We start from the raw sequence: 57,671 nt of genomic DNA on the forward strand, positions 1-57,671 counted from the left end.
GCGTGCGGGCGGGCCGCCGCGACGCCGGCGATCAGGTCGGGCACCAGCCGGTCGGCGGGGGCGGCGCCGGAGAGGCGGTCGTTCTGGGCGAGGAGCAGCCGCCGCTCGTCCTCGGCGACCGGGGCGAGGCGGGAGAGGGGGGCGTGCGGGTCGGTGAGGAGGCCGTCGAGGAGGACCGTGAAGTTGTGGGTCCAGCGGCGCACGGTCGCCGCCTCGAACAGGTCGTCACGGTGGATGAACTGGGCGGCCAGGTCCTCCCCCCAGCGCTCCACGTGCAGGTGGAAGTCGAACTTCGCCGTGTCCAGGTCGACTTCGAGCCGCCGTGTGCCGGCTCCGGCGAGGTCCAGGGTGAGGGCGGTGTCGTCGTCGTAGGAGAAGACGACCTGGACCACCGGGTCGTGACCGGGCTCGCGGACCGGGGCGAGGGCGTCCACCACCGCCTCGAACGGGGCGTCCTGGTGCGGGGCGGCGGCCCGCAGGGCGGTGCGGACCCGGGCGGTCAGCTCGTGGAAGGAGGGGTCGCCGCTCACGTCGACGCGCAGGGCGAGGGTGCCGGCGAGCATACCGACGGTGTCCTGCAGGTCGGGATGCTCGCGGCCGGACACCGGGTAGCCGATGACGAGGTCGTCGCGGCCGGAGAGCCGGGCGAGGAAGGCGGCGTAGGCGGCGAACAGCGCCATGAAGGGCGTCGCCCCGCAGGCGCCGGCCGCTTCGGCGAGGCGGGCCCGCGTGGCGGCCGGAATCAGGAAGCGGGCGGTGCCGCCGCCGGCGGAGCGCACGGCGGGCCGGGGCCGGTCCGTGGGCAGCTCCAGGGTGGCGGGCGCGCCGCGCAACGCCTCCACCCAGTGCCGTACGGCCGTGTCGTACTCCCCCGCCGCCTGGCGTTCGCGCTGCCAGACGGCGTAGTCCGGGAACTGGAGCGGCTGCCCCGGTGGGCTGTGTGGCCGTCCGGCCGCTTCGTCCCGGTAGGCGGCGCCCAGCGCGTCCAGCATGACGCCCAGCGACCAGCCGTCGCAGACCAGGTGGTGGGCGACGAGCAGCACGCGGTGGGTGCCGTCGTCGACGGCGTACACCGTGCAGCGCAGCAGCGGTCCGGCAGCCGGGTCGAAGGGGCGGGCGGCCTCCTGTCGCAGCAGCGTGTCCACCTGGCCGGCGGGAACGTGGTCCCGGTAGGTGAGCGCGGCATCGCCGGCGGCCCGCACGCGCTGGGTCTGCGTGCCGTCCGGGGAGGTGCGGAAGACGGTGCGCAGCGACTCGTGCCGGGCGACCAGCGTGTCCAGGGCACGGCCGAACGCGGCGACGTCGAAGGGGCCGGTCACGGCGAAGGCCGCCGGCACGTTGTACTGAGCGGTGCCCGGGTTCAGCTGGTCGAGGACGAGCAGCCGGCTCTGCGCGTCGGAGACGGGGAACTCGTACTCCTCGTGGACGGCCGGCTGGACCAGGGCAACGGTGTCGGTGGTCATGGGTCACTCCCCCCGGAGGGCGGTTTCGAGGACCGCGGCGACGCGTGCGGCCGGGTCCGGCTGAAGTACTCCGCTGTGGGTGCAGGCGAGTTCGTGCACCGTGAGGGCGGCGGTCGAGGGCCGCCAGGCCGCCGTTTTCTCGGCGGTGGTGGCGTGCGCCTGGTGGGTCGCGGAGAAGAGGGTGACGGGGCCGTCGTAGCGGGACGGGCGCCAGGCGCGGGAGAGGTGGATGTGGTGGGCGCCCACGTCGGTCATCGCGTGCAGGACGCCGTCGTCCAGGGCGGCGAGCGGGCTGTCGGCGGTGCGGACCACCGCGAACGCCTCGGCGCGGCCGAACCGGCCGGGTGGTACGGGCCGGCCCGGGGCGTGGCTGTTGAGCAGGATCCGCAACGCCTCCCGCTCGACCACGTCCGCCGGCAGCCGGGGGGTGCCGGGCGGCTGGGGCATCGCGTCCAGCACGGCCAGCAGCCGTACCTCCTGCCCGGCCGCGCGCAGGCGTACGGCGATCTCGTGGGCGACGGAGCCGCCGAAGGAGCGGCCCAGCAGGGCGTACGGGCCGGTCGGCGCGAGGGCGCGGATGCGCTCGGTGTACGCCTCGGCCAGCGCGGCGACGCTCGCCGGGAGCCCGCCCGCCCCTTCGGTGAGCGCCGGGCTCTGCAGGGCGTGCACCGGGCGGTCCGGGTGGAGGTGCGGGAGGAGGGCGGCGAAGGACCAGCCCAGGCCGAGGGCGGGGTGGACACAGAAGAGGGGGGTGCGGTCGCCCTGGCGGAGGGTGAGGAGGGGGGCCAGGTCGGTGTCGGGGGCGGGGGCGGTACGGGCGGCCAGCAGGGCCGGGGTCGGAGCCGCGAACAGGGTGGCCAGCGGCACCTGGGCCTTGGAGGCCAGGCGCAGTGCGGTCAGCGAGTGGCCGCCGGCCGCGAAGAAGTCGGTGTCCGGGTGGGCGTCGGGCAGGCCGAGCACCTCGGCGAACAGCGCGCACAGCCACCGTTCACGGTCGTCGCGCGGAGCGCGGGTGCCGTGACCGCCGTGGCCGCCGTGGCCGCCGGTCGCGTCGCCCGTCGGCTCGGGCAGTGCGGCCCGGTCCGTCTTGCCGTGGCGGGTGAGCGGTATGCGGTCGATGCGGGCCCATACGGAGGGGACGAGGTGAGCGGGGAGGTGCCGGACGGCGAACTCCTTCGCCCTGTCCAAGATTTCGGGCCACGTAGCGTCCGTGGCCGGGTCCGGCAGGAGCCACGCCGCCAGCCGCTTGCCGCCGGTGGCGTCGGGGCGCGCGGCGACGACGGCCCGTCGTACGCCGGGGCAGGCCGCGAGCGCGGTCTCCACCTCGGCCGGTTCGATACGGACCCCGCGCACCTTGATCTGGTCGTCGACGCGGCCGTGGAAGTCCAGGACGCGGTCGCCTCTCCAGCGAGCCAGGTCGCCGGTGCGGTACATGCGGCTGCCCGGCGGCCCGTACGGGTCGGCGACGAACCGCTCCGCCGTCTGTCCGGGCCGTGCGAGGTAGCCGTTGGCCAGGCCGGTCCCGGCGAGGTACAGCTCGCCGGTGCCTCCCTCGGGCACCGGGCGCAGGAGGCCGTCCAGGACGTAGGCGCGGGTGTTGTCCAGCGGACGGCCGATGGGGATCGCACCGGGACCGCCGTCGGCGGTGTGGGCGGTGGCGAAGACGGTCGCCTCGGTGGGGCCGTACCCGTTGACGACGGTGGTGCCCGGGCAGTGCGCCCGCAGGCGGGTCACGGTCGCCGGGTCGAGCACATCGCCGCCCGCCCAGACCTCCGTCAGCCCGGCCGCCGACTCCGGCGCGATCTCCGTCACCGTGCGCAGGAGTTCGGGGGTGAGGAACAGCGCCGTGATCCCGCGCTCGGGAATCACGCGGCGCAGCAGCTCGGGGGTGACGGGGCCGGGCGGGGCGAGGACGACCGTCCCGCCGTTCAGGAGCGGGATCCACACCTCGTACGTCGCCGAGTCGAAGGTGTAGGGGGCGTGCGCGAGCACACGGCGGTGACCGCCGCCCTGGAAGCGGGCGTCGGCGGCGAGTTCCACGATGCCGCGGTGCGGTACGACGACGCCCTTGGGTTCGCCGGTGGAGCCGGAGGTGTGGAGGACGCAGGCGGGTGAGCCGGGGTGGGCTTCCGGGAGGGGCGAGGTGACGGCCGGGCCCGGCTCCTCGATGTTCAAGCACGCTACCGCTTCGGGCAGTCGGGCTGCGGCTGGGGCTTTGGCTGCGGCTGCGGCTGCGGCTGGGGTTGCGGCTGGGGCTTTGGCTGCGGCTGCGGCTGCGGCTGGGGCTTTGGCTGGGGCTTTGGCTGCGGCTGCGGCTGCGGCTGGGGTTGCGGCTGGGGCTTTGGCTGCGGCTGCGGCTACGGCTACGGCTACGGCTGGGGCTTTAGCTGCGGCTGCGGCTACGGCTGGGGCTTTGGCTGCGGCTGCGGCTGCGGCCTTGGCTGTGGCTGTGGCTGTGGCTGTGGTCAACGCCAGCCGGACCCCGGCCGCTTCGGTCAGCCGGGCCAGGCGTTCGGGCGGCTGGGCGGGGTCCAGCGGCAGCCAGCAGGCTCCCGCCTTGAGGACGGCCAGCTGGGCGACGACGACGGCCGGGGAGCGGGTCGCCAGCAGGGCGACCGCGTCGCCGGGGGCCGTGCCCGCCCGGACCAGGCGGGCGGCCAGGGCATCGGAGGCCGTGTCGAGATCGGCGTAGGTGAGGATCCCGTCGTCCGACTCGACGGCCGGGGCATCGGGGGTCCGGGCGGCCTGCGCGGCGAACCGGGCGGTGACGGTGGCCGGTCGGGCCACGGGGCGGACCGGGCCGGTGGCGAGGTCGATCAGCCGTCGGTGTTCCGCGGGCGGAAGTACGTCGATGTCGTCCACCGGCCGGCCGAGGTCGTCCGCCAGCCGGCCCAGGGCATGAGCCATCCGGCCGGCCACCGCGGACGCCGACAGGCCGCGGCGGCAGCCCACCGACAGCCCCAGCCGCTCGCCGGCGGTGACGGCCAGCGTCACCGGGTAGTGGGTGGCGTCCGTGACCGTCCGGAGGGTCAGCTCCTCCGGGCCGGCGTCGTCCTCATCACGCTGCGGGAAGTTCTCGAAGGCGAGGACGGAGTCGAACAGCTCCCCCACGCCCGCGGCACGCTGTACGTCGGCGAGCCGCGCGTGCTGGTGGGCGACGAGCCGGGACTGTTCGTCCTGGAGGCGGCCCAGCAGCTCGGCCGCGGTCTCGCCGGTACGCAGCCGCACCCGTACCGGGAGCGTGTTGACGAACAGGCCCACCATGCTCTCGACGCCGGGCAGGTCGTGCGGACGGCCGGAGACGACCGCGCCGAAGACCAGGTCCCGGGCGCCGGTGGTCCGGGCCAGGACGAGTGCCCAGGCCGCCTGGACGAGGGTGTTGAGGGTGACACCGGCCTCCGCGGCGCGGCGGGCGAGCGTGGCGGTCAGGCCGGCGGGCAGGTGGACCTGGGCGCGGTCGCAGGAGGTGTCGTCGGTCGCGGCCGGGGGTGCGAGCGGCGCCGGCGGTTCGAGGCCCGCCAGCGCCTCGGCCCAGGCCGTCTCCGCCTTGTCCCGGTCCTGCCGCGCCAGCCATGCCAGGTAGTCGCGGTAGGAAGCGGCGGGCGGCAGCGGGCGGCCCCCGACCAGTGCGGCCAGGTCCGCCTCCACGACCGGCAGGGACCAGCCGTCGAGCAGGATGTGGTGGAAGGACACGAGCAGCTCGGCGCCGCTGTCGTGGCGGGCGAGGGTGACCCGCAGCAGGGGCGGCCGTGCGGGGTCGAAGCGCCGGGCCGCGTCCGTCTCCAGCAGCCGTCGCATCCCCGCGGCCGTCTCGTCGGGGTCGAGGCCGGTGAGGTCGGCCTCCCGCCACGGCACCTTCACGGCGCGCGGAATGATCTGCACGGGCCGGTCGAGGCGTTCGTGGCGGAAGCAGGCGCGCAGGTTGGGGTGGCGCCGCAGCAGTTCCGTCACCGCGGCCCGGACCCGCCCCGGGGCGATGCCGGGGCCGATCCGGAAACGGGCCTGGACCAGATAGGGGTCGGGTCCCGTCGCGTCCCGCAGGGTGTGGAAGAGGAGTCCTTCCTGGGCCGGGGACAGCGGCAGGACGTCCTGGACGTTCCCGCTCACCGTTCGCTCACCTCACCCTCGAGGCCGTCGAGGGCACCGAAGCCACCAAGGCCGCCCAGGTCGTCCAGCCCGTCCAGGTCGTCCAGCCCGTCGGCGTCCTCCTCGAACGACAGGTCGTCCTCGTACTGCAGGAGCTGGTCGACGGTCAGATCGACCAGCGGGAAGTCGGACGGGGTGTGGCCGGCGGCCGAGCCGTCCGCCGCGTCCGCCACGAGAGCGGTGAGCTCCCGCGTCCACAGCCGGGCCAGCTCGCGCACGTCGTCCTCGCTGAGCACGCCCTGCGCGTACGAGAAGGTCGCCTCCAGCCGCGGTTCGCCCTCCGCACCTCGGGCCAGGACGTCGATCTCCAGGGCGTGGGCGACCGGCACCGCGTCCGGTCCGGAGTCGAGGAACCGGCCGCCGGCCGCGTCGTCCCCGGCGAAGCGGCCCAGGTAGGCGAAGCGGACGTCGGGAGCGGGCAGCGCGGCCAGGGTGGGGCCGGCCTCGGGGTGGAGGTAGCGCAGCAGGCCCCAGCCGAGTCCGGCGGACGGCACCGCCCGCAGTTGCTCCTTGACCAGCTTGAGCGCCGCGGGACCGGTGTCCGTGCCGGGGTCGAGGACGACCGGGTACTGGGTGACGAACCAGCCGACGGTGCGGGAGATGTCGACGGGCGCCGACAGCGCCTCGCGCCCGTGTCCCTCCAGGTGCAGGAGGAGGGCCGTGCCGGTGCCGCGTCGGCGGACCGCGGCGCGGACCAGGGCGGTGAGCAGCACGGCGTCGGTGCCGCAGTGGAAGGCGCCGGGGAGGGTGACCAGGGCGGACCGGGTCAGTTCGGCGTCCAGCTCGATGGTGACGACGGCGCGGCGGTAGGCGGTGGCGGGAGCGGCCGGCCGGCTCGTCCAGCCGTCCGGTCCGTCCGTCAGCCGGGCCTTCCCGGCGGCGCTCATCCGGCCGGTCCACCAGTCCAGTTCGCCCAGTGCCCGGTCCGCCTCGGCGGGCAGCAGCCGCGCCCACCGTGCGAACGAGGCGCCCGGATCCCTCGGGGGCTCGCCGCCGTCCCTCAGCATGTGCGCCAGCTCCTGTCCCAGCACCCGCCAGGACACCCCGTCGACGGCGAGGTGGTGCACGAGGAGCAGCAGGAGACCGGGCCGGTCGGGTCCGGCGTCGAACCAGACCGCCCGCAGCATCTCCCCCTGCTCCGGGTCCAGTACGGCGCAGCGCGCCGAGTCCTGTGCGAGCTCTGCCGGGTCGGTGTCGGCGGCGACGGCGACCCGCTCCGTGCGTACGGTGGCGGAGCCTGCCTCCAGTTCCCAGTCGGTGGAGTCGTCGTGCCGTATCAGCCGCATGCGGAGGGCGGCGTGCCGTTCGGCGAGGGCCGAGACGGCCGCCCGGATGCGGTCCTGGTCGACGCCGTGCGGGACGGGGAACACCATGGACTGGATGAACGTGCCCAGGGGGGCGCCCTGTTCGCGCCACCAGTGCATGATCGGGGTGAGGGGGAAGCGGCCTTCGGCCAGGTCGGGGCCGGCAGGCTGCTCGGGGGCTGCCGGGCGGGCCGACAGGGCCAGCCGGGCCGGTGTGCGGGCGGTGAAGACGTCCCGCGGGGCGAGGAGCAGGCCGGCCGCCGCTGCCCGGGCGGCGAGTTGGATGGCCATGATGCTGTCGCCGCCGAGCCGGAAGAAGTCCGCGTCCACGTCCACGTCCGCGGGATCGGTGCCGAGGACCTCGCAGTACAGGGCGCACAGGGTCCGTTCGGCGGGGGACGCGGTGCGCCGGACGGCGGGGGACGCGGCCGGGTCGCGGGGGGCGGGGGCGGGCAGGGCGGTCTTGTCGATCTTTCCGTTGTCGGTCAGCGGGAACGTGCCGAGGACGACCACGTCGGCCGGGACCAGCCCGGCGGGCAGTCGTTCGGCCGCGTGGGTGAGCAGGGCGTCCGGGTCCGGGGTGTGACCGGGGGCCGGGACGACGTATCCGACCAGCTGCGGGCGGCCGGTCCTGCCCTCCCGGACGAGGGCCACCGCTGCGCCGACGCAGGGGTGTTCGGCGAGGACGGCCGCGATCTCGGCGGGTTCTGTGCGCAGGCCCCGGAGTTTCACCTGGTCGTCGCCGCGGCCCAGGTAGTGGATGGTGCCGTCGTCGCCCTGCCAGGCGAGGTCGCCGGTGCGGTACATGCGGGTGCCCGGGGGGCCGTAGGGGTCGGCCGTGAAGCGGTCGGCCGTCTGCGCGGGGCGGTGCAGGTAGCCGTGGGCCAGGGGGCCCGAGAGGTAGAGCTCGCCCTGGGTGCCCGGGGCCACCGGGCGGAGCCGGTCGTCGAGCAGGCGGACGTGCGTGCCGGCGAGGGGGCGGCCCAGGGGCGGTCGCGTCTGCCCGCGCCCGGGGGCGAGGGGCTCGGAGAGCGTGACCGCCACCGTCGCCTCGGTGGGGCCGTACACGTTGTGGAAGCGGCGGCCGTCCGCCGCCCAGCGTTCCACCAGCTCCGGCGGGCAGACCTCCGCGCCGACCGCCAGCGCCCGCAGGTCCGGGTAGGTGCCGGCCGGGACCGTCGCCAGCACGGACGGTGTCGTCATGACCGCGGACACCCGTCGCTGTGTCAGCACCCGCCCCAGGTCGTCCCCCACCAGCATCCCGGCCGGCGGCAGGACCAGGGTCGCGCCGGAGCCGAAGGCCATGCACAGGTCGGCGACCGATATGTCGAAGGTCGGGGGGCCCAGCTGGAGCACCCGGTCCCCGGGACCCAGGTCCAGCCGGCCCGCCAGGGATTCCGCGAGCGCGGCGAGACCCGCGTGCGGGACGACGACCCCCTTGGGGGTGCCGGTGGAGCCCGAGGTGTGGATGACGTAGGCGGGGGTGGAGGGGTCCGGGTAGGGGGCCGTCAACGGCTCGCCCTGGTACGACTGCGGGCTCAGGACCAGCACCGGTACGTCCCCCGCGGCCGGCACGGCGTCGTCCGCGACGACCAGCACCGGCCCCGCGTCGGCCAGCGTGCGCCGCAGGCGTTCCGTGGGGTGCTCGGGGTCGAGGGGCAGATACGCGGCACCCGTCCGCTGGACGGCCAGCGCGGTCACCGGCCAGTCGGTGCCACGGCCGCGGACGAGCGCCACGAGGTCCCCGGGGCCGGCCCCGTGCCGGGCCAGGGTGCCGGCCAACCGGTCGACCCGGTCGACGAGTCGGCCGTACGACAGGAGCTGAGCGCCCGTGTCGAGCGCGGGCGCGTCCGGTGTGCGGGCGGCCTGGCGGGCCACCAGCTCGGGCAGCGACACCGGCGCCACCGCACCGGAGCCGGACGCCAGGCCGAGCAGGCGCTCGGACAGGCCCGAAGGCACGATGTCGATGTCGCCGACGCGCAGCGCAGGGTCCGCGGTGACCTGTTTCAGCAGCTCGACATAGCACTCGGCCCACCGCGCCACCGCTTGTGGCGAGAACGTGTCCGTACGGATCTCGAAGCTGCCGATCATCGCGTCGCCGCTGTCCTTCACCACGCCGACGAGGTCGTGCTCGCCGCCGGTGTGGATGCGTTCCGGTTCGGCGAACTCGCGTACGGCGGAGACGCTCGGCTGCTGGGTGAGGTGCATGAAGACCCACTGGAACAGCGGGGACCGGCCGATGCTGCGTTCGGGTGCGGCTGCCGCGACGATCCGGCCGACCGGCAGGTCGGCGTTGGCCACGAGGTCGGGGAAGTCGGCCGCGAACACGGCGAGGAGGTCGGCGAAGGAACTGTCGGGGCGGACCCGCCAGCGGGTGGGGACGGCGTTCATGACGTAGCCGATGACCCGTTCCAGGCCCTTGGCGGACCGGTTGGCGACGGGGGTGCCCAGGACCATGTCCTCGGCACCGGTGACCCGGTGGGCGAGGACCGCGAACGCGGCCATCAGAACGCCGTAGACGGTGGTGCCGGAGCGGCGGGCCAGGGCGCGGACCGAGGCGGCGGCGGGCGGGTCGAGGTCGAAGCCGATGTGGACGATGCCGTCGGGGTCGCGGTCGGGGTCGTCGGCGGTGGATCCGTGGCCGGGGGCGGTGAGCGGGCCGGGCGGGTCGGCCAGGTAGCGGCGCCAGAAGGCGAGGCGCTCGCCGAAGACGCCGGCCTCCTCCAGCTCTCCCTGCCAGGCGGAGAAGTCGGCGTACTGGATGCCGGGGCGGGTGAGCCGGGGCTCGGTGCCCTCGCGGACGGCCAGGTACGCCTCGGCGAACTCGTTCTGGAGGACGTCGAAGGACCACCAGTCCGCGATGGCGTGGTGCACGCTCAGCATCAGGGTCGTACGGCGGTCGTCGACGCGTACGAAACGGCCGCGCATCAGCCTGCCGCCGTCCAGGTCGAAGGGGCGCCGGCGGAAGGCGTCGAATGCCTGGTGGACGGTGGTTCCGGTGCCGCGCAGGTCCTCGCGCTCCAGGACGAAGGGACCGAGGTCGGGGAAGTCGACGTGGAGTTCGCCGCCCCCGGTCCCGGTGACCCTGGTGCGCAGGATGTCGTGGTGCTCCTGGACGAGGGTGAGCGCGGCCTCCAGGTGGGCGGCGTCCACGGGGTCCTCGAAGTGGTAGGCGCAGCACAGGTTGAGGGCGGGGGTGCCGGGATACAGCGACTCGTACGCCCACAGGTCCTGCTGCGCGGGGCTGAGCCGGACCGGCCGGGCGGGATCCCTGGGCGGGACGACGGCGGGCACGTCCCGCACGCGTCCGCTCTCCACCAGCTTGCGCAGCAGCTTGACGCGCTGCTCGCCGCCGAGCGCGCTGAAGCGGTCGGCGAGGGAGGCGGCGGGCCGCGGTCCCTGACGGACGGGGGCGGTCATCACAGGCTCTCTTTCAGTTCGGCCAGCCGGTTCAGGCTCGTGAGCACGTCGTCGAGTCCGAGGCCGAAGTCGACGAAGCAGGCGACCTCGTCCACGCCCAGCTCCGCCAGATCGGCGAGCATCTTGGCGCAGTGGCCGGGCGAGCCCAGCAGGCTGCCCCAGCTCAGGTAGCGCTCGAACGCGAACTCCGCGAGCATCGCGGTCTTCTCCTCGGTGAGCGCGGCGGTGCCGGCGTCGGCGGTGCGGTTGGCGGCGGTCTGGCGGAGGTAGGAGGCGAGGTACGCCTTCAGCGGGGTGGCGGCGAGGCGCCGTACCTCCGCGTCGTCGGCGCCGACATAGGTGTGCGCCATGAGCGTCACGCGGCCGTGCGCGTCGGTGCCCCGCTGCTCGGGGGCGGTCGCGCAGGCGGTGCGGTAGCGGGCGATGCGGTCGGCGAGGTCGTCGCGGCTCTGTCCGACGGTCGCGCCGAGCACTCCGCAGCGCAGCCGGCCGGCCGCCTCCCACGTCTCCGGGTTGCCGGACGTGGTGATCCACAGCGGCAACGACTCCTGCACCGGCCGCGGCTGGGGCAGCACGTCCACCGGCTTGCCCGTGCCGTCCGGGAAGGGAGCGCTCTGCCCCGCCCACAGCGAGCGCAGGACGGGGACGGTGTCCAGGGTGCGGGTGCGGCGGTCGGCGTAGTTGCCGGGCGCGAGCGCGAAGTCGGCGGAGTGCCAGCCGGTGGCGACCGACAGACCCACCCGGCCGTGCGAGAGGTTGTCCACGACCGCCCAGTCCTCGGCGACCTTCAGCGGGTGGTGCAGCGGCAGGACGACGCTGCCGGCCCGGATCCCGATCCGCTCGGTGGCCACGGCGAGCGCCGCGCTGAGCACCGGTGGGCTGGAGAAGACCTGCCCGACCTGCTGGAAGTGGCGTTCGGGCGTCCACACGGCGTGGAAGCCGAGACGGTCCGCGGTCCGGGCGACGGTGAGGATGTCCTCGTACGTGCGCTCGTGCCGCACCTGCCCGGTGGCGGTGCTGTCCGCACCGAAGAACATCACGCTGAGGTCCACTGCCTGTCCTCCTGCTTCCTGCCGCCGCGGTGAGGTGCGGTCGTCTGGGGGGTCTGGGGTGTCTGGGGTGTCTGGGGCCGGTGCGGGACCCGCGGCCTGCGCGGGATGGGTGCCATGGCGGACTGCGCGCGGCCCGGGGTCCCGTCCAGCTCGGCGGCGAGGGCGGCGACGGTGGGGGTGGTGAAGAGCTGCGCGGCCGTCACCGGCCGGTCCGGGGTGCTGAGGCGGGCGGCGACCCGCACGGCGCGCAGCGAGTTGCCGCCGATCGCGAAGAAGTCGTCGTGACGGCCGACCCGGGGCAGGCCGAGGACGTCGCGCCAGACCGCGGCGACGCGCTCCTCGGACGGCGTCCCGGCGGCGGGCGCGATGGTGCGGGCCGGTGCCACGAGGCGGTCGGTGACGTCCGCCAGGCGGGGCGGTTCGGGCAGGGCGAGCGCGGAGAGGCGGGCCTCGGGGGTGGCCACGGCGGCCGCCAGGGCCTGGGGGAGCGCCTCGGCCAGCCAGGCGACGAAGGACTCCTCCAGTGCCTCGGCCCGGTACTCGAAGGTGAGGGTGAGGCCGCCGGGCGTGCCGTCCGGGGCGGTCGTCTCGGACACGTCGACGAGCAGCTCGAACCGGGCGGACCCGGTGCGCACCAGCTCCACGCCGCTGTCCGCGCCGGGCAGCGCGACCTCGGCGCGCGCGTTGTTCTGCAGCGCCAGGACCACCTCGGTGAACGGTTGCCGGCTGGGCCTGCGGGCCGGGTTGAGCGCGCCGACGACCTGCTCGAACGGCACGTCCTGGTGGGCGAAGGCCCCGAGGTCGGCGTCCCGGACGCGGGCCAGCAGTTCGGCCGCGGTGGGATCGCCGGACGCGTCGGCGCGCAGCACGAGCAGGTTCACGAAGAACCCGACGACGTCCTCGACGTCACTGTCCGACGCCCGCGCCGCCACGGGCGCGCCGATCGCCGTGTCGGGGCCGGCGCCGGCCCGCAGCAGCACGGTCACCAGGGCGGCGTGCAGGGCCATGAAGAGCGTGGCGCCCCGGGCGTGCGCGGAGTCGACGAGCCGGGCGTGGGCCGCCGGATCCAGTCGCCGTACGACGACCCCGGCGGCCGGGCCGGGCACGGCCGGCGCCTTCGGGCGGCGCGGCAGCAACGGGCCGTCGGCGTCCAGCCCCGCCAGACGCCGCGTCCAGTAGGCGAGCTGCGTGGCCGCCAGGGACTCGGGATCGGCCGGGGAGCCCAGCCGGTCGAGGCGGCGGCGGGCGTGCTCGGCGTACGGGACGGCGAGCGGGCCGGAGCCGGCCGGACGGCCCTGGACCCGGGCGGCGTAGCACCGCGACAGATCGCTGAACAGTGGCCGCAGCGACCAGCCGTCACCGGCGATGTGGTGCACGAGCACGAGCAGCGCATGCTCCTCGGGCCGCTCGCGGAGGGTGAACAGGACCGCCCGGACGGGCAGCTCGGTGCTCAGATCGAAGCGGTGCCGCGCCGCCTCCTCGATGGCGGACTCAAGCTCCCCCGCGCCGACGCGCTCATGAGCGAAGGGTGGCCTCGCCCGTGTCCCGCGCACCACACGCCGTACCGGCACGCCGTCGGTCTCGCCGAAGAGTGTCCGCAGTACCTCGTGCCGGTCGGCCACGTCGGCCAGGGCGTCGCCGAGCGCGTCCCGATCGACCGTTCCGCGCAGCCGGACCAGCATGGGCAGGTTGTAGGCGGCGCCCGCGCCGGCCCGGTCCAGGAACCACAGGCGTTGCTGGGCGTCGGACACGGGCAGCGGGCCGGCCGCGGTGGCGGGCTCGGGCGGCACCACGGCGGCGGGAGCGCTCTCGACGAGCGGGGCGAGCCGGGCCGGGGTCGGCGCCTCGAAGAGCGCCCGGATGTCCAGTTCGACGCCGAGCGCGGAGCGGACACGGCCGGCCAGCCGGGCGGCGAGGAGGGAGTTGCCGCCGAGGAGGAAGAAGTCGTCGTCGGGGCTGAGCGGGGTCGAGAGGACCTGGGAGAACAGGGCGCACAGGGTGCGCACCGTCGGGTCGGCCGTACCGCCGGTGCGCGCGGCCGTACCGCCGGTGCGCGCGGAAGCGGGGCCCGGTTCCGGCAGCGCCGCCCGGTCCAGCTTGCCGCTCGGTGTGAGGGGCAGGGCGTCCAGGGTCACGAAGGCGGCCGGTACCAGGTGGTCGGGCAGGGTGGTGCGGGCGTGGTCGCGCAGTTCCTGTACCGAGGGCGCCGGCGCGCCGTGGGGCACGACGTACGCGGTCAGCTGCCGGTCCCCCGCCGGGTGGGCGTGGGCGACCACGGCGGCCCGGTCGACGCCCGGGTGTCCGGCCAGGACCGTCTCGATCTCGCCGGGCTCCACCCGGAAGCCCCGGATCTTGATCTGGCTGTCGGCGCGGCCCAGGTGTTCGAGGACGCCGTCGGGACGGCGGCGGACCAGATCGCCGGTGCGGTAGAGGCGCTCGCCCGAGGGAGCGGCGACGAACCGTTCGGCGGTGAGGGCGGGTTGGCCGGTGTACTCCCGGGCCAGGCCCGCACCGGCCGCGTACAGCTCCCCCCTGTCGCCGTCGGGCACCGGTCGCAGCCGCTCGTCGAGGACGTACAGGCGTTTCCCGGCGAGCGGACGGCCGATCGGGAGGGGGCCGCCGGTGCGCAGGTCCTCGGGGGTGACCGGGTGGGTGGTGAGGAAGACCATGCACTCGACGGGGCCGTAGCCGTTGCTCAGCCGCAGGCCGGGCCGGCGTTCGAGGGCGCGGGCGACGTGCGGGGGCGACAAGGCTTCGCCGCCGACGAGGAGTTCACGCAGGCCGTCGAGGGCGTCCGGGTACTCGTCCACGACGACGTTGAACAGGGATGCCGACAGGTACATGGACGTGACGCCGTGCTCGGCGATCAGACGCGCCATCACGAGAGGTTCGGGGCGGCCCGGGGGGTGCAGCACACAGGTGCCGCCGTTCGCGAGCGGACCCCACAGTTCCAGGGCGAACGCGTCCCAGGACAGCGGCGCGCACTGGAGCCAGACCGCGCCCTGGCCGAAGGAGGCGAAGTCCTGGCCGGTGAGGGTGGCCGTGACCGCCTCGTGCGGGGCGGCGACACCCTTGGGGCGGCCGGTGGAGCCGGAGGTGAACATCACGCAGGCGCGGTCGGCGGGGCGTACGGGAACCGTGCCGGGCGGCAACGGCGTCGCCGTCCCGGCGTCCTCGGGGTGGACCACGGCGGCCTCGACGCCGGTGAGGCGCCGGCCGCGGGATGTGACCACCGCGGTGACGGCCGCGTCCGTCGCCATCGCGCCGAGGCGGGCCGCCGGGAAGCCGGGGTCGAGGATCAGATAGGCGGCGCCGGCCTTGAGGACGCCGAGGACGGTCACGACCAGCTCGGCCGACCGCTCCAGGTGCACGCCGACGGTGTCGCCGTGCCGTACGCCGTGCCGGGCGAGCAGTCCGGCCGACCGGGCGGCCCGTGCGTCGAGTTCGGCGTACGTCAGGCGGTCCTGGCCGTCGATCAGCGCGAGGGCGCCGGGTGCCGTCCGTGCCTGTCGCTCGATGAGTTCATGCACGCACTTCATCCCGGACCCCTTCGTGTTCCCGGACGTCGCGCGGGTCGTCCGCGTCCGGCATGACCACGTCGATCTCCCGGATGTTGTGGCTGGCCAGCCCCCACAGGGAGACCCCGATGCCCGCAAGGCCGGCGAGGAAGAACATCCCCGCCATGCCGCTGCCGGGCCGGTCGCCGAAGAGCGGGCCGAGGACGGTGAACAGGCCCGTGCCGTGGGCGGCCTGCGGTTCGAAGACGTGGTCCGCGAGCGGGCCGGACAGGGCGGTGGCCAGCGGGACGGAGATGTAGCCGAGGAACATCACCGCGCCGAAGACGCGGCCCTGCCATTCCTGGGGGACCTTGGTCTGCACGATGGCGTTCATCTGGGAGTTGACGACCGTCATCAGCAGGGCGCCGATCAGCACGGCCACGGACCAGCCGACGACCCCGTCGGCGAACGCCATGCCCACCAGCGCGGACAGGCACATCCCGATGACGCCGAGCATCATGCCCCGGCCCCGGTCGCGCGGCCCGCCCCACGCGGCCATCAGCAGGCCGCCGGTGACCCCGCCGACGCCGATCGCGGTGTTGACCGCGGCCAGCGCGGTGCTGTCGGCCCGCAGCAGCACCATGGGCTGGATGAGGGCGAAGCCGAAGACCATCACCAGGTTGACGACACAGAAGTTGATGATCAGATCCCGCAGTCCCGGTGTGCGGAGCAGGTAGCGCAGCCCCTCGCCGGACTCCTCGGTGATCCTGCGGCGCGGCCCGGACGGCGGGGGCGCGGGCCGGTCTCCGGCCAGCCGCACCAGTCGTACGCCGACCAGGGCGAAGGCATAGCTCGCCAGGTCCGCCAGCAGAGTCGGGCCTATCCCGAAGACGGTGAGCAGGATCCCGCCCAGGGCCGGCCCGCCGATGCTCGCCGCGCTCTTGGCGCCGCCCAGCAGGCCGTTGGCGCGGCCGAGCTGGTCCTTGCGGACGAGCAGCGGCACGGCCGAGGACAGGGCCGGGAACTGGAAGGCGGCACAGGCGCCGAGCAGCGCGGTGGCCACGTAGATCTGCCAGGAGTGCAGCAGGCCGAGGTAGTGCAGCAGCGCCAGGCAGCCCACGACGAGCAGGCCGCCGGCGTCGGCCAGCTGGAGCGCGGACCGCTTTCGCATACGGTCGACGATTGCTCCCGCAAGGGGACTGAGGAGTGCTTGTGGGAGCAGTGCGCACAGGGAGAGCGCGGTGACGGCGCTCGCTCGCTCCCCGCTGGACCAGACGTCGACGACGAAGGCGAACCGGACGGCCGCGCTGCCGACGAGCGAGACGGCCTGGCCCGACCAGACCAGCATGAGCGGCCCTAGGCCGGTGAATCGGCCCGGACTCGAATCGGTTGGAGTTGCTGTCACTGCACTGCCCCCAGGACGGTCGCGTGCGGTCAGGGCACCGGCCTCGTGGATCCGGCTCCGCTGTCGAATGGCCGTCATGATGCGGGGGCGGGTTACCGCCGCGTTCCCCTCGCGAACGTCAGAACGGGACCGGGACGGGAGCGGAACGGGACGGAATCGGGAGCCGTCCGGGCGAGGGTCCCCAGGTCGTTGTCTGCAGACCCGCAGAAGGAGTAGAGCCGTGAAGGATCCGCGGGACCGATCGCCGGACGGTACGGCACTGGCCCACGCGCTCCAGGACCTGTCCTCCGTGGAGCGCTGGGCGAAGCGTGCGGCCGCCGACGCCCAGGCGCCGCCGTATGTCGCCCGAAGCCGCGCCGAAGGACCCACGTTCAGCGTCGAGACGGAGACCGTGGACGGGATGCACAGCGTGGCCCGGATCGCCCCGTCCCCCTCGGACGAGGCCGAGCGCGCCGCCATGCGTTCGCTGGTGCGGTCGCTGCTCGACCTGGCCGGCCATGAGTCGGGACCGGCGCGTACCCAGGTGGTGCTGACCCCCGCCGGACCTCGGGTGGTGACGTGCAGTCTGAGTGACTGACCGCAGGTCAAAGGCGTACCCCGGGGGTTCCCGGGGCCGTTCCCCATGCGTTCCCGCAGGGCGGTAACGCACGAGGAACCCACTGGGAACGGCCCCCAGGAAAGTCAGTGGCGTCAGGAAGCGGAAATCACCGCGAAACGCACAGACGCCACAAAGGGGCAGACCATGGGACGCAAGGTTGCCGGGTTCATCACTCTGATCGCCGCCACGCTGGTCATCGGCTTCGGCGGACACGCGATCGAGTCCGGTGCGGCCCAGGCGGACAACCAGAAGCCCACCAGCGTCCCCACCGTCCTGGCCGACAACCAGAAGCCCACCGACACCACGGTCGTCCTGGCCGACAACCAGAAGCCGACCGACACCACCGTCGTCCTGGCCGACAACCAGAAGCCCACGGTCATCGTCGCCGACTGAGCCCACGCCCCAGGCTCCACGTCACGCGACAGTGCCCCGTCCGGACCTCCGGGCGGGGCACTCCGCGTTTTTCCAGCCGCTTCCGCTCACCGGGCCGTTTCCGCCTCCCGGGCCGCCCTTTCGGCAGAAACGTTTCGGCGTAGGCACCCGTCGCGTTCAGCGCCGTCTCCGGTCCTCGCCGACCCCCATCCGCGCGAAGAGTTCCTCCGCCGCGGCCCGATGCCGGGCCGCGGCCACGGCGTCGTCCTCGGCGTCCGCCAGCCCGGACAGCGCGTACGCCTCCTCGATGCGGTAGCTCATCGCACAGGCCAGTTCACGGGCGTCGGCGTGCAGTTCGCGGGCGGCCTGCCGCTCCCCCTGCCGCCGGCGCAGCCGGCCCACGATGTTCTCCACCTTGGCCCGGCGCAGCGGTGAGGCGTTGGACGCCACCAGCTCAAGGGCCTGCTCGGCGAGGTCGGGAGTGCGCACCGGCCGGCCCAGGTGCTGGTCGACGTCGGCCGACAGGGCCAGGGCCAGCGCCACATTGCCCTGGTCCGCGCGCTCGTCGACGAGCGCGCGGGCCTGTTCCAGGCTACGGGCGGCCTCCTCGTACTCCCCGAGACCGGCCTGGGCGAAGGCGAGGTCGGTCAGCGCGGTGAACTGTTCCTCGCGCAGGCCCGGCCCGCTCTGCAGCTCCACGGCGCGCTGGGCCGCCGCCTTGGCCTCCTCATGGCGTCCCCACTGCTCGTAGAGCGTGCTGAGCAGGGTCAGGCTGTCGCACTCCGACCAGGGGGTGCCCAGCTCCCGCTCATAGGCGGTCGCCCGCTCCAGGTGGGTCAGCGCCTCGGGGAAGTTGCCGAGCAGACTGTTGAACTGGCCGAGAGTGGCCTCGCTGTGCGCCTCGGTGTGCCGGTCACCGAGCTGTGCGGCGACGTCCCGGCCCTCGCGGGCGGCCTGGAGTCCCTCCTCGAACCGGCCCAGCCGCCAGCACGCGACCCCCAGGTTGGACAGGCTCACGCCCAGCAGGCCCAGGTCGCCGAGGCGCTTCGCGGCGGCGACCGAGGCCCGCCCCAGCGCCCCGAACTCCTCCAGTTGCCCACGCGCGCTGAGCTGGAAGACGAGGTTGCGGCTCAGGCAGACGACATACCGGTCCAGGCCGCGCCGCTCGGCCAGGGTGACCGCGGCGAGCAGCGCGTCCTGTTCCCGGGTGAACCAGGTCTGGGCCCGCTCGGCGTCACCGAGCGGCGGCAGGTCGGCCGTGGACTTCTCGATGCCGGTGGGGCGGTGGCGGCGGCCGGGGTAGAGGACGTCACAGGCCGTCTCGGTCGCCGTGAGGTAGTAGCAGAGCAGTCGTTCCACGGCGGTCGCCGCCTCGTCGCCGTTCTGGTCGGCGGCGTCGAAGAGACTCTGGGCGAAGCTGCGGACCAGGTCGTGGAAGGAGTACAGCCCGATCTCCGGCTGCTGCACGAGATGTACGTCCAGCAGGCGTTCCAGCACGTCCTCGGCGTCCCACATGTCGGAGCCGAGCAGCGCCGCCGCCGCGTGGACGTTGATGTCGCCGCCCGGGTGCAGGGAGAGGATCCGGAAGGCCGTGCGGCTCTCCTCGTCCAGGGCCTGGTACGACAGGCGCAGGGTGGCCGAGACGCTGCGGGCGCCGGAGCTGAGCTCGTCGAGCCGGCGGGTCTCGTCCCGTAGCCGTTCGGCCAGGTACTGCAGGGTCCAGCGGGGGCGGTTGCGCAGCCGGGCGGTGGCGATGCGCAGGGCGAGCGGGAGGTGGTCGCACAGCCGGGCCAGTTCGGCGGCGGCCTCGGGCTCGGCGGCGACGCGTTCGGTGCCGAGGGTCTCGGCGACCAGGGCGGCGCTCTCGCGCGGGGACATCACACCGAGGGAGATCCACTGCGCTCCGTCGAGGTCGACGAGACGGCCCCGGCTGGTGAGCAGGACCAGGCAACCGGAGGTGGTGGGCAGCAGGGGGCGGATGCCGGAGGCGTCGGCCGCGTTGTCGAGCAGGATCAGCAGCCGCTTGCCGCTGAGCGTGGCCCGCCACAGGGCGGTACGGCCGGCTGTATCGTCGGGGATGCGGTCGCCGGGGATGCCGAGCGCGCGCAGCAGGCTGTCCAGCGCGGTGCCGGCGGACACCGGCTGGTCACCGGGGGTGTAGCCGCGCAGGTCGATGTGGAGCTGGCCGTCCGGGTACTCGGGGACGAGCTGGTGGGCGGCGCGCACCGCGAGGGAGGTCTTGCCGCTGCCGCCCATGCCGTCGAGGGCCACGATCTTCGGGCCCTGCTCACCCTTCTGCGTGGCGCAGCGCAGCAGTTCGGCCATCTCGACCTCACGGCCGGTGAAGTCGGCGAGGTCGTAGGGCAGGGTGCAGGGCGGCTCGGCCGGGAGCGGAACGGGAACGGGCGCCGGGGCGGCGGGTTCCGGACCGGCCAGTTCGGGACTCTCCCGCAGGATGCCCTCGTACAGCCTGGTCAGTTGCGGGCCCGGGTCGACGCCGAGTTCCTCGACGAGCAGTTCGCGGACCTTGCCGAACTCCTCCAGCGCCTCGGCCTGCCGTCCCGAGCGGTAAAGGGCGAGCATCAGCTGGCCGCGCAGGGTCTCGCGCAGCGGGTGCTGGGTGACCAGCTCCCGGAGATCCGGAATGAGCTCGCCGGACTCGCCGAGGGAGAGACGGAGGGCGAGGTGCTCCTCCCAGACGGCCAGCCGGCGTTCCTCGATACTGGTGGCGGCCGCCTCGATGACCGGTCCCCCGATACCCGACAGCACCGGGCCGCGCCACAAAGCCAGTGCCCCCCGCAGCACTTCGGCCGCCTCGGAGAGTCGGCTTTCGGCCACGGCCGCTTTTGCGGTGCGCACCAGCATTCCGAATTCGGACAGGTCATTCTGCGTCTCGTCGATCACGACCCGGTAGCCGGGCCCTTCCGTGAGCAGCACGTCGGCACCGCCCGGTATCCGTCTTCGCAGGTCCGCCACCGCCTTACGGACCTGGTGGGACGCGGTCGCCGGCGGATCCTCGTCCCAGGCGGCCTCAACCAGCCGGGAGACCGGGAGTACCTTTCCGGGCTCCAGCAGCAAAGTGGCCAGAACTCGCTCCTGAATAACTCCGCCGAGTTTCAGCCGTACGCCATTCGACCACCCTTCCATCGGGCCGAGGACATTGAACCGAAGCTGATCTCCTGACGCCGTCGTCACCGACAGCCTCCCCCCTGAGTCGCCGCTCCCCTTAAGCAGTCCGCTTCGCGCTGGGAGATCGTAACGGCATGCGGAACGCTGCGGTACTGCGACGGGAATCGTTCGGGAAGCAGTTCATCCAGTCTCTTCCTCGTTGGCAGGCAGCTCGTCGACTCGGGTCGCCAACCTGGCATTTGGCCAAGAATCTGAGGATAAGGGGGAGACCTATGAATTCCGAGTCCACACCCGGTCTCGATGTGCTGCTGCAGAATGCACGGCGGCGGGCGGGGCTCACCCAGGCACAGCTCGCCGGGCTTGCCACGGTGAGCGTACGCGCCATCCGGGACCTGGAGCAGGGCCGCGTACGAAACCCTCGCAAAGAAACACTCAAATTGCTGGCAAATGCCATGCGTATGAGCGATGCCCGGCGGGTCGAGCTCGAATTGGCCGCCGACGCCCACGCGGCGGGCCGGGTCCTGCAGTCCCTCTACAGCGCCGAACTGGCCGCCCCGCCCACCCCGTTGCGCCCGCTCGTCGGCCGGCGCGCCGAACTGGAGGCGCTGATCGACCGGTTGGACAACCGGCACGACCGGCTGCTGACCCTGGTGGGACTGCCCGGGGTGGGCAAGTCCCGGCTGGCCCAGGAGGCCGCGCTGGTGCTGCACGCCCGGGACCGGATGCCGGTGCTGTGGGTCCCCATGGACCGCGCCCCGGACGCCGGCCCGGAGCAGGGCCCGCAGGCGCCGCTGGCCGGGTGGGTCCGCTCGCTGATCCGCGACGGCGACCGCTTCGAGGAGCTGACCTCGGTCATCGGGGACAAGCCGACCCTGATCGTGCTGGACGGCCTCGACGACTCGGCGCCCGCGGTTCCCGCCCTGCTGAACCTGCTGCGTGCCTGCGAGCGGCTGAAGACCATCGTCACCTCACGGCGGGTGACCCAGCCCCCGGCCGGACGCCTGCTGCCGCTGGCCCCGCTGCCGGCACCGGCTCCGGGCGCCGCCGAGTGCGCGCTGCCGGGCGACTCAGTGGTCGCGGGCCGGCCCGCCGTCGAGCTGATGCTGTCGTACGTCAGCCACATGCGTCCCGACCTGCTGCCCACCGACGCGGTCACGACCGCCGTCGCCCACATCTGCCACCGCGTGGACGGCATCCCGCAGGCTCTGGAGGCCGCCGCCTCCTGGCTGCTGCTGTACTCGCCGGACCAGCTTCTCGACATCGCCCGCGCGACCCCGCTGCTCCTCGTCGACGGTGTCACGCCGGCGACCTCGGAGCCGGGCACCACACTCAGCGAGCAACTGGGCGCCACCCTGAGCGAACTGGACGACCGCACCGCCGACCTGCTCACCACCCTGGCGGCCCTTCCCGAGCCGTGGACGGTGGACGCCGCGGCCCGCGCGGACGGCAGGCCGCTGACCGAGACCGCCCGGGACGTGCACGGCCTGCTGCTGCGGGGCCTTGTCCGCCAGCACGCGACGGAGCCCGGCGGGCCCGTGGGGTTCACGGTGCTGAACCTGGTCCGCGAGCTGATGACCGCGCGGCGACCGACGGCGGACCTGGTCGGCGCCGCCGACTGAAGACACCGGCCCCCGCGGTGTCACACCCCGACCCGCCGAAGCCCTCCTGAAGTCCCCTCCCACCCGCATCCGCGACGACCCCCTCTCCACGAAAGGCACCCCACCCATGCGCAACCTCATCTCCCTCGCCGACCTGACGCCCGCCGAGCTGGACCGGATCGTGCGGCGGGCCGTGTTCTTCGGCCGCGAGGGTGTCGACCGCAGGTCGCTCGACGGCAAGCAGGTCGGCGTCTACTTCCGCAAGTCCTCGACCCGTACCCGCACCTCGTTCTGGAGCGCGGCGACCCGGCTGGGCGCCGACGTCATCACATACGGACCGAACGAGTTGCAGCTGTCCACCGGCGAGACCGTCGAGGACACCTCGCGTGTGCTCGGGCAGTACCTGGACGCGCTGGTGGTGCGCACCAACGGCGACGTGGAGGAGATACGGCGGCTCGGCAGCAGCCCGGATCTGGCCGTCGTCAACGCGCTGAGCCTGGACGAGCATCCCACCCAGGCGATCGCGGACCTGGCCACCCTCACCGAGCGGTTCGGCTCACTGGACGGGCTGCACCTCCTCGCCGTCGGCGAGGGCAACAGCTCCGGCGCCGCCCTCGCGCTGGCCACGGCGCTCACCCCGGGGCTGCGGCTGACCCTGCTGTGCCCGAGTGGCTACGAGGTACCGAAGGACAAGCTGGATCTCGCCGACGAGCTGGCCGGCGGCAAGGCCGCGGTCACCCAGATCACCAGCCCGGACGAGGTCGGGGGACCGGTCGACGCCGTGTACACCAGCCGCTGGCAGACGATGGGCGTGCCCAAGGCCGACCCCGACTGGCTGAAGGACTTCGCGGGCTTCCGGATCGACGACGCCTTCCTCGACCGGTTCGGCGGCCCGGACGCCGTGTTCCTGCACGACCTGCCCGCCGTGCGCGGTCAGGAGGTCACGGACGAGGTGCTGGACGGGCCGCGCAGTGTCGCCTGGCGGCAGGCGTACCACAAGATGACGGCCGCGATGGCGGTGCTGGAGTGGTGCGTGGTCTCCTCCGGGAGCTGAACGGACCGGAAAAGGGCCGGGCGGGCTGGAATTTCCAGCCCGCCCGGCCCTTTCGCGGTGTCAGCCCGCCAGCGCCGCGATGACCGAACGCGGTCGCATATCCGTCCAGTTGGCCTCGATGAATTCCATGCATTCCTGCTTTCCGCTCTCTTCCTTCACGAGTTCCCAGCCGGCCGGCTGCTCGATACGGGCGGGCCACAGGGAGTGCTGCCCCTCGTCGTTGACCAGCACGACGTAACGGCCTTCGGAGTCCTCGAACGGATTCGTTGCCATGGTGTCCACCTCTGCGAAATCGGGTTGTGGAGAAGACGCTAGATCCGCGCGGCCGCCTTGCCAGGCAGCAGGCCGGGCAGTTGTGCGGCAACCGGGGTCCGGTGCGCGCGGGTGACCGCGATCCCGGTGGCGACAGTGGCCGCGCGCACCGAGGCGAGCGCCTCGCGCAGCAGTTCCGCGCGCTCCGAGGGGGCCTCCGCGAGACGCGGCCGGCCCGCCCGCACCAGGCTCAATGCCGCTTCCAGCACGGCTACTTGAGCCTCACCCAGCGCCTGGCTGCGGTCGATGCCCGTGCGCGCCCGGTCCAGTACGTCCTCCAGCGTGTCCGTCATGTCCTCACTCCTCACTCGGGTGTCGTGCACCCCAGTGTCGGGCTCCGAGGGGACCGGCGGCGGCAGCCGGCCGCCAACTGCTGCCCGGCTGCCTGTCGGTTGCCGCCGGGGACGCCGGAAACGGTGGCGGCGCGAATCTACGGTGTTGTCCGAAAGGAAGCTCCGGTACCGCCGGAGCCTCTTTCTCCCCTGTCACCCCATGATGTGGACGAAGCGAACAATGAAGCCTGTGGAACGGGCGGATCGCCCTCGATCCGGGCCGCTGGACGTCGTCGTTACCGGACTGCCGTCCGATGCGCACACCTGGAATCTGGTATTCATCCAGCTGTTGCTCGAAGACCTCGGGCACAAGGTCGTCAACCTGGGTCCATGCGTTCCCCAGGACGAAATCGTGGAATCCTGCTGCACATTCGAGCCGGACCTGCTGGTCGTCAGCAGCGTCAACGGCCACGGCTTCAACGACGCCCGGCCGCTCATCGAGGCGGTCCGCTCCCGCTGGGAGCTGGCGGCCCTGCCGTCCGTCATCGGCGGCAAGCTCGGCGTCGGCGGCGGTGACCAGGAGCAGGCCACCGAGCTGATGCGGGCCGGCTTCGACGCCGTGTTCCAGGACGGGACCGGCATCGCCGCCTTCACGTCCTTCGTCGGTTCCCTGGCGGTGACACGGTGAACGCCCTGCACCGGCGCCCGCCGTCCTTCGGCCGTTTCGTCGCCGCGGCGCAGGCCCGCGGAGCGCTCGTGGTGCAGCCGCGGATGGGGTTCTCGGACCCGGCGCTGATGCGGGCCGGTCTGCTGGCCACCAAGGGGGCGGCGGACGCGGTCGTCGGCACCGTCACCATCGACAGCTACACACGGGTGGGCGACGAGCCCTCGGCGGTGCGGGCGCTGCACGACCGGGTCCCGCTCAACGGCTTCCCGATCACCTCCTACAGCCCGCACACCGCGGCCTGGGTGCTGGACGGCGTACGCGACGCCACCTTCCCGGTGCAGGTCCGGCACGGTTCGGCACGCCCCCAGGGCATCGTCGCCGCGCTGGCCCGGCTCGGCCTGGACGCCACCGAGGGCGGGCCGGTGTCCTACTGCCTGCCGTACGGGCGCACCCCGCTGCTGGACTCGGTGCGCAACTGGCAGGAGAGCTGTGAGGCGCTGGCGGCGCTGCGGGCCACCGGCGCGGAGCCGCACCTGGAGACGTTCGGCGGATGCATGCTCGGCCAGCTGTGCCCGCCGGGGCTGCTGGTGGCGATCAGCGCGCTGGAGGCGCTGTTCTTCCACCGGGCGGGGCTGCGCAGCATCTCGCTCAGCTACGCCCAGCAGACCAGCCCCGCCCAGGACCGTGAGGCGGTGCACGCGATGCGCCGGCTGGCCGGCGAACTGCTGCCCGACACCGACTGGCACATCGTCCTCTACACCTACATGGGCCTGTATCCGAGCACCCGGCGGGGCGCCCTGGACCTCCTCGAGCGCTCCGCCGAGCTGGCCGTGGAGACGGGCGCGGCCCGGTTGATCGTGAAGACGACGGCCGAGTCGAACCGGATCCCGACGGTGGCGGAGAACGTCGAGGCGCTGCGCGTGGCGTCCCGGGCGGCGGCCCGGCACGTCGCGGCGCCCGCACCGCTCGCCGACGTCGCCGACGTCGCCGACAACCCCGTCTACGCGGAGGCCCGCGCCCTCGTGGACGCCGTGCTCGAACAGGACGCGGATCTCGGCCGGGCGCTGCTGAAGGCGTTCGCCCGCGGTCTGCTCGACGTCCCCTACTGCCTGCACCCCGACAACGCGGGCCGCACCAGGAGCGCCATCGACCGCGACGGCCGGCTCGTGTGGTCGGAGATCGGGGCGATGCCCCTCGGCCACGTCTCGCGGCGCGGCCGCCGGCTGACGGCGGCGGGCCTGTACGACGCGCTGTCGTTCGTGCAGCGCCGCCATGACACCCCTCAGACCCAGGAGGTAGCAGCATGACCAGCACGCCCGCGTTCCCGTCCTCGCCCGACCAGCACCTGATGCGGGAGAGCACCCGCGCCACCCTGCGGGTCCAGTCCCGCATGCTGGCCGCGACCCGCGCCTTCCTGACCGGGCGCGGCTTCCAGGAGCTGCTGCCGCCGGTGATCGGCCCGGTCACCGACCCGGGCATCCGTGGTTCCAAGCAGGTCGACGTCGACTTCTACGGCCACAAGTACAAGCTGATGACCAGCGCGATCCTGTACAAGCAGGCGTCCCTGCTCGCCTTCGACAAGATCTTCTACATCGCGCCGAACGTCCGTCTGGAGCCTTTGGAGACGGCGGTGACGCACCGCCATCTCGCCGAGTTCCACCAGATCGACGTGGAGATACGCGACGCCCGCCGCGAGGACGCGATGGAGGTCGCCGAACAGCTGGTGGCCTACGTCGTCGACGAGGTGGTCCGTGCGCTGCCGGACGACCTGGAGCTGCTGGGCCGGGACACGGACGCGTTCCGCGAGGTGGTCCAGGGCGTCTTCGGCCGTACGACCCACCAGGAGGCGACCGCCGACCTGCTGGCGCTGGGCCACCCGCAGGACGCGGGCGCCGAGATCGACTGGCAGGGCGAGGAGATCATCTCCGCGAAGAGCAGCCGGCCGTTCTTCGTGGTCGACTACCCGAAGGGCTCGCGCGGCTTCTACGACCGCGAGGACCCGCAGCGGCCGGGCGTCCTGCGCAACTTCGACCTGATCGCGCCCGAGGGGTACGGCGAGCTGGCCAGCGGCAGTGAGCGCGAGCACGACTACGCGGCCCTGGTGACCCGGATGCGGGAGACGGGCGAGAACCCGGCCAAGTACGGCTGGTACCTGGACCTGGCCCGGCGCGGCATCCCCGGTAGCTCCGGCTTCGGCATCGGCCTGGAGCGCTTCACCCGCTACGTCGCCGGCCGCACCGCGGCGTGGGAGGCCAGCGCCTACCCGAAGGTCCCGGGAGTGGTGTCGGCATGAGCACCGTACTGAGCGCCACCGGCTTCCCCGAGGAACAGGTCCGGCACCGGGCCCGGCACGGTGCCGCCGCCGCCTTCCCCGCCCTGGAGGGTTATGGCAGCGGCCTGCTCGGCGCCGACCCGGCCGGGCAGGATCCCTGCGACCTGCTGGAGCGGGCCCGGATCGTGCCCCCGGTGTTCATGCCGGAGCGGCTGAAGAAGCTGATCGAGCTGGCCCGCGAGCCGCTGTACACGGATGTCGAGCTGGACGCGGTGGTCGGCGGGTTCGCCTCCCGGCTGCCGCTGTACGTGTCGGCGTTCGGCTCCACCCAGGTCGCCAGCCGCGATCTCGGCGAGGCGGCGGGCCGGCAGGCGGGGCGGCTGGGCATCCCGATGGTCATCGGCGAGAACGTCGTCCCGGTCAACGGCTACCGTGCCGCGGCCGAGACCGAGGTCTCGCCGCTGCTGGGCCGCATCGCCGCGTACACCGAGGCCGCCGCGGCAAGCGGCAACGAGGGGTTCGGCGGTGTCGTCGTCCAGCAGTCCACCGAGGACGCGGACGCCGAGGTGTGGAACCTCGTCTACAGCGACCCCGTCTGCGAACCCCTGCTGGCCTCCGGCCGGCTGGCCTTCGAGCTGAAGGTCGGCCAGGGTGCCAAGCCGGGGCTGGGCGGGCTGACCGTCCTGGGCCGCGAGGCCGCCGGGCGGGTCGCCGAGCAGTACGCCACCGACGAGGTGTTCGGGGCCCTGGGCGACCGCGTGCTGCGGATCAGCAGCCCCGGCACCTTCACCGAGGAGATCCTGCGCCAGCAGATCCGGCTGATGCGCAACAACTTCCCGCGGGTGAAGGTGTGGGTGAAGCTCCACCCCGGCCGCGATGTCGCGCTCGCGGCGGCCACCGCGTGGGCGGCCGGCGCCGACTCCGTCACGGTCGACGGCGCCGAGGGCGGCACGGCCTGGGCCCCCAGCGGGTTCCTCGGCCAGGTCGGACTGCCGCTCGGCGAGTGCCTGACCCGGATCGGACGCACCGGCAACTGCCTGCTGGCCAGCGGCCGGATGTGGGAGGGCACCCGGGCCGTCAAGGCCCTGGCGCTCGGCGCCCACGCCGTCGGGCTCGGCCGCGCCGCCCTGCTGGCGGTCGACGAGGACGCCGAGGACGGTCTCGTCCGGCTCGTGGAGAGCATCGCGCTGGAGCTGCGGCTGCTGATCAGCGCGGTCGGCAAGTACCGGGTGGACGCGCTGGACGCGAAGGACGTCCTGCTGCCGCCCGGCTGACCTCCCCGAGGCACACCCGATTCCACCAGCACCGCCCTGTTTCGAACACGTCGTGGCTCCCGTCGGTCTCCGGCCCGCCGCGAGACCAGCCAACCGAGCTTCCCGAAAAGGTGTCGAGATGTCCCAGCAGCAAGCCGAACCGGCTCTCTCCACGGGCGCCGACGGCGTGCCCGCGCACATCACCGCGTACAACGACACGGCGGTGGACCTCCCCGTCGGTGCCCTGCACGAGCTGTTCGCCGCGCAGGCCGCCCGCACCCCGGACGCGGTCGCCCTGGTGAGCGCGGAGCGCGAGCTCACCTACCGGGAGCTGGACGGGGCCTCCGACGCCCTGGCGCACCGGCTGATCGACGCGGGCGTGGGCCCCTCGGACGCGGTCGGCCTGCTCTTCGACCGGTCCCTCGCCTACGTGGTCACCGTGCTGGCCGTCCTGAAGGCCGGTGGCGTGTACGTTCCGCTGGACCCGCGCCAGCGCGCCGAGCGGCAGAGCTGGATCCTCGACAACACCTCCGCCGTACTGCTGGTGACGGACCGGCAGGCCGAGGAGGAGACCGCCTTCGCGGGGCGGCTTCCCGCACTGCGGGTGAGCGACGCGAGCCTGCTCTCGCACGGCCCGGTGCCCGCGCCCCGGATCGAGGTCCACCCGGACCAGGCGCTGTACGTGATGTTCACCTCCGGCTCCACCGGCACCCCCAAGGGGGTCGTCAACACCCACCGCAACGTGGTGGAGCTGGCCCTGGACCCGGGCTTCGGCACCGCGGCGCACGAGCGGGTCCTCGCCTACTCGCCGCTGGCCTTCGACTCCTCGACGTACGAGCTGTGGGTGCCGCTGCTGCGCGGCGGGCTGGCCGTCGTCCTGGCCTCACCGAAGATCGACATCGGTGAGCTGGACGAGGCCATCGCCCGGCACGACGTGACCGCCGCCTACTTCACGACCGCCCTCTTCGACGCGATGGCCGGCGAGGCCGTCACGGGCCTGGCCCGGCTGCGGGAGATCTGGACCGGCGGTGACGTCCTGTCGGCGACCGCCCTGCGCAAGGTCCTCCAGCACTGCCCGGACACCACGGTCGTGCACGTCTACGGCCCGACCGAGGCCACCGTCTTCTGCAGCTACCAGGCGTTCACCCGCGAGGTGCGCACCCTGGACCGCCTGCACCTGGGCGTCCCGATGGCCAACACCGCGATGTACGTCCTGGACGCAGACCTGCGCCACACGGCCCCCGGCGAGACCGGGGAACTCTACGTCGCCGGACCGCACCTTGCGCAGGGCTACAGCCGCCGCCCGGACATCACCGCCGAGCGCTTCACCGCCGACCCCTACGGTCCGGCCGGCAGCCGCATGTACCGCACCGGTGACCTCGCCGCCTGGAACGAACACGGCGAGATCGTCTTCCAGGGCCGCGCCGACCAGCAGATCAAGCTGCGCGGCAACCGCATCGAGCCGGGCGAGATCGAGACGGTGCTGACCGGCCACCCGTCCGTGAACCAGGCCGCGGTGATCGTCCGCGAGGACCGCCCCGGCGACAAGCGCCTGGTGGCCTACGTCGTCCCGGCCGTCGAGGGTGTCGTCGACCCCGCCGGGCTGCTGCGGTACGCCGGCCGGGAGCTGGTCGAATACATGGTCCCGTCGGCGATCGTCCCGCTCGGCGCGCTGCCCCTGACCGCCAACGGCAAGCTGGACCGGCGTGCGCTGCCCGCGCCCGGCGCCGGGACGACGGCGAACGGCCGGACGGCGCGCAACGGCGTCGAGGAGGTGCTGAGCGGCCTGTTCGCGCACGCGCTGGGACTGCCCTCGATCGGCATCGACGACGATTTCTTCGCCGTGGGAGGCCACTCGCTGCTCGCCACCCGTCTGGTCAGCCGCGTCCGCACCACTTTCGATGTCCGGCTGACGCTGCGGGAGTTCTTCCAGCACCCGACGGTGGCCCTGCTCGCCGAGTACGTCACCACCGGCGGCGGCGAGTCCGGGCGCCCCGAGCTGACGGCCGGCGAGGAGCGGCCCCGGCTGCTTCCGCTGTCGGCGGCCCAGCAACGGCTGTGGTTCCTGGACCAGCTGGAGGGCCCCTCGGCGACGTACAACATTCCGCTGACCGTGCGGATCCGGGGCGCACTCGACGTACGGGCGCTGGAGTCGGCGTTCACCGACGTGGTGGGCCGGCACGAGAGCCTGCGCACGGTCTTCGGCACGGAGGGGGGCCGGACCCACCAGCGGGTGCTGCCCGCGGACACGGTGCGCGTGCAGCTGCCGGTCACGGCGGCGAGCGAGGCGACGGTGCCGGGCCTGCTGGCGGCCGAGGCGGCACGGACCTTCGACCTGGCCGGTGAACTCCCCCTGCGCGCTCGGCTTTTCAGCATCGCCGAGCGGGAACACGTGCTGCTCGTGGTGATGCACCACATCGTGTCGGACGGCTGGTCCTACCAGCCGCTGATGCGGGACCTGAGCACCGCCTACACGACCCGTTCGCGCGGGGAGCGTCCCGCCTGGGAGCCGCTGCCGGCCCAGTACGCCGACTACACGCTGTGGCAGGAGAAGCTGCTGGAGGGCTGCGAGGAGGGGCAGCTGGACTTCTGGCGCACGGCCCTGGCCGAGCTTCCGGAGGAGGTCACCCTGCCGGCGGTCCGGCCGCGGCCCGCCGTCGCCTCCTACCGAGGTGCCACGCACACGGTGCACTGCCCGCCCGAGGTGCACGCGACGCTCGCGGCGTTGGCCCGCGAGTCCGGGGCCTCGGTGTTCATGGTGGCGCAGGCCGCGGTGTCGACCCTGCTGTCCCGTTCCGGCGGCGGGCACGACATCCCGCTCGGCTCGCCGATCGCGGGCCGCACGGACGAGAAGCTCGACGACCTGGTCGGGTTCTTCGTCAACACGCTGGTGCTGCGCACCGACCTGAGCGGTGACCCGAGCTTCCGGGAGCTGCTGGGACGCGTCCGGGAGACCGACCTGGCCGCCTGGGCCCACCAGGACCTGCCCTTCGACCGGCTGGTGGAGGTGCTCAACCCGGAGCGGTCGGCGTCCCGGCACCCCCTGTTCCAGGTCATGCTGACCCTGACCGACGCGGCCACGCCCACCCTGGTCGCCGACGGCCTGGACACGCGTGCCGAGTTCACCTGGCTGCGGGCCGCCAAGTTCGACCTGACCTTCTCCTTCGCGGAGCACCGGGGAGCGGACGGGGCACCGGGCGGGCTGGACATCACCGTGGAGTACGCCACCGACCTGTACGACGCGAGCACGATCGAGGCGGCCGCCGCACGGCTCGTACGACTGCTGGAGGCGGCGGCCGAGACGCCCGATCTTCCCGTCAGGGAGTTGGAGCTGCTGTCCGCCGGTGAACGCGGGCTGCTGCTGGAGCGGTGGGCGGGACCGGTCACCGAAGGAGCCGACGCCGGGCTCGGGGAGCTGTTCGCCGCGCAGGCCGCCCGCACCCCGGACGCCGTGGCCGTCGTACACGGCGACCAGGAGCTGACCTACAAGGAACTGGACGAGCAGGCGAACCGGCTCGCTCACCGGCTGATCGCCGAGGGGGTCGGCGTCGGCAGCCGGGTCGCGCTCTTCCAGGAGCGGTCGGTGCACGCGGTCGTCAGCACCCTCGCGGTCGTCAAGGCCGGCGCGGTGTACGTCCCGCTCGACACCCGCTACCCCGTGGAGCGCATCCAGCTGATCGTCGCACAGTCGAGCATCGGCTACTTCCTCACGGACACGACCGTGGCCGGCCTCCAGCTCCCGGCCGACGCCCGCCTGCTCCACCTCGCCGGCCTGGCCGGCGCGGGCGCGGACGGGAGCGATCCCGGGGTGCGGGTCCACCCGGACCAGCCGGTGTACGCGATGTTCACCTCCGGCTCCACCGGCGTACCCAAGGGCGTGGCCGTCACCCACCGCAACGTCGCCGACCTCGCCCACCAGCGGATGTACGCGAACGGCAACCACGACCGCGTCCTGTTCCACTCCCCCATGGCCTTCGACGCGTCCACGTACGAGATGTGGGTCCCCTGGCTCACCGGCGGCACCCTCGTCGTCGCCCCCGCCGGACACCTCGACACCGCCGCCTACCAGCGGCTCATCGCCGACCACGCGATCACCAGCCTGTGGCTCACCGCCGGACTGTTCCGGCTCGTCGCCGAGGAGGCCCCCGAGGCCCTCTCCGGGGTCCGCGAGGTCTGGGCGGGCGGCGACGTCGTACCCCCGGAGGCGGTCCGCCGGGTGATGGACCACAACCCGCGGATCACCGTCGTCAACGGCTACGGCCCCACCGAGACCACCACCTTCGCCGCCACCCACCACGTCAAGCGGCCGTTCACCGCCACCGGCCCGGTGCCGATCGGCGAGGCCCTCGACAACCACCGCCTCTACGTCCTCGACTCCGCGCTGCGGCTGGTCCCGCCGGGCACCCCCGGCGAGCTGTACATCGCCGGCGCGGGCCTGGCCCTGGGCTATCTCGACCGCCCGTCCCTGACCGCCGACCGCTTCGTGGCGGACCCCTACGGTCCGGCGGGCTCCCGGATGTACCGCTCGGGAGACCTGGTCCGCTGGAACGCCCAGGGCTCCCTCGAATACCTGGGCCGGGCCGACCAGCAGGTCAAGCTGCGCGGCTTCCGCATCGAACTCGAGGAGATCGAGGCGGTGCTGGCGGACCACGACGGTGTCGGCCAGGCGGTCGTCACCGTGCGGGAGGACCGGCCCGGGGACAAGCGGCTGGTCGCCCATCTCGTGGCCGCCGAGTCCGGCCTCGACCTCGACGACCTGCGGCGGCACGCCGGTTCGGCGCTGCCCGAGTACATGGTCCCGTCGGTCTTCGTGCCCATGGACGTGATCCCGCTGACCGGCAACGGCAAGGTGGACCGCAAGGCCCTGCCCGCGCCTTCCGTGAGCCAGGACACGGCCGTCGGGCGGGCGCCGCGCACCCCCGCCGAGGAGGTGCTGTGCGGGCTGTTCGCGGAGATCCTCGGACTGCCGGACGTCACCATCGACGACCACTTCTTCCACCGGGGCGGCCACTCCCTGCTCGCCACCCGGCTCATCAGCCGGATCCGGCAGGCGTTCGGTGTGGGCATCACCCTCAAGGACCTGTTCCAGGGGCCGACCCCGGCTGCGCTGGCGAAGCTGGTGGAGCTGCGGGGCGGGGAGGACGTACGGCGACCGGTGCTGCGGGAGGTGGTGCGGCCGGACCGGGTGCCGCTGTCGTTCGGGCAGCGCAGGCTGTGGTTCTTGGACCAGCTGGAGGGGCCGTCGGCGACGTACAACATCCCGCTCGCGCTGCGCCTCACCGGTTGCGTGGACATCGAGGCGCTGCGGCTCGCGCTGACCGACACCGTCGTACGCCACGAGAGTCTGCGGACGCTGTTCTCGGCGGCGGACGGGGAGGCCGGGCAGGTGGTGCTGCCGGCCGGGGAGATCCGCCTGGACCTGCCGGTCACCCCGGCCGAGGAGCACACCCTGGACGCGCTGCTCGGCGCGGAAGCGGCCCGCACCTTCGACCTGGCCTGCGAACTCCCGCTGCGAGCAGCCCTGTTCAGCACCGGCGCGCAGGACCACGTCCTCCTCGTCGTCATGCACCACATCGTCTCCGACGGCTGGTCCACCGCCCCCTTCCTGCGCGATGTGGCGACCGCTTACACCGCCCGCGTCGAGGGCCGGGCGCCCGGGTGGGAGCGGCTCCCGGTCCAGTACGCCGACTACACCCTCTGGCAGGAGGAGCTGCTCGCGGCGGACGGGGAGCGGCAGGCCGAGTTCTGGCGGCACACGCTGGGCGAGCTGCCCGAGGAGGCCACCCTCCCGGCCGACCGGCCGCGTCCGGCGACCGCGAGCTTCCGGGGCCGTACGCACGGTGTGCAGTGCCCGCCCGCGCTGCACGAGGCGCTGACCCGGCTGGCCCGGGAGACCGGGACGACCCTGTTCATGGTGGCGCAGGCCGCGGTGGCGGCCGCACTGGCCCGCTCCGGTGCCGGTACGGACATCCCCCTGGGGGCGCCGATCGCGGGCCGCACCGACCAGCGCCTCGACGACCTGGTGGGCTTCTTCGTCAACAGCCTGGTGCTGCGCACCGATGTCGGCGGGGACCCCTCCTTCCGCGAGCTGCTCGACCGGGTCCGGGAGACCGACCTGGCCGCCTGGGCCCACCAGGACCTGCCGTTCGACCGGCTCGTCGAGATCCTCAACCCGGAGCGCAGCACCGCCCGCCACCCGCTCTTCCAGGTGGCCCTCACCCTCCAGGACGCGGCCAAGCCGGTCCTGGAACTCCCGGGCGTGCACACCGAGTCGGGGTTCACCCCGCTGGAGATCGCCAAGTTCGACCTGACCTTCTCCTTCCACGAGCACCGCACGGCCGACGGCCGTCCCGACGGCCTCGACCTGGCCATCGAGTACGCGACGGATCTGTACGACGCCCGGACCGTCGAAGGGTTCGCGGATCGCTTGGTACGGCTGCTGGAGGCGGTCGTCGCCGATCCCGAACTGCCGGTCGGCCAGCTGGAGTTCACCGGTCCGCAGGAGCGCGAGCGGCTGCTGGAGCTGGGCGCGGGGCCGGTCACCGACGGCTGCCTCCCGGAGGCGGGCCTCGCGGAGCTGTTCGCCGCGCAGGCGGCCCGTACGCCGGACGCGGTGGCCGTGGCGTCCGAGGAGCGCTCCCTCACCTACGCCGAACTCGACGCCGAGGCCGAACGGTTCGCGCAGCGGCTGGGCGGTCTCGGCGTCGGCCCCGAGTCCGTCGTCGCCCTGATGATGGAGCGCTCGGCCGACCTCCTGGTCGCCCTGCTCGCGGTCGTGAAGGCGGGCGGCGCCTACGCGCCCCTCAACCCGGCCGACCCGGACACCCGCCACGCCCAGATCCTCGGTGAGCTGGACGCGCCGGTCCTGATCACCGACCGGGCGCTGGCCGACCACCCGCTGGTCACCACGGCGCAGGCGCGGGGTCTCGTCGTCGACCGCAAGGAGCTCGACGGCCGGCCCGCGACGAGGTCCACCGCCGTCACCCACCCCGACCAGTGGCTGTACGTCATGTTCACCTCGGGCTCGACCGGCGTCCCGAAGGGTGTCGCCGTCACCCACCGGAACGTGGCCGACCTGGCCCGCCAGCGGATGTACGCGGGCGGCGACCACAGCCGCGTCCTCTTCCACTCCCCGCACACCTTCGACGCCTCCACCTATGAGATCTGGGTGCCCTGGCTGACCGGCGGCACGGTCGTCGTGGCACCCCGGGGCCACCTGGAGACCGGCACGCTGGGCGAGTTGCTCGCCACGTACTCGATCACGAGTCTGTGGCTGACGGCGGGCCTGTTCCGGGTGATGGCCGAGGAGGTGCCGGCGGCCTTCGCCGGGGTCCGGGAGGTGTGGGCGGGCGGCGACGTCGTCCCGCCGGAGGCGGTGCGGCGGATCCAGGAGCACTGCCCGGACACGACCGTCGTCAACGGCTACGGCCCGACCGAGACCACCACCTTCGCCGCCACCCACCGCGTCCGCCGCCCCTACGGCCACCCCGGCACCATCCCGATCGGCGAGGCCCTCGACAACCACCGCCTCTACGTCCTCGACCCCGCGCTCCGGCTCGTTCCGGCCGGTGCGCCCGGCGAGCTGTACATCGCCGGGGCGGGTCTGGCGCGCGGCTATGTGGGCCGCCCGGCGCTCACCGCCGAGCGGTTCGTCGCCGACCCGTACGGCGGGCCGGGCTCCCGGATGTACCGCACCGGCGACCTGGTGCGGTGGAACCACGAGGGCTCGCTGGAGTACCTCGGCCGGGCCGACCAGCAGGTCAAGCTGCGCGGCTTCCGCATCGAACTCGGCGAGATCGAAACCGCGCTGACCGCGCACCCCTGCGTCGCGCAGGCCACGGTGATCGTCCGCGAGGACCGGCCCGGGGACAAGCGGCTCGTCGCGTACCTGGTGAGCGCCGGGGGCGGTGTGGACCTGGGTGACCTGCGCCGGCACACCACTTCGGCACTGCCCGAGTACATGGTCCCGTCGGCCTTCGTCCTCCTCGACGCGATTCCGCTCACCGCCAACGGCAAGATCGACCGGCGTGCGCTGCCCGCCCCGCAGGTCATCCACGACGTCGTGGGACGCGCCCCGCGCAGCCCGCAGGAAGAGGTCCTGTGCGGCCTGTTCGCGGCGGTCCTCGGACTCCCGTCGGCCACCATCGACGACCACTTCTTCCACCGGGGCGGCCACTCCCTGCTCGCCACCCGCCTGATCAGCCGGATCCGCCAGGCATTCGGCGTGCAGCTCGGCGTCAAGGACCTGTTCCGGTACCCGACCGTGGTCGCACTGTCCGAGCGGGTCACCGAGCGCATCGCCGAAAGCAGCGGGGAGCTTCCCCGGGTCGCGCTGGCCCGTGCGCAGGAGCGCCCCGAGCGCGTCCCGCTGTCCTCCGCGCAGCAGCGGCTGTGGTTCCTCGACCAGATGGAGGGACCGTCGGCGACGTACAACATCCCGATGGCGTTGCGGCTCACCGGTTCCGTGGACGTCGAGGCCCTGCGGCAGGCCCTCACCGACCTCGTCACCCGCCACGAGAGCCTGCGCACGGTCTTCCCGGTCCACGACGGCAAGGTCTACCAGTCGGTGCGCGCGCCGGAGCCGGTGGAGCTGCCGGTCCTCCCGGTCGCCCCGGACACGCTCGCCGCCCGGCTGGCCGAACTCTCCGCCACCGCCTTCGACCTGGCATCCCGGATCCCACTGCGGGCCGGCCTCTTCCAGCTGGGCGACCGCGAGCACGTCCTGCTCCTGGTCATCCACCACATCGCCTCCGACGGCTGGTCCAACGCGCCCCTCTTCCGCGACCTGTCCGCCGCCTACGCGGCCCGTACCGAGGGCCAGGCACCCGGCTGGGAGCCGCTGCCCGTCCAGTACGCCGACTACGCGCTCTGGCAGCAGCAGCTCATGGCGGACGACGAGGAACGCCAACTGGACTTCTGGCGGCAGGCGTTGAGCGACCTGCCGGAGGAGGCCACCCTGCCGGCCGACCGCCCGCGCCCGGCGACCGCCTCCAACCGGGGCAGCACCCACACGGTCCGGGCGAGCGCCGGGCTGCACACCGCGCTCACCGCGCTGGCCCAGGACACCGGGACGACTCTGTTCATGGTGGCCCAGGCCGCCGTGTCCGCCCTGTTGGCGCGGTCCGGGGCCGGGTACGACATCCCGCTCGGCTCCCCGGTCGCCGGCCGCACCGACCAACAGCTCGACGATCTCGTCGGCTTCTTCGTCAACACCCTCGTCCTGCGCACCGACCTGACCGGCGACCCGAGTTTCCGGGAGCTGCTGCACCGCGTCCGGGAGACCGACCTGGCCGCCTGGAACCACCAGGACCTGCCCTTCGACCGGCTGGTCGAGATCCTCAACCCGGAGCGCACCCCGGCCCGGCATCCCCTCTTCCAGGTCATGCTCACGCTCGGCGACACCAGCGCCGAAGCGCCCGAACTCCCGGGTCTGGACACGGCGTACGAGTTCTCCAAGGTGGAGATCGCCAAGTTCGACCTCACCTTCGGCTTCGCGGAGCACCGGGGAGCGGACGGGGCACCGGGCGGGCTGGACATCACCGTGGAGTACGCCACCGACCTGTACGACGCGAGCACGATCGAGGCGGCCGCCGCACGGCTCGTACGACTGCTGGAGGCGGCGGCCGAGACGCCCGATCTGCCGGTCGGGGAGCTGGAGTTGCTGTCCGGCGACGAACGCGGGCTGCTGCTGGAGCGGTGGGCGGGCGCCGTCACCGAAGGCACCGACGCCGGGCTCGGGGAGCTGTTCGCCGCGCAGGCCGCCCGCACCCCGGACGCCGTGGCCGTCGTACACGGCGACCAGGAGCTGACCTACAAGGAACTCGACGACCTGGCCAACAGCACGGCCCACCGGCTGATCGCGGAAGGGGTGGTGGCCGGCAGCCGGGTCGCGCTCTTCCAGGAGCGGTCGGTGCACGCGGTCGTCGGCACCCTCGCGGTCGTCAAGGCCGGCGCGGTGTACGTGCCGCTCGACACCCGCTACCCCGTGGAGCGCGTCCAGCTCATCGTCGAGCAGTCCGACGTCGACTTCTTCGTCACGGACCGTGATCCGGGGGCGGTACGGCTGCCCGAGCGCGCCAAGGTGATCCCGAGCGGGGCGACCTGCGAGGCGCAGGGGGATCCCGGGGTGCGGGTCCACCCGGACCAGCCGGTGTACGCGATGTTCACGTCCGGCTCGACCGGTGTGCCGAAAGGCGTCGCGGTCACGCACCGGAACGTCGCCGACCTCGCGCGCCAGCGGATGTACGCGAACGGCAACCACGACCGCGTCCTGTTCCACTCGCCGATGGCCTTCGACGCGTCCACGTACGAGATGTGGGTGCCCTGGCTGACCGGCGGCACCCTGGTCGTCGCCCCCGCCGGACACCTCGACACCGCCGCCTACCAGCGGCTCATCACCCGGCACGGCGTCACCGCCCTCTGGCTCACGGCGGGTCTCTTCCGGCTCATCGCCGAGGAAGCCCCCGAGACCTTCGCCGGGGTACGGGAGGTCTGGGCCGGCGGAGACGTCGTACCTCCCGAGGCCGTACGGCGGGTCCACGAGCACTGCCCGGAGACGACCGTCGTCAACGGGTACGGACCGACGGAGACGACCACCTTCGCGGCCACCCACCACGTCGGGCGCCCCTTCCCGGGCGTCGGTCCGGTCCCGATCGGCGAGGCGCTCGACAACCACCGCCTCTACGTCCTGGACCCGGCGCTGCGGCTGGTCGCCCCCGGCACCCCCGGAGAGCTGTACATCGCGGGCGCCGGACTCGCCCAGGGCTACCTGGACCGCCCCTCGCTCACCGCCGACCGCTTCGTCGCCGACCCCTACGGTCCGGCGGGCGGCCGGATGTACCGCACGGGTGACCTGGTCCGCTGGAACAAGCAGGGGTCCCTGGAGTACCTCGGCCGCGCCGACCAGCAGATCAAACTGCGCGGCTTCCGGATCGAGATCGGCGAGATCGAGAGCGTGCTGGCCGCGCACGAGGCCGTCGGCCAGGCCGTCGTCACCGTCCGCGAGGACCGGCCCGGCGACAAGCGCCTCGTCGCCTACCTCACGGCACAGGACGGCTCGGGAGTCGACGTCGAGGACGTGAAGCGGCGGACGGCGGGGCTGCTGCCGGAGTACATGGTGCCGTCGGCGCTGATCCTGCTGGACGCGATCCCGCTGACCGGCAACGGCAAGGTGGACCGCAAGGCCCTGCCCGCGCCGGCGGTCACCGAGGACGCCGCGACCGGGCGCGCGCCCCGCACGCCCAAGGAAGAGGTGCTGTGCGGGCTCTTCGCCGAGGTCCTCGGCCTGCCCTCCGTCACCGTCGACGACCACTTCTTCCACCTCGGCGGACACTCCCTGCTCGCCACCCGCCTCGTGGGCCGGATCCGCACCGTGCTGGGGGTCGAGGTCTCCCTGGCGACCCTCTTCGAAAACCCGATCGTGGCAACGCTCGTCGAGAAGCTCGACGGCGCCGAGGCCGCAAGGCCCAAACTGCGGCCGATGCGCCGGATGGGAGCGACCAAGTGATCCCCTTGTCCTTCGCCCAGCAACGTCTGTGGTTCATCGCGCAGATGGAGGGCCCCTCGACGACCTACAACATCCCGCTGGCCGTCCGGCTGACCGGTGCACTGGACCGGGGGGCACTGAAGTCGGCGATCACCGATGTGATCGGCCGGCACGAGAGCCTGCGGACGCTCTTCCCGGACCACAACGGGACGCCGTACCAGCACATCCTCGCCGAGGAGGAGGTGGAGTTCGAGCTGCCGGTGGTGCCGGCGACCGGCGAGACGCTGGCGGCCGTCCTCACCGAGGAGTCCGCACAGGTCTTCCACCTCGCGGTGGACCTGCCGATACGGGCGCGACTGATCACGCTCGGCGAGCGGGAGCACGTGCTGCTGGTGGTGATGCACCACATCGTCAGCGACGGCGGTTCGACCGCCCCGCTGCTCGCCGACCTGGCCGCCGCCTACGGGGCGCGCGCCCAGCAGCTGGCGCCCGGCTGGGAGCCGCTGCCGGTGCAGTACGCCGACTACACGCTGTGGCAGCAGGAGCTGCTCGGCGAGGCCGACGACCCGGAGAGCGTGGGTTGCAGGCAACTGGCTTTCTGGCACGACGCGTTGGCCGGGTTGCCCGAGGAGGCCACGCTCCCCGCCGACCGGCCGCGTCCGGCCGCCGCCTCCTACCGCGGTGGTCTGTGCACCGACCACCTGCCGGCCGACCTGCACGCCGGACTCACCCATCTGGCGCGGGAGTCGGGGGCCACGCTGTTCATGGCGGTGCAGGCGGCGGTGGCGACCGTGCTGTCCCGCTCCGGGGCCGGGCACGACATCCCGCTCGGCTCGCCGGTCTCCGGGCGGATCGACGAGGCGCTGGACGGTCTGGTCGGCTTCTTCGTCAACACCCTCGTGCTGCGCACCGACCTGGCCGGCGACCCCAGCTTCCGCGAGCTGCTCGACCGGGTGCGCAAGACCGACCTGGCCGCGTGGAACCACCAGGACCTGCCCTTCGACCGGCTGGTGGAGGTGCTCAACCCGGAGCGGTCCGCGTCCCGGCACCCCCTGTTCCAGGTGATGCTCACCCTCGGCGAGGCCGGTTCGGACACGGTCGGCTTCCCCGGTCTGGACGCCCGGACCGAGTACAACGAGCTGCAGATCGCCAAGTTCGACCTGACCTTCGGGTTCGCCGAGCACCGCACCCGGGACGGGCGCCCCCATGGTCTGGACATCACCATCGAGTACGCCACCGACCTGTACGAGGCCCGCACGATCGACGCCCTCATGGCCCGGCTGCGGCGGCTGCTGGAGTCGGTGCTGACCTCGCCGGACACCCCGCTGTCCGTCCTGGACCTGCTCGGCGAGCACGAGCGCCGGCAGCTCCTGGAGGAGTGGGCGGGGCCGGCCACCGGAGCTGTGGACGCGAGCCTGGCCGAGCTGTTCTCCGCGCAGGCCGCCCGCACCCCGGACGCGGTGGCGATGGTCGACGAGTACCAGGACTTCAGCTACTGCGAGCTGGATGAACTCACCAACCGGCTCGCCCACCACCTGGCCGGCCTGGGTATCCGGCGCGGTGACGTGGTCGCCGTCCTGATGGAACGCTCGGCCGGCCTGCTCACGGCGCTGCTGGCGGTGGTGAAGGCGGGCGCGGTCTACGCACCGCTGAACACCACGGACCCGGACACCCGTCTGATAAGGATCCTCGCCGACACCGCCGCCCCGGTGCTGCTCACCGACGAGGCGCTGGCCGACCACCCGGTGGCCGCCGCCACCTCGGCCCGGGTCGTCGTCCTGGACGGCACCTCGGTCCCGGAGGGCCTGCCCGCCACCGCGCCGGTGGCCGCCGCGCACCCCGACGAGCCGGTGTACGCCATGTTCACCTCGGGCTCGACCGGCATCCCGAAGGGCGTCGCCGTCACCCACCGCAACGTCGCCGACCTGGCCGCCCAGACCAGGTACCGGGGCGGCGACCACCGCCGGGTGCTGTTCCACTCGCCGGCCGCGTTCGACGCGTCGACGTACGAGATCTGGGTGCCGTGGCTCAACGGCGGCACCCTCGTCGTCGCCCCGCCCGGCCACCTCGACCCGGCGGGGTACCGGCGGCTGATCGACACCCACGGCATCACGAGCATGTGGCTGACCGCGGGACTGTTCCGGGTCATGGCGGAGGAGGCGCCCGACGCCTTCGCCGGGGTCCGCGAGGTGTGGGCGGGCGGCGACGTCGTACCGCCCGAGGCCGTACGCCGTATCCACGAGCACTGCCCGGAGACGACCGTCGTCAACGGCTACGGCCCGACCGAGACCACCACCTTCGCGGCCACCCACCGGATCCGTCGCCCCTTCGACTACCCGGGCACCGTCCCGATCGGCGAGGCACTCGACAACCACCGGCTGTACGTCCTGGACTCCGCGCTGCGGCTGGTGCCGCCCGGCACCCCGGGTGAGCTGTACATCGCGGGCGCGGGGCTCGCGCAGGGGTATCTGCACCGCCCCGGACTGACAGCGGAACGTTTCGTCGCAGACCCCTACGGCCCCTCCGGCGAGCGGATGTACCGCACCGGCGACCTGGTCCGCTGGAACCACGAGGGCTCCCTGGAGTACCTCGGGCGGGCCGACCAGCAGGTCAAGCTCCGTGGCTTCCGCATCGAACCGGGCGAGATCGAGAACGCGCTGACCGCGCACGCCGGTGTCGCACAGGCCACGGTGATCGTCCGCGAGGACCGGCCCGGCGACAAGCGGCTCGTCGCCTACCTGGTCGCCGCGCAGGACGTGCCGCTGGACAAGGAGGAGGTGCAGCGGGAGATCTCCGCCGTCCTGCCCGAATACATGGTTCCGTCGGCGTTCGTGGTCCTCGACGCGCTGCCGCTGACCACCAACGGCAAGGTCGACCGGCGAGCGCTGCCCGCGCCCAAGCAGAGCACGGACGGCGCGGGACGGGGCCCCCGCACCCTGGCCGAGGAGGTGCTGTGCGGGCTGTTCGCGGCCGTGCTCGGGCTGCCGTCGGCCACCATCGACGACCACTTCTTCCGCCGGGGCGGCCACTCCCTGCTCGCCACCCGGCTCATCAGCCGCATCCGTGCCGTGTGGAACGCCGAGATCACCATCCGGGACCTGTTCCAGTACCCGACGGTCGCCCTGCTCGCCGAGCGGCTGACCGCGGCGAGCGGTGGCCCGCGGCGGCCGGCCCTCGCCCCGCAGGAGCGCCCCGAGCGGGTGCCGCTGTCCTCCGCCCAGCAACGGCTGTGGTTCCTTGACCAGATGGAGGGACCCTCGGCGACGTACAACATCCCGATGGCCCTGCGGCTGACCGGCGAGCTGGACCGGCAGGCCCTGCGCCGGGCACTCACCGACCTGGTGGCACGGCACGAGAGCCTGCGGACCGTCTACCCGGTCCACGACAACAGCCCGTACCAGCGCGTCCTGCCGTGCGGCCCGGTGGAACTGCCGCTCACCGCCGCCACCGAGCGGGACCTGGCCGGACTGCTCCACGCCGAGGCTTCGCACACCTTCGACCTGTCCGGTGACCTCCCCTTCACCGTCCGCCTGTTCGAGCTCGGCGAACAGGCGCACGTGCTGTCGCTGGTGATCCACCACATCGCCTCCGACGGCTGGTCCAACGGCCCCCTCTTCCGTGACCTGGCCGCCGCCTACGCCGCCCGCACCCAGGGGCGGGCACCGGAGTGGGAGCCGCTGCCGGTCCAGTACGCCGACTACGCGCTGTGGCAGCAGCAGCTCATCGACGAGGACGAGGAGCGTCAGCTCGACCACTGGAAGAAGGCGCTGGCCGCCCTTCCGGAGGAGGCCACACTCCCGACCGACCGGGGCCGCCCGGCGACGCCCTCCAACCGGGGGACCACGCACACCGTCCACGGCGACGCCCGGCTCCACCGGGCGCTCACCACCCTGGCCCAGGACACCGGAGCGACCCTGTTCATGGTCGCCCAGGCCGCCGTGTCGACCCTGCTCTCCCGGTCCGGCGCGGGCCAGGACATCCCGCTCGGCTCCCCCGTCGCCGGCCGCGGTGACCAGAAGCTCGACGACCTCGTCGGCTTCTTCGTCAACACCCTCGTCCTGCGCACCGACCTGAGCGGCGACCCGAGCTTCCGTGAGCTGCTGACCCGGGTCCGGGAGACCGACCTGGCCGCCTGGGCCCACCAGGACCTGCCCTTCGACCGGCTCGTCGAGGCCCTCAACCCCGAGCGCACCACGGCCCGGCACTCCCTCTTCCAGGTCATGCTCACCGTCGGCGACTCCGGCACCGGCGCACCCCGGCTCGGCGACCTGGAAGGTGAGTTCCTGTTCCCGTCGGCCTCGGTCGCGAAGTTCGACCTGACCTTCGCGTTCGCCGAGCGCCGGGACGCGGCGGGCGAGCCGGGCGGCCTGGACATCACCGTCGAGTACGCCACCGACCTGTACGACGCCCGCACCATCGAGGCGACCGCCGAGCGTCTCGTACGACTGCTGGAAGCCGCCGTCGCCTCCCCCGAGCTACCGGTGAGCGCGCTGGGGCTGCTGTCCGAGGGCGAGCGTGCGCGGGTGCTGGAGTGGAGCGGTGCGCCCACCCAGGCCCCGGCCCTCGGGCTCGACGGGCTGTTCACCGGGCAGGCGGCCCGCACCCCGGACTCCCTCGCCCTGGTGTACGAGGAGCAGCGGCTGACGTACGCCGAACTGGACGTGTGGTCCAACCGGCTGGCCCGGCACCTCAGCGCGCGCGGAGTCGTCCCGGGCAGCCTGGTCGCCCTGCACCTGGAACGCTCCCCGCACCTGATCGCCGCGATCCTCGCGGTGCTGAAGGCCGGCGCCGGCTACACCGTGCTGGACCCGCAGTTCCCGGCCGAGCGGCTCACCACCGTGCTGGCCCAGACACGGCCGTCCGCCCTGGTCAGCCAGAGCCACCTGGTCGCGCTGCCCACCGAGGCGCCGCTGATCGATCTGACCGTGGACGCGCCCGCGATCAGCGCCCTGCCAGGCACGGCCGTGGAGACCGGCGGGCACCCCGAGGCCACCGCGTGCGTCATGTTCACCTCGGGTTCGACCGGGGTGCCGAAGGGAGTCGCGGCCTCGCACCGGGCGCTGGCGGCCACCTTCATCGGGCCGGACTACCTCAACTTCGGTCCCGAGCAGACCTATCTGCAGAGTTCCCCGGTGTCGTGGGACGCGTTCGCGCTGGAGGTGTTCGGGCCTCTGCTGCACGGCGGAGTGTGCGTGCTGCAACCCGGTCAGCACACCGACCCGCACCGGATCGCGGAGCTGGTGGAGCAGCACCACGTCACCACGCTGCAGATGTCGGCGAGCCTGTTCAACCACATGCTCGACGAGCACCCGGCCGTCTTCTCCCAGGTACGGGAGGCGATGACGGCCGGCGAGGCGGCCTCCCCGGCGCACACCGCCAAGGCCCTGGCCGACCACCCCCATCTGCACCTGATCAACGGCTACGGCCCGGCGGAGAGCATGGGCTTCACCACCGCCCACGCCATCACCGCGCCCGCGCCCGCCATCCCCATCGGCCGGCCCGTCACCGGCAAGCACGCCTACGTCCTCGACGAGAACCTGCGGCTGCTGCCCCCGGGTGTGCCCGGGGAGCTGTACGTCGCGGGGCACGGCCTGGCCCACGGCTACATCGGCCAGCCGGGCCTGAGCGCCGAGCGGTTCGTGGCCGACCCGCACGGGGTGCCCGGCTCGCGGATGTACCGCACCGGGGACCTGGCCCGCTGGAGCCGGGACGGCGCGCTGGAGTACCTGGGGCGGGCCGACCAGCAGATCAAGCTGCGCGGGTTCCGCATCGAGCCCGGCGAGATCGAATCGGCGCTGCTGCGGCACCCGTCGGTCGCCCAGGCCGCGGTGCTGATCCGGGAGGACCGGCCGGGCGACAAGCGGCTGGTGGCGTATGTGGTGGCCGCCGACGCGCGGTCGAACCCGGTGGATCCGGCCGAGCTGCGCCGGCACGCGGCCGGCGCCCTGCCCGAGTACATGGTGCCCGCCGCCCTCGTCGCCCTCGACGCCCTGCCGCTCACCGTGAACGGCAAGCTGGACCGGCGTGCCCTGCCCGAGCCGCCGCGGACCGAGGCCAGCGGCGGGCGTGCGCCGCGCACCCCCGCCGAGGAGATCCTGTGCGGCCTGTACACGGCCGTGCTCGGCATCCCCTCCGTCACCATCGACGACCACTTCTTCCACCTCGGCGGGCACTCCCTGCTCGCCACCCGGCTGATCGGCCGGATCCGGGCGGTCTGGGACACCCCGGTCACCATCCGGGACCTGTTCCAGCACCCGACGCCCGCCCTGCTCGCCGAACACATCGCCGAGAACGCGGGCGGGGACCCGCTGGAGACGCTGCTGCCGATCCGGGCGTCCTCGGGTTCGGAGGTGCCGCCGCTGTTCTGTGTCCACCCGGTCTCCGGCATGAGCTGGTGCTATGCCGGACTGCTCAAGTACCTCGGCGACCGGCCGCTGATCGGGTTGCAGGCCCGGGAGCTGACCGACCCGGCGCTCCGGCCCGGCAGCATGGCGGAGATGGCCGACACGTACGTCGCCGAGATCCGCTCCGTCCAGCCGCACGGGCCGTACCACCTGCTCGGCTGGTCCTTCGGCGGACTCGTGGCACACGCGATCGCGGCCCGTCTGGAGGCGCTCGGCGAGGAAGTCGCCCTGCTCGGACTCCTGGACGCCTATCCGCTGCCCGACGGCTTCACCGCCCCGGCCGTCGACGGCCGCGAGGTCCTCACCGCGTTCCTCGGCACCCGTGGCGCCGAACTCGACGTCCGGTGCGCCGACTCGGCGCCCGACCCGGTGGAACTCGCCGGCGTGCTGCGGCGTGCGGACCCGATCCTGGGCGCCCTGGACCCGGTCCAGGCCGCCGCGGTCGTCGAGGCCACGGCCGCGCATCTGCACATGCGGTACCGGTACGTACCCGAGCGGCGGTTCGGCGGTGGCGCGGTGTTCTTCAACGCCCGCCGCACGCCGGCCGCGGCCACCGGCGCCGAGTCCTGGGCGCCGTACGTTCTCGGCCAGGTCGAGGAGTACGACATCGACTGCGAACACTGGGAGCTGACCGGAGCCGAGCCGCTGCGGGAGATCGGCAAGGTGCTGGGCGAGCAGCTGCGGGGGGTGCGTAGCTGAGGGAGCCGAGGGGAAAGGCGCGACGGGCCGCCGGTCTTCCGCGGGTCCGTTGTGGCTGGTCGCGCAGTTCCCCGCGCCCGTTCGGGGGCGCGCCGCCGTCCTGCCTGTGGAGAGAGTGCCCGGTCCTGCCATCTCGGTGGAGCCGGGCGCTTTCGTGTGTTCCGGGGTGCCAACCGCCCACAACCTGCCGCTCTTGCCGCCGGAAGGCGGGTTCCGGCCTCCGTAGCGTGAGGGTGTCCGCAGGTCACGGCTTCACCGGCAACAGAAGGTCAAGGACATGGTGGATCATTCCGACTGGCGTGTCGGGGCAGCTTCGGCCCCCGTCCATCACGGCGAGATTCTGCAGGGTGTCTTCACCGGCCGCGACGGGCTCGTGCGCGGACTCGTGACGCTGCCCTGCACCATTCACACCACCCGCGCGACCTTCACCCCGGCGTCCCGCACCGGGGTCTCCGTGTCGCCGGACTGGAAGGGCAAGGCGCGGCGGGCGGCCGAACTGGCCGTGCGGGCGGTGGTCCCGGCGAGCGCCGGGCCGGTCGGCGGCCATCTGGAGCTGACCGGTGACGTGCCGCTGTGCCGGGGCTTCGGCTCCTCCACCAGCGATGTGCTGTCGGCCATCTGGGCGGTGAAGGACGCGTTCGCCGATCCGCTGCCGCCAAGCGAGGTGGCCCGGCTCGCGGTGCGCGCGGAGACCGCCTCCGACTCGCTGATGTTCGAGGACTCCACCGTGCTGTTCGCGCAGCGCGAGGGCACCGTCATCGAGGACTTCGGCTACCGGATGCCGGCCCTGCGCGTCCTGGGCTTCGGCTCGCGCCCCTCCAACCGCGGCAAGGGCGTCGACACGCTGGCCCTGCCTCCGGCCCGCTACGACGGGGCCGAGATCGAGCGGTTCGCCGTACTGCGGGACATGCTGCGCGACGCCATCCACATGAAGGACGCCGCTCTGCTCGGCTCGGTGGCCACGGCGAGCGCGGAGATCAACCAGCGGCATCTGCCGGTCCCCGGCTTCGACCGGATCCGGGACATCGCGCGCACCTCGGGCGCCGTGGGCGTGCAGGTGGCCCACAGCGGGGACATCGCGGGGCTCCTCTTCGACCGGGACGACCCCGAGGTCGAGACGCGCACCGCACTGGCGCAGGACCTCCTGCGGAGCACCGGTATCGATGAGCAGTGGAACTACACAACGGGTGACTGACATGACGACGACCCTTCCCAAGGCGCACTCCTCGATCGTGGAGGCCACCGAGCTGCCACGGATCATCCAGGTGGGCGACAACCTCTACGCGACCGCCTTCAGCCTGATGAAGCTGCTGCCCGCCCGCTACATCATCGACCGGGCCGAGGCCGCCGGTGTGCTCACCCCGGGCACCCCGGTCATCGAGACCTCCTCCGGCACCTTCGCGCTGGGCCTGGCCATGGTGTGCGGACTGCGCGGCTACCCGCTGACCATCGTCGGCGACTCCGCCATCGACCAGGAGCTGCGCACCAGACTGGAGATGCTCGGCACGACGGTGGAGATCGTCGAGCACACCGGTCAGCCCGGAGGCATCCAGGGCGCCCGGCTGGCCCGGGTGGCCGAGCTGTGCCGGCAGCGGCCCGACGCGTTCGTCCCCGGCCAGTACGACAACCCCGACAACCCGGGGGCCTACGGCATCGTCGCCGACCTGATCGACGGCACCGTCGGCGCCGTCGACTGCCTGGTGGGGCCGGTCGGCTCGGGCGGCTCGACGGGCGGGCTCGCCGCCTCGCTGCGGCCCCGCAACCCGCAGCTGCACCTGGTCGGCGTCGACACCCACGGCAGCATCATCTTCGGCACCCCGGACGCCCCGCGCACCCTGCGCGGCCTGGGCAGCAGCATCCACCCGGGCAACGTGCGCCACTCGGCGTACGACGAGGCGCACTGGGTGACCGCCGCGGAGGCCTTCCACGCGACCCATGAGCTGTACCGCAGGCACGGCCTGTTCATGGGCCCGACCAGCGGCGCGTCCTTCCAGGTGGCGTCCTGGTGGGCGGCGCGGAACCCGGGCAGGACGGTCGTGATGGTGCTGCCCGACGAGGGCTACCGCTACCAGTCGACCGTCTACAACGACGTCTGGCTGCGCGAGCAGGGCATCTCCCCCGCGCCCGCTCCGGGCGGCGCCCCGGTCACCGTGACCCACCCCCTGGACGCCCCGCAGGTCTGGTCCCGGCTGCTGTGGGCGCGCCGCGGCTTCGACGACGTGATGATGCCGGAGATGGCGTCATGACCGGGCGGCTGCTGCTCCTGGTGGAGTCCAACACCACGGGCACCGGGCGGCTGTTCGCCCGCCGCGCCGCCGAACTCGGTGTCGTACCGGTCCTGTTGAGCAACGACCCGGCCCGCTATCCGTACGCGGCCGAGGACGGGCTGCGAACCGTCGCCGTCGACACCTCCGACGCGGACCGGTTGTGGGAGGCGGCCACCCGACTGGCCGGCGAGGCGCCGATCGCCGGGGTGCTGACCAGCTCCGAGTACTACGTCCCGGCCGCCGCCGCGCTGGCGTCCCGCCTCGGGCTGCCCGGCCCCTCAGCGGACGCGGTGCGGGTCTGCCGGGACAAGGCCGAGCAGCGGCGGATCCTCGCCGCCGCCGGGGTGGGTGTGCCGGGCTTCGCGGTGGTGTCGACGGAGGATGCCGCGGTGTCGGCGGCGGCGACCCGGCTGCCCGTCGTGGTCAAGCCGGTGCAGGGCTCCGGCAGTCTGGGCGTACGGCTGTGCTCGGACCTCGACGAGGTCACCGGGCACGCGCGCGCACTGCTGGCGACCACCACGAACGAGCGCGGCGTGGCGACGCCCGGGCGGATCCTGGTCGAGGAGTACCTGACCGGCGCGGAGTTCTCCGTCGAGGTGTTCGGCACCGAGGCGTTGGTGACCGTCGCCAAGCACGTCGGCCCGCTGCCCGCGTTCGTCGAGATCGGCCACGACGTGCCGGCGGCGCTCCCCGCCGGCCTGGAGCGCGAACTGCGGCAGACCGCGGTGCGGGCGGTGGCGGCGCTCGGCCTGGGCTGGGGAGCGGCCCATGTGGAACTCCGGCTCGACGGTCCCGTCGCCAAGGTGATCGAGGTCAACCCGCGGCTGGCCGGCGGCATGATTCCCGAACTGGTGCGCCGGGCCTGCGGAATCGACCTGGTCCGGGCCCAGGTACTGGCCGCCCTGGGCCGCGCCGCGCACCCCGAACGCGCGCTGTACGGCCGCGCCTCCATCCGCTTCCTGACCACCGACCGCGACGGCATCCTGGCCCCCGACCTCACGGCGGCCGTCACGCGGGCCGGCGCCGTCCCGGGTGTCGTCGAGTCGGTCCTCTACCGCTCCCCCGGCGAACCGGTCGGTCCCGCCACCGACTTCCGCGGGCGCCTCGGCCATGTCATCGCGGTCGCGGACCATCCGGCCGAGGCGGCCGGGGCCGCGGACCGGGGAGTGGCCGCCCTCGCGGGGGCGATCGCCGCCGCGTCCCTGGACCGGCAGGAGGCGCTGACATGACCGCCGCACGCACGCGCGAGGGCACCACACCCGCCCGGCACCGTCCCGGCACCCCTTCCCCGTGCCCCTCCGGGTGCCGGGGACACCGGCCGCTCCCCACCCCCGAGGACCTCTCATGACCACCGCTCCCGCGCGCGACGGCGTCCACACCGGCCGGCTCAGTTCGGCGCTGGATCCGGAGGCGCACGCCATCGTCTACGACCAGCGCGTGTCCGAGGAGGCGGCGGATCCGCTGGGCGGTGAACTGCGCCGTATCAGCCAGGTGGACCGTGCCCACCTGGTCATGCTCACCGAGCGCGGTGTCGTGGACCCCGGCCGGGCCGCCGCCCTGCTGCGGGCCGTGGAGGAACTGCGCGCCGCCGACTTCCTCCCGGTCCGGGGACGGCCGATGCCGCGCGGGGTGTACCTGGCGTACGAGGGCTGGCTGATCGACCGGCTGGGCGACGAGACCGGCGGCATCCTGCACACCGGCCGCTCCCGCAACGACCTGGGCGCCACGACCGCCCGCCTGAAGGCCCGTACCCCGTACCTCACCCTGCTGGACGCCGTGGACCGGCTCGCCGCCGTACTCCTCGCACGGGCCGACCGGTACGCGCACGTCACCATGCCCGCGTACACCCACGGCCAGCCCGCCGTACCGATCACCTACGGCCACTACCTGGCGGGAGTCGCGGGTGCGGTGCTGCGCGCCTACGGCCACCTCCTCGACGCGGGACGCCAGCTGGACGTCAATCCGCTCGGCGCCGGCGCCATCGGCGGCACGTCGGTCCCCGTCGACCCCGAGCGCACCGCCCGGCTGCTGGGGTTCACCGGGGCCGCCACCAACTCCGTGGACGCCGTGGCCTCCCGGGACTTCGCGCTGAACCTGCTCTCCGCGTCCGCGATGCTCGGCGTCACCCTCGCCCGGGTCGCCCGCGACCTGAGCGTGTGGACGTCGGAGGAGGCGGCACTGCTGCGGGTCGCCGACACGCTGGTCGGCTCCAGCTCGATGATGCCGCAGAAGCGCAACCCGTTCCTGCTGGAACACATCCAGGGCCGCTCCACCGCGAGCCTGGGCGCCTTCGTGAGCGCGGCCTCGGCGATGACCACCGCCGGCTACACCAACGCCATCGCCGTCGGCACCGAGGCCATGCGCCACCTGTGGCCGGGCCTGAGCGACACGACCGACGCGGTGACACTGCTGCGGCTGGTCGTGGCCGGCACCGAGCCGCGGCCCGAGCGCATGACCGAGCGCGCCCGGGAGGGGTTCACCGCCGCGACGTACCTCGCGGAACGCCTGGTCGCGGACGGCATGCCGTTCCGCGCCGCGCACCACAAGGTCGGCGAGACCGTGCTGGCCGCGCTCGGCTCCGGACGCTCGCTGGAGGAGACGGCCGGCTTCGAGGGCGACCTGGCCCCCGACCGCGTGGCCGCCGCCTGCGTCCACGGAGGCGGGCCCGGGAGCGACGGGCTTCCCCCGCTGCACCGGCAACTCGACGCCCACCGCGCGGAGTCCGCCGTACGCCGCGACCGCTGGACGGACGCCGAGAAGCTGCTGAGCGAGGCCGTGCGGAAGGCGGTGCGGGCATGAGCGGCACCTCCTCCGCCGTCACGGCACCCGTTCCCGCCCCGCCCCGCGCCTCCCTCTCCGGCCACCGCGACTTCCGTCTCCTCTGGCTCGGCGAGACCACCAACCGGGTCGGCATCAACATCACCACGGTGGCCATGCCCCTGGTCGCCGTGGTCACCCTGAACGCCAGCACGCTCAGCGTGAGTGTGCTGGCCGCCGCGCCCTGGCTGCCCTGGCTGCTGATCGGCCTGCCGGCCGGCGCCTGGGTGGACCGGATGCGGCGACGCCCGCTGATGCTGGTGTGCAACGTCTCCTCGATGCTGCTCCTGGCGAGCGTGCCGGTGGCCGCGTGGCTCGGTGCGCTCACCATGACCCATCTGCTGGTGGTGGCGCTCCTCAACGGCCTGGCCGCGGTGTTCTTCGGGATCTCGTACAAGGTGTACGTGCCGTCCATCGTGGCGCGGGACCAACTCCAGGAGGCAAACGCCAAGCTGCAGGGCAGCGAGTCGGTCGCCCAAGTGGCCGGCCTGGGCGGCGGCGGTCTGCTCGCCCAGGGCTTCGGCGCGGTCTTCGGCCTGCTGGCCAACGCCGGCACCTTCCTCTTCTCGGCGCTGTGCCTGCTCGGCATCCGCAGCCGGGAACCCCTGTCCGAGTCCTCTCGTGAGCGCACCCCGCTGCGCCAGGACATCCGCGAGGGGCTCCAGCACACCGTGCGCGACCCGTACCTGCGTGTGCTGACCGCCTACGGCACCGTCACCAACCTGCTGCTGACGGCGTACCAGGCGATCCTGCCCGTGTTCATGATCCGCCAGCTCGACGTGCCGGAGGGCGCGACCGGCTGGCTGCTGGCCTCCAGCAGCGTCGGCGGGATCCTCGGCGCGGCCGGTGCGAAGCGGGTGACCGCCCGCTGGGGCACCGCACGCGGGCTGCTGGTGGCCACCGCCGCCACGGCCCCCTTCGCACTGCTGATCCCGATGGCGGGGCAGGGCTGGATGCTGGCCGCGCTCGTGGCCGGCAGCGCGCTCCTCGCCCTCGGCGTGGTGCTCGCCAATGTGATCCAGGGCGCGTTCCGCCAGCGGTACTGCCCGCCCCAGCTGCTCGGCCGGATCACGGCCTGCATCTCGGTGGCGAACTTCGGTGCCATTCCGTTCGGTTCCCTGCTCGGCGGCGTGCTCGGCACGGCGCTCGGACTGCGGCCGACGTTGTGGCTGCTGACCGCCGGCCTCGCGGTCAGCCCCCTGTTGCTGCTGATCGGTCCCCTGCGCGGCAGGCACGACCTGCCCGCCGCGCCCGGTGGGTCATGACACCCGGTCGGCTCCTTCGAGTACGAACAGGAGAGACCCCGTGGAAGGAACACTGCCGTGGGTCGCCCGTGAGCTGCCACCCCCCGGCTCACTCGACCTCTGGCTCCTGAGGGTCTCGGATGTCGCCGCAGGCATCCTGGACGAGGCGGTGCTCGACGCGACCGAGCGCCGGCGCGCCGCCGCCCTCATGCACACGGCCGACCGCATCCGGTTCACGGCCGCGCATGTCGCACTGCGACGGCTCCTCGGGGCGTATCTGCGGCTCCGCCCCGAGGAGATCCACTTCGGCCGGGACACCTGTCCCTGCTGCGGCGGCCCGCACGGCCGGCCCACCGTGCTCGGCACGGGCCGCGACGACCTGTTCTTCTCGCTCTCCCACCGAGGCGACCTCGCCCTCGTCGGTACGGCCGCGGCGCCGATCGGCGTCGACGTGGACCTGGTGTCGGACCAGACGGCCACCGCCGAACTGGCCTCGATGCTGCACGTGGCCGAGCAGGAGGAACTGGCCGCTCTGGCACCGGCGTTGCGGCCCCGCGCGCTGGCGCGACTGTGGACGCGCAAGGAGGCGTACCTCAAGGGCCTCGGCTCCGGACTGGGACGTGATCCGTCCCTCGACTACGTCGGTACCGGGGCACCGGGCGGCCCCTACCCGCCGTCCGGCTGGACCCTGCTGGACGTTCCGGTGGACCGCGGCTACGCGGCGGCGGTGGCGGTGCGCGGCGAACTCGGCGCCAACGGACCGACCGTCACCCGCCTCTTCGGCCCGCAGGCCGCCGACCTGGTCCGCGCCGCCCCGCCCGTGCTCCTGACGGGAGGGACCTCGACCTGACTTCACCCACCGGCACCACCACTCACCCACCCCTACGAACCTTGGGAACCGACCATGCCGAACACTGTGCAAGAGGCCCCCGCGGCCCGCCTTCCACGGATGCGCCCAGCCGACGAGACCGTGACGGGCGCCCAGTCCCTGATCCGCTCCCTCGAAGAGGTCGGCGCGGACACCGTTTTCGGGATTCCCGGTGGCTCGATCCTCCCGGCGTACGACCCGATGATGGACTCGGCGCGGATCCGCCACGTCCTGGTCCGCCACGAGCAGGGCGCCGGCCACGCGGCCACCGGTTACGCGCAGGCCACCGGGAAGGTCGGTGTCTGCATCGCGACCTCCGGGCCGGGAGCGACGAACCTGGTGACACCGATCGCCGACGCCCACATGGACTCCGTACCGCTCGTGGCGATCACGGGCCAGGTGTCGTCGAAGGCGATCGGCACGGACGCCTTCCAGGAGGCGGACATCGTCGGCATCACGATGCCGATCACCAAGCACAACTTCCTGGTCACCGACGCCGATGACATCCCGCGGACGATCGCCGAGGCGTTCCACCTGGCCTCGACCGGCCGCCCCGGACCGGTCCTGGTCGACATCACCAAGGACGCCCTCCAGGCGCGGACCACCTTCGTCTGGCCCGGGGCGGCGCACCTGCGCGGGTACCGCCCGAAGACCCGCCCGCACCCGCGGCAGATCCGCGAGGCGGCCCGGCTGATCACCTCGTCCGAACGTCCCGTCCTGTACGTCGGCGGCGGTGTCCTGAAGGCCGGGGCGACCGCTGAGCTGCGCGACCTCGCCGAACTGACCGGCGTGCCCGTCGTCACCACGCTGATGGCTCTCGGCGCCTTCCCCGGCAGCCATCCGCAGCACATGGGCATGCCGGGCATGCACGGTGACGTGTCCGCCGTGGCGGCCCTGCAGAAGGCGGACCTGATCGTCGCTCTCGGCGCCCGCTTCGACGACCGTGTCACCGGCAGGCTGGACAGCTTCGCCCCCCACGCCAAGGTCGTGCACGCCGACATCGATCCGGCGGAGATCTCCAAGAACCGGTACGCGGACGTGCCGATCGTCGGCGACGCCCGCGAGGTGATCGACGCGCTGGTGACCGCCGTACGGGAGGAAGGCGGGACCGGTGACCACAGCGCCTGGTGGCGGGACCTGAGGCGCTGGCGGGACACGTATCCCCGCGGTTACGAACCGCCCGCCGACGGCACCCTCTCCCCGCAGCTGGTCATCGAACGCATCGGCCGGCTCGCCCCCGAGGGCACCCTCTTCGCCTCCGGCGTCGGCCAGCACCAGATGTGGGCGGCGCAGTTCCTGCCGCACGACGAGCCGGGCACCTGGTTCAACTCCGGTGGCGCCGGGACGATGGGCTACGCGGTCCCGGCCGCGATGGGCGCCAAGGCCGGCCGGCCCGACCGCACGGTGTGGGCGATCGACGGCGACGGCTGTTTCCAGATGACCAACCAGGAACTGGTCACCTGTGCCCTGAACAACATCCCGATCAAGGTCGCCGTCATCAACAACGGCGCTCTCGGCATGGTCCGCCAGTGGCAGAACCTCTTCTACGGGGCGCGGTTCTCCAACACGGTGCTGCACGACGGCGCGACCAACGCCGCGACCGGCTCCACCCGGGGCGTGGGCTCCACGGCCAACCGGGGCACCCGCGTCCCGGACTTCGTCCTCCTCGCCGAGGCGATGGGCTGTGTGGGTCTGCGCTGCGACTCCCCGGACGAGCTGGACGCGGTCATCGACAAGGCCAACTCGGTCACCGACCGTCCGGTGGTGGTGGACTTCATCGTCCACGAGGACGCGATGGTGTGGCCGATGGTCCCGGCCGGCACTTCCAACGACGACATCATGGCCGCCCGTGACGTGCGTCCCGACTTCGGCGACGCGACGGACGACTGAGAGGACCCTCCGACATGTCTCAGCACACGCTCTCCGTCCTGGTCGAGAACACCCCCGGCATCCTGGCCCGGATCGCCGCCCTGTTCTCCCGGCGCGGTTTCAACATCGACTCGCTCGCCGTGGGCACCACCGAGCACCCGGACCTCTCCCGCGTCACGATCGTCGTCCGGGTCGACGACGAACTCTCCTTGGAGCAGGTCACCAAGCAGCTCAACAAGCTCGTCAACGTCCTGAAGGTCGTCGAGCTGGAGGCGGCGGACGCGGTCCAGCGCGAACTGGTCCTCGTGAAGGTCCGTGCCGACAACACCACCCGCTCCCAGGTCCTGGAGATCGCCGAGCTGTTCCGCGCCCGCACCGTCGACGTCGCCCCCGAGGCGGTGACCCTGGAGGCCACCGGCGCCGCCGACAAGCTCGACGCGATGCTGCGGATGCTGGCGCAGTTCGGCATCAAGGAACTGGTCCAGTCCGGCGCGATCGCCATCGGCCGCGGCTCCCGCTCCCTGACGGAGCGAGGCGTCCGCGAGACCCGCACGCTGCGCATCACCTCGGCCGCGACCAGGTCCGCGCAGAGCGCCTGAAGCCGCCGGATCACACCGTTACCCACCACCCTAAGGAGATTTGACCCATGGCCGAGCTGTTCTACGACGCCGACGCCGACCTGTCCGTCATCCAGGGCCGCAAGGTCGCGGTCATCGGCTACGGCAGCCAGGGCCACGCCCACGCCCTGTCGCTGCGGGACTCCGGAGTCGACGTCCGTGTCGGTCTGCACGAGGGCTCCAGGTCCAGGGCCAAGGCCGAGGAGCAGGGCCTGCGCGTGGTGAGCCCGGCCGAGGCCGCCGCCGAGGCCGACGTCATCATGATCCTGGTCCCGGACCCGATCCAGGCCCAGGTCTACGAGGAGTCCATCAAGGACAACCTCAAGGACGGTGACGCGCTGTTCTTCGGTCACGGCTTCAACATCCGCTTCGGCTTCATCAAGCCCCCGGCCGGCGTGGACGTCTGCATGGTCGCCCCGAAGGGCCCGGGGCACCTGGTGCGCCGTCAGTACGAGGAGGGCCGGGGCGTTCCGTGCATCGCCGCGGTGGAGCAGGACGCCTCCGGTGCCGCCTTCGCGCTGGCCCTGTCGTACGCCAAGGGCATCGGCGGCACCCGCGCCGGTGTCATCAGGACGACGTTCACGGAGGAGACCGAGACCGATCTGTTCGGTGAGCAGGCCGTGCTGTGCGGTGGCACCGCGGCGCTGGTGAAGGCGGGCTTCGAGACCCTGGTCGAGGCGGGCTACCAGCCGGAGATCGCCTACTTCGAGTGCCTGCACGAGCTGAAGCTGATCGTGGACCTGATGTACGAGGGCGGACTGGAGAAGATGCGCTGGTCGGTCTCCGAGACCGCCGAGTGGGGCGACTACGTCACCGGCCCGCGGATCATCACCGACGCCACCAAGGCCGAGATGAGGCAGGTCCTCGCCGAGATCCAGGACGGCACGTTCGCCAAGAACTGGATGGAGGAGTACCACGGCGGTCTGAAGAAGTACGACGAGTACAAGCGGCAGGACTCCGAGCACCTGCTGGAGACCACCGGCAAGCAGCTGCGCAAGCTGATGAGCTGGGTCGACGAGGAGGCGTGAGGCACGGCAAAGGGGGCGGCTCCGCGAGCGGCCGCCCCCTCGTCCGCTGTCAGGCGGCTCCCGCGGACCTGCCCGAGCAGCGGTCGCGCCATCGGGTGCTCAGTCCTCGATCACCGGATTGCACGGCGAGAGGAACGGATCCAGCCGCTCCTCGACGATCCCCCTGCGCAGGACGCGCACCCGGAAGGCGTTGTCGGCGTTCGGGATGTCGCCGTCGTCGGAGCGGTCGTAGAGCATCCCCCAGGAGCCGGGGAAGCGGCGCGCGATGTACGCCACCAGTTCGTCCAGCTGCCCGGCCTCGTAGCCGATGTGGTTCGTGTGGCCGGTGGCCGTGACGACGTCCAGCCCGTTGAAGACGTCGAGCGCGACCTTGCAGCTGGAGGACCACTGGACCGCGTCGATCCGGGCACGCAACTCCTCGACACCCGCCCGCAGGGACTGGGAGTCGTCCTCGTACGGGTCCTCGGAGATACCGAACCAGCCATGGAACTCGTACATACCCTCACTCCAGCGGAGTCGTGTCGATCACCGGCTCGACGCCGTACCGGCGCCCGTATTC

Annotated in this window: 30 protein-coding genes (2 of these 30 only partly in view); 19 read left to right on the forward strand and 11 right to left on the reverse strand. The window is 73.2% G+C overall.

Features of this window, described 5'->3' with window-relative positions:
* The 6 genes in view from ACIGYR_RS20630 to ACIGYR_RS20655 are tightly spaced (at most 3 nt apart) and all read right to left on the reverse strand, a layout consistent with a single transcriptional unit that may run on beyond the window.
* Nucleotides 1-1,463 carry the 5' end (the start) of an amino acid adenylation domain-containing protein gene (locus tag ACIGYR_RS20630; protein ID WP_399597530.1) on the reverse strand. It extends 1,780 nt beyond the left edge of the window, so the window shows 1,463 of its 3,243 coding nt (coding positions 1-1,463); it begins with the start codon at nucleotides 1,461-1,463; its stop codon lies beyond the left edge, outside the window.
* A 3-nt stretch (nucleotides 1,464-1,466) separates the two neighbouring features.
* Complete coding sequence (locus ACIGYR_RS20635) at nucleotides 1,467-5,570, reverse strand: amino acid adenylation domain-containing protein (RefSeq protein ID WP_399597527.1); 4,104 nt, start codon at nucleotides 5,568-5,570, stop codon at nucleotides 1,467-1,469.
* Nucleotides 5,567-10,333, reverse strand: coding sequence for an amino acid adenylation domain-containing protein (locus ACIGYR_RS20640; RefSeq protein ID WP_399597525.1), 4,767 nt, complete (start codon nucleotides 10,331-10,333; stop codon nucleotides 5,567-5,569). The genes ACIGYR_RS20635 and ACIGYR_RS20640 overlap by 4 nt, the downstream gene beginning before the upstream one ends.
* A complete protein-coding gene (locus tag ACIGYR_RS20645; RefSeq protein ID WP_399597522.1) occupies nucleotides 10,333-11,385 on the reverse strand; it encodes a MupA/Atu3671 family FMN-dependent luciferase-like monooxygenase in 1,053 nt (350 codons plus the stop codon). The genes ACIGYR_RS20640 and ACIGYR_RS20645 overlap by 1 nt, the downstream gene beginning before the upstream one ends.
* Nucleotides 11,370-14,924, reverse strand: a complete 3,555-nt coding sequence (locus ACIGYR_RS20650; protein WP_399597520.1) for an amino acid adenylation domain-containing protein — start codon at nucleotides 14,922-14,924, stop codon at nucleotides 11,370-11,372. Before ACIGYR_RS20650 ends, ACIGYR_RS20645 begins: the two co-directional genes overlap by 16 nt.
* Nucleotides 14,908-16,230, reverse strand: coding sequence for an MFS transporter (locus ACIGYR_RS20655; protein ID WP_399597517.1), 1,323 nt, complete (start codon nucleotides 16,228-16,230; stop codon nucleotides 14,908-14,910). Before ACIGYR_RS20655 ends, ACIGYR_RS20650 begins: the two co-directional genes overlap by 17 nt.
* A gap of 277 nt (nucleotides 16,231-16,507) precedes the next feature.
* On the opposite strand from ACIGYR_RS20655, the gene ACIGYR_RS20660 reads away from it, so the two are divergent.
* Together ACIGYR_RS20660 and ACIGYR_RS20665 are read left to right on the forward strand one after the other, a co-directional pair.
* Nucleotides 16,508-16,864 carry a hypothetical protein gene (locus ACIGYR_RS20660; RefSeq protein ID WP_391840353.1) on the forward strand — a complete coding sequence of 119 codons (357 nt, stop codon included), beginning with the start codon at nucleotides 16,508-16,510 and terminating at the stop codon, nucleotides 16,862-16,864.
* Between the two features lie 165 nt (nucleotides 16,865-17,029).
* Nucleotides 17,030-17,278: a hypothetical protein gene (locus ACIGYR_RS20665; protein ID WP_391840351.1), complete on the forward strand. Its 249-nt coding sequence runs from the start codon at nucleotides 17,030-17,032 to the stop codon at nucleotides 17,276-17,278.
* Between the two features lie 156 nt (nucleotides 17,279-17,434).
* On the opposite strand, the gene ACIGYR_RS20670 is transcribed toward ACIGYR_RS20665, so the two are convergent.
* Nucleotides 17,435-20,404, reverse strand: a complete 2,970-nt coding sequence (locus ACIGYR_RS20670; RefSeq protein ID WP_399597513.1) for a BTAD domain-containing putative transcriptional regulator — start codon at nucleotides 20,402-20,404, stop codon at nucleotides 17,435-17,437.
* 254 nt (nucleotides 20,405-20,658) lie between these two features.
* Here ACIGYR_RS20670 and ACIGYR_RS20675 point away from each other — a divergent pair, with 254 nt between their 5' ends.
* Together ACIGYR_RS20675 and ACIGYR_RS20680 are read left to right on the forward strand one after the other, a co-directional pair.
* Nucleotides 20,659-22,005, forward strand: a complete 1,347-nt coding sequence (locus ACIGYR_RS20675) for a helix-turn-helix domain-containing protein (protein WP_400014275.1) — start codon at nucleotides 20,659-20,661, stop codon at nucleotides 22,003-22,005.
* Nucleotides 22,006-22,111: 106 nt separating this feature from the next.
* Nucleotides 22,112-23,038, forward strand: coding sequence for an ornithine carbamoyltransferase (locus ACIGYR_RS20680; protein ID WP_399597507.1), 927 nt, complete (start codon nucleotides 22,112-22,114; stop codon nucleotides 23,036-23,038).
* Nucleotides 23,039-23,098: 60 nt separating this feature from the next.
* Here the strand turns inward: ACIGYR_RS20680 and ACIGYR_RS20685 are convergent, their stop codons facing one another.
* Both ACIGYR_RS20685 and ACIGYR_RS20690 read right to left on the reverse strand, forming a co-directional pair.
* Nucleotides 23,099-23,311 carry an MbtH family protein gene (locus tag ACIGYR_RS20685; RefSeq protein ID WP_399597504.1) on the reverse strand — a complete coding sequence of 71 codons (213 nt, stop codon included), beginning with the start codon at nucleotides 23,309-23,311 and terminating at the stop codon, nucleotides 23,099-23,101.
* Between the two features lie 38 nt (nucleotides 23,312-23,349).
* Nucleotides 23,350-23,643, reverse strand: coding sequence for a hypothetical protein (locus ACIGYR_RS20690; RefSeq protein ID WP_399597501.1), 294 nt, complete (start codon nucleotides 23,641-23,643; stop codon nucleotides 23,350-23,352).
* Nucleotides 23,644-23,872: 229 nt separating this feature from the next.
* Here ACIGYR_RS20690 and ACIGYR_RS20695 point away from each other — a divergent pair, with 229 nt between their 5' ends.
* The 15 genes from ACIGYR_RS20695 (at nucleotide 23,873) to ilvC (ending at nucleotide 57,112) form a co-directional block, all read left to right on the forward strand.
* Nucleotides 23,873-24,310, forward strand: coding sequence for a cobalamin B12-binding domain-containing protein (locus ACIGYR_RS20695; protein WP_399597498.1), 438 nt, complete (start codon nucleotides 23,873-23,875; stop codon nucleotides 24,308-24,310).
* On the forward strand, nucleotides 24,307-25,596 hold the full coding sequence (locus ACIGYR_RS20700) for a methylaspartate mutase (protein ID WP_399597496.1): 1,290 nt from the start codon (nucleotides 24,307-24,309) through the stop codon (nucleotides 25,594-25,596). The genes ACIGYR_RS20695 and ACIGYR_RS20700 overlap by 4 nt, the downstream gene beginning before the upstream one ends.
* Entirely contained in the window at nucleotides 25,593-26,582 is a 990-nt protein-coding gene (locus tag ACIGYR_RS20705; RefSeq protein WP_399597494.1) for an asparagine synthetase A, read from the forward strand. Before ACIGYR_RS20700 ends, ACIGYR_RS20705 begins: the two co-directional genes overlap by 4 nt.
* Nucleotides 26,579-27,835, forward strand: a complete 1,257-nt coding sequence (locus tag ACIGYR_RS20710) for a glutamate synthase-related protein (protein ID WP_399597492.1) — start codon at nucleotides 26,579-26,581, stop codon at nucleotides 27,833-27,835. The genes ACIGYR_RS20705 and ACIGYR_RS20710 overlap by 4 nt, the downstream gene beginning before the upstream one ends.
* A gap of 118 nt (nucleotides 27,836-27,953) precedes the next feature.
* A complete protein-coding gene (locus tag ACIGYR_RS20715) occupies nucleotides 27,954-39,320 on the forward strand; it encodes an amino acid adenylation domain-containing protein (protein ID WP_399597489.1) in 11,367 nt (3,788 codons plus the stop codon).
* Nucleotides 39,317-46,402 (forward strand): amino acid adenylation domain-containing protein, encoded by a 7,086-nt coding sequence (locus ACIGYR_RS20720; RefSeq protein WP_399597486.1) that lies wholly within the window; start codon nucleotides 39,317-39,319, stop codon nucleotides 46,400-46,402. The genes ACIGYR_RS20715 and ACIGYR_RS20720 overlap by 4 nt, the downstream gene beginning before the upstream one ends.
* 277 nt (nucleotides 46,403-46,679) lie before the next feature.
* Nucleotides 46,680-47,597, forward strand: coding sequence for a kinase (locus tag ACIGYR_RS20725; RefSeq protein ID WP_399597483.1), 918 nt, complete (start codon nucleotides 46,680-46,682; stop codon nucleotides 47,595-47,597).
* Nucleotide 47,598: 1 nt separating this feature from the next.
* Nucleotides 47,599-48,648, forward strand: coding sequence for a PLP-dependent cysteine synthase family protein (locus tag ACIGYR_RS20730; protein ID WP_391840327.1), 1,050 nt, complete (start codon nucleotides 47,599-47,601; stop codon nucleotides 48,646-48,648).
* Nucleotides 48,645-49,898, forward strand: coding sequence for an ATP-grasp domain-containing protein (locus ACIGYR_RS20735; protein WP_399597480.1), 1,254 nt, complete (start codon nucleotides 48,645-48,647; stop codon nucleotides 49,896-49,898). The genes ACIGYR_RS20730 and ACIGYR_RS20735 overlap by 4 nt, the downstream gene beginning before the upstream one ends.
* 115 nt (nucleotides 49,899-50,013) lie before the next feature.
* Nucleotides 50,014-51,468 (forward strand): argininosuccinate lyase, encoded by a 1,455-nt coding sequence (argH, locus tag ACIGYR_RS20740; protein ID WP_391840325.1) that lies wholly within the window; start codon nucleotides 50,014-50,016, stop codon nucleotides 51,466-51,468.
* Complete coding sequence (locus ACIGYR_RS20745) at nucleotides 51,465-52,751, forward strand: MFS transporter (protein ID WP_399597477.1); 1,287 nt, start codon at nucleotides 51,465-51,467, stop codon at nucleotides 52,749-52,751. The genes argH and ACIGYR_RS20745 overlap by 4 nt, the downstream gene beginning before the upstream one ends.
* 40 nt (nucleotides 52,752-52,791) lie before the next feature.
* A complete protein-coding gene (locus tag ACIGYR_RS20750; protein WP_399597474.1) occupies nucleotides 52,792-53,580 on the forward strand; it encodes a 4'-phosphopantetheinyl transferase family protein in 789 nt (262 codons plus the stop codon).
* A gap of 54 nt (nucleotides 53,581-53,634) precedes the next feature.
* The gene (locus ACIGYR_RS20755; protein ID WP_399597473.1) at nucleotides 53,635-55,488 is read left to right on the forward strand and encodes an acetolactate synthase large subunit; all 1,854 of its coding nucleotides are present in this window, start codon (nucleotides 53,635-53,637) and stop codon (nucleotides 55,486-55,488) included.
* A gap of 14 nt (nucleotides 55,489-55,502) precedes the next feature.
* On the forward strand, nucleotides 55,503-56,066 hold the full coding sequence (gene ilvN, locus ACIGYR_RS20760) for an acetolactate synthase small subunit (RefSeq protein ID WP_391840318.1): 564 nt from the start codon (nucleotides 55,503-55,505) through the stop codon (nucleotides 56,064-56,066).
* A gap of 47 nt (nucleotides 56,067-56,113) precedes the next feature.
* Nucleotides 56,114-57,112 (forward strand): ketol-acid reductoisomerase, encoded by a 999-nt coding sequence (ilvC, locus tag ACIGYR_RS20765; protein ID WP_391840316.1) that lies wholly within the window; start codon nucleotides 56,114-56,116, stop codon nucleotides 57,110-57,112.
* 99 nt (nucleotides 57,113-57,211) lie between these two features.
* On the opposite strand, the gene ACIGYR_RS20770 is transcribed toward ilvC, so the two are convergent.
* Both ACIGYR_RS20770 and ACIGYR_RS20775 read right to left on the reverse strand, forming a co-directional pair.
* Nucleotides 57,212-57,610, reverse strand: coding sequence for an Imm7 family immunity protein (locus ACIGYR_RS20770; RefSeq protein WP_391840314.1), 399 nt, complete (start codon nucleotides 57,608-57,610; stop codon nucleotides 57,212-57,214).
* A gap of 4 nt (nucleotides 57,611-57,614) precedes the next feature.
* Nucleotides 57,615-57,671 carry the 3' end of a putative T7SS-secreted protein gene (locus tag ACIGYR_RS20775; protein ID WP_399597468.1) on the reverse strand. 4,650 nt of this gene lie beyond the right edge of the window, so 57 of the gene's 4,707 nt are visible here — the last part of the coding sequence; the start codon falls outside the window, past its right edge; it ends in the stop codon at nucleotides 57,615-57,617.

Origin of the sequence: Streptomyces sp. NPDC053076 (assembly GCF_044546845.1) — a bacterium.
GTDB lineage: Bacteria > Actinomycetota > Actinomycetes > Streptomycetales > Streptomycetaceae > Streptomyces.

Bases quoted from the DNA above. Each gene is read 5' to 3' on its own strand.
- ACIGYR_RS20640 (WP_399597525.1), bottom strand. From the start codon at position 10,333: ATGACCGCCCCCGTCCGTCAGGGACCGCGGCCCGCCGCCTCCCTCGCC.
- ACIGYR_RS20650 (WP_399597520.1), bottom strand. From the start codon at position 14,924: ATGAAGTGCGTGCATGAACTCATCGAGCGACAGGCACGGACGGCACCC.
- ACIGYR_RS20655 (WP_399597517.1), bottom strand. From the start codon at position 16,230: ATGCTGGTCTGGTCGGGCCAGGCCGTCTCGCTCGTCGGCAGCGCGGCC.
- ACIGYR_RS20665 (WP_391840351.1), top strand. From the start codon at position 17,030: ATGGGACGCAAGGTTGCCGGGTTCATCACTCTGATCGCCGCCACGCTG.
- ACIGYR_RS20670 (WP_399597513.1), bottom strand. From the start codon at position 20,404: ATGGAAGGGTGGTCGAATGGCGTACGGCTGAAACTCGGCGGAGTTATT.
- ACIGYR_RS20675 (WP_400014275.1), top strand. From the start codon at position 20,659: ATGAATTCCGAGTCCACACCCGGTCTCGATGTGCTGCTGCAGAATGCA.
- ACIGYR_RS20680 (WP_399597507.1), top strand. From the start codon at position 22,112: ATGCGCAACCTCATCTCCCTCGCCGACCTGACGCCCGCCGAGCTGGAC.
- ACIGYR_RS20685 (WP_399597504.1), bottom strand. From the start codon at position 23,311: ATGGCAACGAATCCGTTCGAGGACTCCGAAGGCCGTTACGTCGTGCTG.
- ACIGYR_RS20690 (WP_399597501.1), bottom strand. From the start codon at position 23,643: ATGACGGACACGCTGGAGGACGTACTGGACCGGGCGCGCACGGGCATC.
- ACIGYR_RS20705 (WP_399597494.1), top strand. From the start codon at position 25,593: ATGACCAGCACGCCCGCGTTCCCGTCCTCGCCCGACCAGCACCTGATG.
- ACIGYR_RS20710 (WP_399597492.1), top strand. From the start codon at position 26,579: ATGAGCACCGTACTGAGCGCCACCGGCTTCCCCGAGGAACAGGTCCGG.
- ACIGYR_RS20715 (WP_399597489.1), top strand. From the start codon at position 27,954: ATGTCCCAGCAGCAAGCCGAACCGGCTCTCTCCACGGGCGCCGACGGC.
- ACIGYR_RS20725 (WP_399597483.1), top strand. From the start codon at position 46,680: ATGGTGGATCATTCCGACTGGCGTGTCGGGGCAGCTTCGGCCCCCGTC.
- ACIGYR_RS20730 (WP_391840327.1), top strand. From the start codon at position 47,599: ATGACGACGACCCTTCCCAAGGCGCACTCCTCGATCGTGGAGGCCACC.
- ACIGYR_RS20735 (WP_399597480.1), top strand. From the start codon at position 48,645: ATGACCGGGCGGCTGCTGCTCCTGGTGGAGTCCAACACCACGGGCACC.
- argH (WP_391840325.1), top strand. From the start codon at position 50,014: ATGACCACCGCTCCCGCGCGCGACGGCGTCCACACCGGCCGGCTCAGT.
- ACIGYR_RS20745 (WP_399597477.1), top strand. From the start codon at position 51,465: ATGAGCGGCACCTCCTCCGCCGTCACGGCACCCGTTCCCGCCCCGCCC.
- ACIGYR_RS20755 (WP_399597473.1), top strand. From the start codon at position 53,635: ATGCCGAACACTGTGCAAGAGGCCCCCGCGGCCCGCCTTCCACGGATG.
- ilvN (WP_391840318.1), top strand. From the start codon at position 55,503: ATGTCTCAGCACACGCTCTCCGTCCTGGTCGAGAACACCCCCGGCATC.
- ilvC (WP_391840316.1), top strand. From the start codon at position 56,114: ATGGCCGAGCTGTTCTACGACGCCGACGCCGACCTGTCCGTCATCCAG.
- ACIGYR_RS20770 (WP_391840314.1), bottom strand. From the start codon at position 57,610: ATGTACGAGTTCCATGGCTGGTTCGGTATCTCCGAGGACCCGTACGAG.